Genomic DNA, 56,372 nt, shown 5'->3' with positions numbered 1-56,372 from the left:
CACGGCCGCGGGCAACCTGGTCGCGCTGCTCGACGTCGACCTCGTGCTGCTGGGCGGCCGTACGGTCGCCGCCGCGCCGGAGACCTTCGTACGCGGTGTCGCCGCCGTTCTCGACGAGCGTGCCCGGCGCGCGGGCGAGGACGCCGTGCCGGTGCGGGTCGCCGCAGGCGGGGAGCGCGGGGTCGCCGAGGGGGCGGCCCAGTTGCTGCTGGCGCCGCTGTTCGGGCGGGCCGAGGGGTGAGGGCGGCGGCGTTGAGGCTCGTGGCTGCGCCCTCGGTCCCCGCGGCGGGCGTCCGCTGATCGAGCGGACTTGCGAAGCGGTACGGAATGGCATCGCCGGGAACCCGCCCCCACCCGGCATGGTCATGTGTTCATGCGACTGCACTCACCCGCCTCCCTCTGCCTCGCAGCAGCCGCCCTCCTCGCCGCGGCGCCCCCGGTGCACGCGGCGCCCTCGGCCGAGCTGCCCAGCTGCGCCACCGACGACCGGGCCTTCCCCCTCACGACCCGCCTCCACGGCGGCCCCGACTCCTACGTGGCCGGCGGCGGATTCGGCACCTGGTACCTGGACCTCACCAACAAGACCGGCCGGACCTGCACCGGCATCCACCCCGTCGTCGTCCTCATCGACGCCGAGCGGGCCCTCAAGCCGTCCCAGCCCCGCCTGGAGTTCTACGGCAGCCCGAGCGGCAGTCCGAGCAGCAGCCCGAAGGGCGGCACGGACGGCGGCCCGGACCGGGCCCGCCCCCACCCCGTCCGCTTCGAGACCACCGACGAGGACGAACTCGTCGGCGCCTTCGGCGGGTCCGGCGACTTCCCCGGCTTCACCGTCGGCCCCCGCAGGACGGTCACCGTGAAGGTCCGGCTCGCCGTCACCTCGGACGCCGTACCGAACAAGGTCACGGCCAACGCGGCCGTCGTCCAGCGTCACGAGGGCGACGGTGACTGGGTCGGCCAGTCCAACGACTACCGCTTCACCATCGACGCCGACCCGGCAGACCCGGCCCACCCGACCGGTAAGGCCGAGCCGGCCGACCCGGCCTCTCCCACCGACCCGGCCGACCGCGAGTCCTCGGCCTCCCCGGCCGCCTCCGCCGCGGCGAACCCCTCGGCGACCCCCGGCGCCGACAACCCCCGCGGCCATCTCAGCCTCGCCGACGAACTGGCCCGTACCGGCCTCACACCCCCCGGTGCCACCTTCGCCACCACCGCGGCCCTCCTCCTGGCCGGCATCACGCTGCTCGTCGCCCGGAGGCGCCGCTGAGGGTGCCCGCCCCGTCTGCGACGATCCCTGCGTGGACTACCCGAACAACCAGGCCCCCGGCGCCCCCGTGCGCCAGGGCATCCCGGAGCACGGCCGGATCCCGAAGTACTACGCGGTGAAGGCCCGGCTCGACCTCCTCGTCGGCGAACTCGGCGAGGGCGACCCCCTCCCCACCGAGCGCGACCTCTCCGAGGAGTACGAGGTCGCCCGCGAGACCGTCCGGCAGGCGATCCGCGAACTGGTGCTGGAGGGCAAGCTGCGGCGGCGGGGACGGGGCACGGTCGTCGCCGGGCCCAAGCTCGAACAGCCCCTCTCCCTCGCCAGTTACACCGAGGGCGTACGGCGGCAGGGCCGCACCCCCGGCCGTAGCCTCGTCACCCTCGACCGCTTCCCCTGCCCCGCCGCCCTCGCCGCCGAGACCGGCCTCGTACGCGGCGAGCCCGTCTGGCACATGGAGCGCGTCCTGCTCGCCGACGACGAGCGGGTCGGCCTGGAGAGCACGTACGTCGCCGTCGCCCGGGTGCCCCGGCTGGACGCCGACTTCGACCCCGACTCCTCCTTCTACGCCTTCCTGCACGGACAGGGCATCGTCTTCGGCGACGCCGACGAGCGCCTGGAGACCGTGCTGGCGACCCCGCGCGAGGCGCTGCTCATCGGGACTCCGCCCGCCCTCCCGATGCTGCTGATCCACCGGGTCTCACGGGACACCGAAGGGGAACCGCTGGAGCGGGTGCGGACGCTGTTCCGGGGGGACCGGTTCTCGTTCACCACCCGTTTGCGCGGCTGAAAAGTCCGGAATTCCACCCGTTCGCCATGCCATCGAATATCACGAAAGAGTAACGGGTCTAGCCCAAACGTGATGGCCAGTTCACGCTCTCGTTGTCAGCCGGACCCTTCCGGTTACCCGATCCCGAGGAGCGTGGCCGTCGTGAGAGTGATAGTCGTCGGAGCCGGCGTGGTGGGCACCATGCACGCCTGGCAAGCAGTGGAACGCGGCCACGAGGTCGTACAGATCGAGCGCGAGGCGGAGGCTCGCGGCGCGTCGTTGCGCAACTTCGGACAGATCTGGGTGAGCGGACGCGCGGGCGGCGAGGAGCTGCGGACCGCGCTCAGGGCCCGGGAGATGTGGGAGGAGATCGGAGCCCGCGTGCCGGGCCTCGGCTTCCGGCCGAACGGCTCTCTGACCCCCGTCCGCGGCGACCTGGAGCTCGCCGTCGCCGAGGCCGCCGTGGCGCGCGAGGACGCCGCCGCCCGCGGACACAAACTGCTGACGCCCGACGAGGCGCGTGCCGTGAACCCCGCCCTGCGTGGCGACTTCACCGCCGCCCTGTACTGCGAGCGGGACGCCGCCGTCGAGCCGCGCACCGCACAGCTCGCCCTGCGCGAGGAACTGCTGAAGTCCCCGAACTACACCTTCAGGCCCGGCCGGGAGGTCCGCGAGGTCATCGGCGGCAGCGCCGTCCGCGACGACCACGGGGACGTCCACAGCGGTGACGTCGTCGTCCTGTGCACGGGCGCCTGGCTCGGCGGCCTGGTCCGCGAGCTGGCGGGCCCCGACCTGCCCGTGCGCCGCGTCCGCCTGCAGATGATGCAGACCGCCCCGCTGGGCGAGCCGCTGACCACCTCGGTCGCCGACTCGGACAGCTTCCGCTACTACCCGGCGTACGCCTCCGCCGCGCTCGACGCCCTCAACGCCGGTCAGGCGCAGGCCGAGACCGCCGCGGCCCACCGGATGCAGCTGCTGATGGTGCAGCGCGCCGACGGCGGGCTGACCATCGGCGACACCCACGAGTACGAGCACCCCTTCGCCTTCGACACCCTCGAGGACCCCTACGACCACCTCACCGAGGTCGTCGAGTCCCTCCTCGACCGCCCGCTGCCGAAGATCCGGCGCCGCTGGGCCGGGGTGTACGCGCAGTGCACGGACACCTCCCGGGTCGTGCACCGGCAGCAGGTGTGCGACGGGGTGTGGCTGGTGACCGGGCCCGGCGGGCGCGGGATGACCTGCTCGCCCGCGATAGCCGAAACGACCGCGAACGAATTGGGTTGGTGAAGAAGTTGACGAACAATCAGCACACGCGGCTGGTCGTGCTCGACATGGCCGGCACGACCGTCGCCGACGGCGGCCTCGTCGAGCGGGCCTTCGCGGCGGCCGCCTCGGAACTGGGCGTCGAGCCCGGCTCCCCGGACCACGCCGACAAGCTCGCCTACGTACGCGCCACCATGGGCGAGTCCAAGATCTCCGTCTTCCGGCATCTGTTCGGCGAGGAGGAGAAGGCGCAGCGCGCCAACGCCGCCTTCGAGAAGGCGTACGGCGCACTCGTCGACGGCGGGCTCGTCGCGCCGATCCCCGGCGCCCGCGAGGCCATCGAGGAGCTCCGGGCCGGCGGTCGCACCGTCGTGCTGAGCACCGGCTTCGCCCGCGTCACCCAGGACGCGATCCTCGACGCGCTCGGCTGGCAGGACCTCGTCCCCCTCACCCTGTGCCCGGCCGACGCCGGGGGCCGGGGGCGGCCGTACCCGGACATGGTCCTCACCGCGCTCCTGCGGACGGCGGCCGCCGACGACGTCCGGGAGATCGCCGTCGCCGGCGACACCTCCTACGACATGCTCAGCGGCGTCCGCGCCGGCGCGGGCCTGGTCGCCGGTGTCCTGACCGGCGCGCACGACGCGGACGCGCTGCGGGCGGCCGGCGCGACCCATGTCCTCGGCTCCGTCGCGGAGTTGCCAGGAGTGCTGACATGAGCGGCATCCGCTTCGACTCCGTCAGCGTCGCCTACGACGGCAACGTCGTCCTCGACTCCCTCGACCTCACCGTCGAGCCCGGCGAGGTCATGGCGCTGCTCGGGCCGTCCGGATCCGGCAAGACCACCGCGCTGCGGGCGGTCGCCGGGTTCGTACGGCCCGCCTCCGGGCGGGTGTTCCTCGGCGGACAGGACGTGACGGACCTGCCGCCGTACCGGCGGGGCATCGGGATGGTCGTCCAGCAGTACGCGCTCTTCCCGCACATGCGGGTCGAGGAGAACGTCGCCTTCGGACTGAAGGCGCAGAAGGCCCCCAGGGTCTCCAAGGCCGAGATCCGCACCCGGGTCGCCGAGGCCCTGGAGATGACGGGCATGGCCGCCTACGCCCGCCGCCACCCGCGCGAGCTGTCCGGCGGCCAGCAGCAGCGCGTCGCCATCGCCCGCGCGCTCGCCATCCGCCCCGGCGTCCTCCTCCTCGACGAACCGCTCTCCGCCCTCGACGCCCGCCTGCGCTCCGGCATGCTCGCCGAACTGGCCCGGCTGCACCGCGAGTTGCCCGACGTCACGATCCTGTACGTCACCCACGACCAGGTCGAGGCCCTCACCCTCGCCGACCGGATCGCGGTGATGGACAGCGCCCGCCTCCAGGCCTGCGGCACCCCGCGGGAGCTGTACCGGGCGCCCGCCGACGAGTTCACCGCGTCCTTCGTCGGGAACGCCAACCTGCTGCCGGTGACGGTCGGTTCGGGCGGCGTCGCCTTCGGCGGCGGCGAGCTGAAAGTGGACACGGAGGGCGCGGCGCCGGGTGCGAAGGCGACGCTCTGTATACGGCCCCACCTCGTCGGCCTCGGCGACGGACCCAACGGGCTTTCCGGGACCGTGACCGAGATCCAGTGGCGCGGGTCCACCCATCGGCTGTACGTCGAGGTCGAGGGCCACCGGGTCATCGCCGACCTGCGCGAACTCAGGGACCCGCCCACTCACGGCGACGAGGTGACCCTGCACTTCTCCCCGGACGACGCGGTACTGCTGGCCGCAGGAGGGAGCCATGTCTGAGGTCGTTCGTCGGCTGAGGGTAGGTCGTGGCTGGTCGCGCCCGCGCGGCGGTAGCCGCAAATCCAACAGGCCCCCGCGCCCCTGGTTGGCTGCCATCCCGCCGGTCGCCTTGCTCTCCGTCCTTTTCCTCTACCCCCTCGCCCTCGTGGTCCAGCAGTCCCTCCAGCCGGACACCGGCGGTACCTCGCTGGAGCCGTACGCCGACGTCTTCGCCTCCGACGCCTTCCGTGAGGCGCTGTGGACCACCGTGTGGCTGGCCGTCGGCTCGACCGTCGGGTGTCTGGTCCTCGGATTCGTGATCGCGCTCGTCATCGCCTTCGTGCCCTTCCCCGGGGCACGGGCGGTGGCCCGCTTCATCGACGTCTTCCTGTCCTTCCCGTCCTTCCTGATCACGCTGGCCCTGCTGTTCATCTACGGCACGGTCGGCATGGCCAACGGCCTGTGGACCGACGTCACCGGCGCCCAGGACGGTCCCTTCCAGTTCCTCACCACGCCCTGGGGGGTCCTGCTCGCCGAGATCACGTACTTCACGCCGTTCGTCGTACGACCGCTGCTCGCGGCCTTCTCCCAGCTGGACACCGCCCAGCTGGAGGCGGCCGGTTCGCTCGGCGCGCGCCCGCTGCGCATCATCCGCCGGGTGATCCTCCCCGAGGCGCTGCCCGCCCTCGCCGCGGGCGGCAGCCTCGTGCTGGTGCTGTGCCTCAACGAGTTCGGCATCGTCCTGTTCACCGGCGCGAAAGGCGTCACGACCCTGCCGATGCTCGTCTACAGCAAGGCGATCCTGGAGTCCGACTACCCGGGCGCGTGCGTGGTCGCCGTCGTCAACGTCCTGATCTCCGTGGGCCTCTACGGCCTCTACCGGGTGGTGAGCCGCCGTGCTCGTGCATAGCCGCGGGGCCAAGTGGGCCGTATGGGCCCTGTTCCTCGTCCTGTTCCTGCCCCTGTTCGCCCTTCCGCTCCTCGTCGTCCTCGGTGCCTCCTTCGCCACCAACTGGTCGAGCGTGCTGCCCTCCGGCTTCACGACCGGCCACTACGGCGCAGCCACCCGCGGCGAGGCCCTCCAGGCCCTCACCACCAGCCTGGTCACGGCCGCCGCCGCGAGCCTGCTCGCCCTGGCCGCCGGGACCTGGGCGGCCCTCGCGGCGGCGGCGCTGAAGAAGCGTCACCGCCGGGTCATGGACGCGCTCTTCGTCCTCCCGGTAGCCGTGCCCTCGGTCGTCGTCGGCCTGGCGATCCTGGTCGCCTTCTCAGAGCCGCCGTTCCTGCTCAACGGCACCCGCCAGATCGTGATCCTCGCCCACACCGTCCTGGTCACCGCCTTCGCCTACCAGTCCGTGTCCGCCGCCCTCGCCCGCCTCGACCCGGCGTACGAACAGGCCGCCGCCTCCCTCGGCGCCCGGCCCGCGTACGTGCTGTGGCGGGTCAGGCTCCCCCTCCTGCTGCCGTCCCTCACCGCTGCCGCCGGCCTCTGCTTCGCCCTGTCCATGGGCGAGTTGAGCGCCACGATGATGCTCTACCCGCCCGACTGGACCCCGTTGCCCGTCCTGATCTACGCGGCCACCGACCGCGGTGCCCTCTTCGCCGGCTCCGCCCTCGCGGTGGTCCTGATGACGGCGACCCTGCTCGCGCTGTTCGCCGTCTCCCGCATCCGCACCCGAGCCTCCTACCGCTGACCCGCAGCCCCGGCTCGCCCCGCCGATCCCGCTCGCAAGAACCCTCAACGCGCAAGGAGTTCCTCCGCCATGCCCAGAAACAGCCTCAGGCTCGCCATAGCCCTCTCCCTCCTCACCACCCCGGTCCTGTCCGCCTGCGGCGGTAACTCCGCGGCCGCCGACGAGAAGGTCGTCACCGTCTACAGCGCCGACGGACTCAAGGGCGAGAACGGCGACGGCTGGTACGACCGGATCTTCAAGGACTTCGAGAAGCAGACCGGCATCAAGGTCGAGTACGTCGAGGGCGGCTCGGGCGAGATGGTGCAGCGCGCCGCCCGCGAGAAGGGCAACCCGCAGGCCGACGTGATCGTCACGCTCCCGCCCTTCATCCAGCAGGCCGACGGCAAGGGCCTGCTGCAGAAGTACGCCCCGAAGGGCGCCGACCAGGTCAGCGCCGCCGACAAGGCCACCGACGCGACCTGGACCTCGGTCGTGAACAACTACTTCGGGTTCATCTACAACAAGAACCAGCTGAAGCAGGCGCCCACCACGTGGGAGGAGCTGCTGGAGGGCACGTACAAGAACAAGCTCCAGTACTCCACCCCGGGCGTCGCCGGCGACGGAACGGCCGTGCTCATCAAGGCCATGCACGACTTCGGCGGCGAGAAGCCCGCCATGGACTACCTCCGCAACCTCCAGTCCAACAACGTCGGACCCTCCGCCTCCACCGGCAAGCTCGCGCCCAAGGTCGACAAGGGTGAACTGCTCGTCGCCAACGGTGACGTCCAGATGAACTTCGCCCAGTCCAAGACCATGCCGAACCTCGGCATCTGGTTCCCTGCGAAGGACGGCGGCAAGCCCACCACCTTCGCCCTGCCCTACGCCGCCGGTCTCGTCACCGACGCCCCCCACACCGAGAACGGCAGGAAGCTCCTCGACTTCATGCTGAGCCAGGACGCCCAGAAGCAGGTCAGCGAGATCGGCGGCGGCTTCAGCGCCCGCCAGGACGTCAAGGCCACCGACGCCAACGCCACCGCGCTCGCCGAGATCATCGCCGGAGTCGAGGTCTTCGAGCCCGACTGGGACGACATCGACAAGAACCTGACCTCGTACGTCGACGCCTGGAAGTCGGCCACCGACAGCTGACCCACCCCGTACGGACCGCACCACGCAACGCCCCTGGCACCACACCGGGGGCGTCGCCATGCCCGCTCGCACCCGCTCAGGAGGATCACGTGACGTCACACCTGTCCCGCCGCACCGTCCTCACCACCACCTCGGCGACCGCCGCCACCCTGGCACTCGGCGCCTCCACCGCGCCCGGCGCCCACGCCCTGCCCACGCTCCCCAACGGCACCAGCAAGGACAAGGTGCTCGTCATCGGCATGGACGGCCTGCGGCACGACCGCATCGACGCGGCCGACGCCCCGCACCTGAAGGCCATGATGAGCGAGGGCACGTACGGCACCTCGCTGCTGTACTCGGGCCCGATGGCCGCCACCTCCTCGGGACCCGGCTGGTCCACCATCGCCACCGGCGTCTGGCCCGACAAGCACGGCGTGAAGGACAACACCTTCATCGGCAAGAACTACGCCCGCTACCCCGGCTTCCTCGCCCGCCTCGCCCAGGTCCGGCCCGCCCTGTCCACCTACGCCGCCGTCGACTGGAAGCCCCTGGACACCCAGGGCACCGTCACCCCCGGCGCGGACGCCAAGCTGGTCCTCGACGGCGACGCCGACGGCTACTCCGGGCACGACGCGACCCTCGCCGCCGAGACCGAGGCGCTGCTGCGCAACCAGAACCCGGACGTCCTGTTCGTCTACTTCGGCCAGTCCGACATCGTCGGCCACAACCAGGGCGCGGGCAGCCAGGCCTACCTCGACCAGATCGCCGTCCAGGACGCGTTCGTCGGCCGGCTGCGTGCCGCGATCAAGGCCCGGCCCGGCTACGCCTCCGAGCGCTGGACGGTCATCGTCGCCACCGACCACGGCCACACGGACCCGGGCGGCCACGGCGGGTCCTCGATCGAGGAGCGGCGTACGTTCGTCCTCGCCACCGGCCCCGGTATCGCCGCGGGCGCCCGTCCCATCGACACCCGGCTCGTCGACGTCGTCCCCACCGTTCTGGGGCAGCTCGGCATCCCCGTCGACCCCGCCTGGGGCCTGGACGGCAAGCCGGTCCAGGAGCGCTCCGGCGACCCCTTCGACACACTCACCCTGTCCACCCGTACGGACGAGACGGGCATCCCGTCGACCGTCCGCGGCTACACGCACACCCCGCCCAGCGGCTGGTCCGTCATCAACAACGCCATGGGCACCGGCGGCATGACCGAGTGGCGCGGCTGGGCGTTCGCCACCGACGAGTTCTGGTCCCGCACCCAGCGCGACCAGTGGCGTGAGCTCAACGTCCGTGCCCGCGGCGTCTTCGCGGTCGCCGACTCCGACGAGTGGGCCGACAAGAGCTTCTCGGGCCCGTACGACTCGACGCTGGTGACGCCGGCGTACGACGTCACCGGGCGGACCCGGGTGCGGCTGGACTTCACGACCCTCTACCGGCAGGAGGGCTCCCAGACGGCCCAGATCCTCGCGTCCTTCAACGGCGGCACGCCCACCGTCGTCAAGAGCTACACCTCCGACGTCGTCTCGCAGCCGCAGTCCGTTTCCGTCGACGTCCCCGCCGGGGCGTCCAGCGTGAGCTTCCGGTTCCGCTACACCGGGTCCAACAACTGGTACTGGGTGATCGACGGGGTCAGGATCAGCCACTCCTGATTACTCTGGGGGCGTCGGTACGCCGTGGTTCCGGCGCCCCCAGCTCATCCCGTACGCAGGCCAGGAGCACAGCAACATGGCAGACCGCAAGCCCATCGATTCTTGGCTCACCGACATGGACGGCGTGCTCATCCACGAGGGCGTCCCGATTCCCGGCGCCGACGCCTTCATCAAGAGGCTGCGCGAGTCCGGCAAGCCCTTCCTCGTCCTCACCAACAACTCGATGTACACCCCGCGCGACCTGCACGCCCGGCTGAACCGCATGGGCCTGGAGGTGCCGATCGAGAACATCTGGACCTCGGCGCTGGCCACGGCCAAGTTCCTCGACGTCCAGCGCCCGGGCGGATCGGCGTACGTCATCGGCGAGGCCGGCCTGACCACCGCGCTGCACGACATCGGGTACATCCTCACCGACCACGACCCGGACTACGTCGTCCTCGGCGAGACCCGCACCTACTCCTTCGAGGCCATGACCAAGGCCGTCCGGCTGATCAACGCCGGCGCCCGTTTCATCTGCACCAACCCCGACGAGACGGGGCCGTCGACCGAGGGCCCGCTGCCCGCGACCGGCGCCGTCGCCGCGCTGATCACCAAGGCGACCGGCAAGCAGCCGTACTTCGCGGGCAAGCCGAACCCGCTGATGATGCGGACCGGCCTGAACGCCATCGGGGCGCACTCCGAGTCCAGCGCCATGATCGGCGACCGCATGGACACCGACGTGCTGGCCGGCATGGAGGCCGGGATGCAGACGTTCCTGGTGCTCACCGGGCTGACCCGGCCCGAGCAGGTGGAGAACTTCCCGTACCGGCCCTCCAAGGTCGTCGACTCCATCGCGGACCTCGTCGAGCGGATCTGAAACCCGGGGACGGGGAAACGGGGCGCAACACGACCCGTACGGAGCAGTGCGGCCCCGCTGAGGATGCGGGGCCGGTGCCCCGGGGGGAGTCTCCAGGTAACTGGAGGTTCACGATGGGATCACTGCGGGTCACTCTCTGTGCGATGGCCGCCCTGGGCGCGGTCGCCGTCGCTCCGGCGGCATACGCGACGGACGGGGGTGTCTCGGTCAGCCCGTCGTCCCCCCGCCCGGGCGGGGACATCGCGCTGCAAGTGAGCGGATGCCCGGAGCGGGCCGCCGAGGCCGTCTCCGAGGCGTTCGTCGCCGACGCCCGCCTCACCGTCGGCGCCGACGGCACCCTCACCGGCGAGAGCCGCATCCGCTCCACGCTCAAGGCGGGGACGTACGACGTCACGGTCGCCTGCGGGGAGCTGTCCCGCACGGGCGCGGTCACGGTCGCAGGGCCGCAGGGCGCGCGGCACGGGGCGGAGCCGTCGGGCCACGCCTCTCCCGTGGCGCCCGTGCCTGCCGGCGGCGGTGGCACCGCCCGGCTCGCCGTCGTGGACGCCCGTGAGGCCGGCCCCGGCACGGCGCACACGGTGACCGGGCTGATCCTCGCCGGTGTCGCCGCGACCGCCGTGGCGCTGCGCAGCGCCCGCCGCAGCCGCGAGCAGCGCAGGCCGCACCGACCATGACCGAGCACGAACGCCCCGGCTACGGGGGCCGCCTGCTGATGGGCGTGGCCTGGACCGTGCTGTTGCTCGGACTGTGGCTGTGGGGGCGCGAGGTCACCGACGTGCAACAGGGCATCTCCGCACCCGTGGCCGGCGACGTCGCCGCGGTCGGCCGGCCGCCGCAGGTGGACCTGCCGCCCGCCGCCCGCCCGTTGGGCGACGCGCTGCCGCAGCGCCTCGACGTCCCCGGGCTCGGGATCCAGGCCCCGGTGGTCGCCCGGGGTCTCGACCACCACGGCGCCATCGATCCACCGCCGTACGTCCAGGCCGGCGACGTCGGCTGGTACGCGGCGGGGGTGAAGCCCGGAGCCGTCGGGGCCGCGCTGATGGTGGGTCACGTCGACACCGAGAGCCGCCCGGCCGTGTTCCACCGCCTCCGCGCGCTGAAGCCGGGCGCGACGGTGCGGGTGCTCCGCGACGACGGCAAGGTCGCCGAGTTCACCGTGGACGACGTCGACATCGTCCCCCGCGACCGCTTCGACGCCCACCATGCCTACGGCACCCACCACCGGGGCCGCGCCGAACTGCGCCTGCTCACCTGCGGCGGCACCTTCGACCGAACGACCCGCACCTACACGGCGAACGTGATCGTGTCGGCGTACCTCACGGGGTCGGGGCTGTGACGGCCGCAGCCGTTCACCTGGCCCGGCCGACGACCGCTCCCCCGAAGTCGCCGACCGGGCTGGTCCTCGACCGCGCGCGCACGGGCTGCGGGAGTAACCCGGCGACCGGCGCGGGAGGCTTTGAGTGACCAGAGTTGGGGGCTCGTCCGACCGGGGGCTGGGGTCGTCCGGAAATGACTCTAGAGCGGATGGCGGCCGGGGCCTAGAGGAAGTTCGCGGGGGTGCTACGCGCGTCCCCCGTCGTCCGCACGCCCCGCCTCCCGGCGCAGCTCGGCGTCGTCCGCGACCCGGTCGATGACCTCCTGCGCGACCCGGTCCAGCGGCAGCCGGCGCCGGCGTGCGTACTGCCGCATCGCCACGAAGGCGTGGTCGGCCGCGGTGTGCCAGCGCTCGGCCAGCATGCCCTTGGCCTGTTCGACGCGCACCCTGCTGGACAGCGCCTGCTGCAACTGACCGGCGAGGCTGCGGCACTGGACGTACGTCGTGTTGTTCTCCAGGCCCAGGGCCGCGCAGTCGGCGAGGAGCTGGGCCAGCCGCAGCGTCGTACCGTCCTCGGACGGAGGGCCGCCGGTGCGGTCGGCGCCGAAGACGTTGAGCGCGCCGAGCAGCCGGTCCCGGCGGCGCAGCGGGACCGCGTACGTCGTGGCGATGTCGTGGGCGAGCGCCCGCTCCGTGAACTCGGGCCAGCGGGAGTCCGTCCGGGCCGCCCTGATCGAGACCGGCGGCACCGCCAGCCCGGAGCTGTAACTGTCCAGACAGGGCCCGCCGCCGTACTGGGCCCGCAGCAGCTCCAAGGTGATCTCCCGGTCCGCGCCGCCCGCCGCCAGCGACACCGCCCGGCCGTCGTCGATCAGCATGAACCCCGCGCCCCGCGCGGCCAGCAACCCCACGCAGTGGTCGGCGACGCCCGATAAGTAGTGCGCGGCCTCGAAGCCGTCGACGAGCGTGTCCGCCGACTCCACCAACGCCTCCGCCAGCCGGATCTCCCGGGTGCTCCGGTGCATGACCGCACCTCCCCTTCCCCTGTTGCCCTTTTTCCCCTGTCGTTGTGGCAGCCGTCATAGTGGCTGTAACAGCTCCCCGACAAGGCTCGGCGAACTCGTGTGCCCCACGACACGTATGTCAGGATTGAGACTTGGAACAGTGCACCCGAGGGGGAGCTGGATGTACCTGAACAGGGGGGCCTGGCGGGGGGCTCGCGCGCGGACGTCCGCGGTGGTGCTGGGGGCGGCACTGCTGATGGCGGGCTGTTCGTCCTCCGGGGACGGCGACGACCCCGACGACAACGCCGGCGCCGGAATCAGTCAACAGCCCAAGGAGACCGACCCGTTCTGGGTGAACCCGGACGGGAACGCGGCCGAGCAGGTGGCGGCCTATGTGAAGGCCGGCAAGAAGGAGGACGCCGAGGAGATCCGCAAGATAGCGGAGCAGCCGACGGGCGAGTGGATCGGCCCGGAGAGCCCGGAGGAGGAGGCACGCGGCTTCACCGAGGCCGCCGACAAGGCGGGCCGTACGGCCCTGCTGGTCCTCTACAACATCCCGCACCGCGACTGCGGCCAGTACTCGCAGGGCGGCGCCGCCGACGGCAACGCCTACCGGAGCTGGATCGACGGTGTGGCCAAGGGCATCGGGGACCGGGACACGGCGGTGATCCTGGAGCCGGACGCGGTCCTGCACCTGGTCGACGGCTGCACCCCCGGCGAGTTCCACGAGGAGCGCTACGACCTCCTCAAGGGCGCCATCACCAAGCTCAAGTCCCTGAAGAAGACCAAGGTCTACGTCGACGCGGGCAACGCCGGCTGGGGTCACCCCGACCAGATCTTCGAGCCCCTGAAGCGGGCGGGCATCGACCAGGCCGACGGGTTCTCCGTCAACGTCTCCAACTTCTACACGACCGAGGACTCGATCAAGTACGGCAAGGAGCTGTCCACCAAGGTGGGCAACAAGCCGTTCGTCATCGACACCAGCCGCAACGGCAACGGCCCCTACACCGAGGGCAACCCGGACGAGCGCTGGTGCAACCCGCCGGGCCGCGCGCTGGGGGAGACGCCCACGACCAAGACGACCGACCCGCTGGTCGACGCGTACGTGTGGGTCAAGCGCCCGGGCGAGTCGGACGGCGAGTGCAAGGGCGGCCCGAAGGCGGGCGAGTGGTGGGCCCAGTACGCCTTGGGTCTCGCGAAGGCCAGCAAGTAGCTGCTACGTGAATTGGGGCGCCCTCCGTCGCGGAGGGCGCCCCAATTGCGTGTCCGCTACGGGACCCTGACCCACTGCGCCTTGCTCGGCGTGCCCTGGTCGTCCGTCACGAACAGCATGTACCAGCCTGACGGAACCAGATTCCGGTTCGTCGGCACATCCACCGTGATCTTGTCACCGGACTTCTTGAAGTCCAGCTTCACCGACCGCTGGTCCACGTCCGTGACATGCGTCGACGCGCTCGGCCGCATCAGCCGTACGTTCTCGATGGACGAGGCGTGCTGCGAGGTGAACGTGCCCGTCCCACCCCGCTTGATGGTCTGCGGACCACCCGACAGCGACGGCTGCGCGTCCCGGTACAGATACGGCGGCGTGTAGATCTCGATCCGCTGCTCGAACTTGCCCGGCTTGGTGTTGGCCTTGTCGGCGTACAACGAGTCCGAGCCGAAGAACATCACACGGCCGTCGGGCAGCAGGATCGAACCCGAGTGGTAGTTCCGGCCCACCAGCGGGTCGGCGACCCGGTCGAGGGACGTCGCCCCGGGGCGGTAGAGGTGCGCCTGGAGGATGTTGGAGTCGCCGCGGCCCCGGTAGTCCTCGGAGCCACCCGACACCAGCACGGTGTCGTCCGGCAGCACCGAGGCCTGCGGATACCGCGTGCCCTTCTCCAGCGAAGGCCCGTCCACGAACTTCGGGCTGTCGGCCTGCAGGTCGATCAGCCGCGTCTTCTCGCTCGCCTCCTTGGACTCACCGACGCCACCGCCGCCGATCACCATGTACTTCTCGTCCTGCGCGGGCGGCAGCAGCACCGTGCCGGAGGTCTCCAGCAGCTTGGGGTCGCTCAGCCCGGGCAGCTTGCTGAACTTGTTGGTGTCGACGTCCCAGATGCCGGGGTCGCGGCCCACGTCGTCGGGACCGTAGCCCGCGTTCGAACCCGAGTAGAAGATCTTGCCGTTCTCCAGCGGGAACAGCGCCGGGTACGTCGGGAACTGCCGGATCTTCGACAGGTACGTCCACTTCTTGGTCTTCGGGTCGTACACCTCGTTCTTGCCCGGCACCAGCTGGCCGATGTCGTCGAGGCCGGAGACGCTGAGGATCTTGCCGTCGCTCAGGGTGGTGAGCGTCGGGTACCAGCGGGCCTCGTGCATCGGGTCGACCTTGATGTACTTCTCGGCGACCGGGTCGAACTCATAGGCGTCCCGGATTCCCTGGAAGTCCTTCTTGTCCAGGGCGAGCTTCTGCGCGATGCCGTACGTGTTACGCGCGTCGGTGCCCGACAGGCCCTGGACGCGGTAGTTGTCCTGGGTGCCGGTCTCGTACTTCTCGCCCTTCTTCTGCGCCTCGACGTAGATCCGGCCGAGGCCGGGGTCGTTGCGCAGGAACTCGCCGGTCGCCTTGTCGAAGACCTTCTTCGCGCGCGGCACCAGCACCGGGTCCTTGGAGACGAACGTCTTGCCGTTCTCCTTGCCGGTGAACTTGGTGCCCGCGGGCAGCGTGATCGGCTCGTCCGGGTTCTCGTTGTGGACGATCATCAGGCCGCCGGCCTTGGTGACGTCACCCTTGAGCTTCTCGTACCGCTTCGTACCGCCGGCGATCAGCAGGTTGCCGTTGGACAGCTGGGTGTGGCCCGTGCAGAACAGGTCGTTCGGCGTCGGCACCTTCTTGATCGTGCCCTTGACCGGGTCCCAGATCCGGGTGTCGTACTTCTTCGCGTCGAAGTTGTCCTGGTTGTTGCCCGAGCCCGCGATCAGCAGCACCTTGCCGGTGTGCAGGAGCGCCGCGTGGATCGTGTTCTGGCGGTACTCCTCGGGGAAGTCGACGATCTCCCACTTGCCGTTCTCGGCTTTGTACTCGGGTCTGTTGATTTGGTACTGGTGGTATTTCTCGGTGCCGACGCGATACAGCCACGGCCCGTTCATTCCGGCCAGCGCGAGTACCACCGCCGTACCTATCGCGAGTCGACGGGCGCGGCGGCGGCCTGCACGGTCGTTCATTCCTTACGTCCCCCAAGTCCACCAAGGGCGATCTGCATGGTCTGGTCGGTGCCGCTGCCGGAGGCGGCCCAACTCGGTTTGTGCTGCGGCGCGTGCGCCGCCTGCGGGGCATGGGACGCGTGCTGCGCGGGCAGCGGTTGCGTCTCCGGCTGATACGACGCGGGCTGGGCCGGCGCGGGCTGCGCCGCGACCGTCTCGGCGGGCTTCTTCTTCTCCTGCCGCAGCATGTAGCGCCACGCGAAGATCGGCGTCGCGGTGATCAGCATGGCGAACGTCGCCCAGATGATCATCGCCGGGTGCGAGTGCCCGTACACGAAACCGGCGGTGATCGAGGAGCCGAAGATCCCGATGAAGTACCAGTGGTACCGGAAGGTTCCGAACCACCGGTCGGGGCTCGCGGAATCGCCCTTGGGCGTGACCACGAACTTGCTCTTCCTGCGCAGCGCGGAGTCGATCAGCGCCTTCGCGTACAGCGGCGCCGACAGCGCCGACATCACCATGCCGGCCACGCCGCCGGAGCCCTCGGGCTCGTGCGGCGAGACGTTGTGGCGGCGGTTCCAGACGTACAGGCCGATCTGGAGCGCGGAGGCGTTGCCGTAGAGCATCAGCCAGATCGTCGGGTCGATGTTCACACCCGAGGCGCCCAGGCCCAGGAACAGCGCGCAGCTCAGTGCCGCCAGGATCCAGTTCAGGGCCGACATCGGGTAGAAGATGATCATCATCGTGTAGTTGAAGAGCTTGCTCGGCGGCAGCGAGTACCAGCCCTTCCAGTACTGCTTGAGGATCGTCTCGTACGTCCCTCGCGACCAGCGCATCTGCTGGGTGAAGAAGTCCGTCCAGGCGCTCGGTCCCTCACCGACGGCGAGCACGTCCGGCGTGTAGACCGAACGCCACTTCTTGCCCGTCGCCGGGTTCTTGTGGCGGTGGATCTCGAAGCCGGTCGCCATGTCCTCGGTGATCGAGTCGTACAGACCGCCGATCTGCTTGAGCGCCTTGATGCGTACGGCGTTCGACGTACCCACGAACATCGGGGCGCCGTAGCGGTTGCCGGCGCGCTGGATGAGGGCGTGGAAGAGGAACTGCTGCGACTCGGCGGCCTTGGTGACGAAGTTGTCGTAGTTGCCGTAGACCTGCGGGCCGATGACGAAGCCGATGTTCGGGTCGCGGAAGAAGCCGAGCATCCGCTCCAGGTAGTTCGGCAGCGGCACGTGGTCGGTGTCGACCGAGGCGAAGAAGTCGTAGTCGTCGCCGTGGGCGTCGAGCCAGGCGTTGTAGTTGCCGTGCTTGGTCTTGGCGCGGTGCGGGCCCTTGGCCTGGTTCCACTTGGCGACGCCCTTGCGGGAGAAGTGGTGGACGCCGAGCCGCTTGCAGACCTCCTTGACCTCCGGGTCGTCGCCCTCGTCGAGCAGCCAGATGTGCAGCAGGCCCCGGTGGCGGAGCTTGACGGCCGCCTCCAGGGTCTTCGTCACCATCTCCAGCGGCTCCTTGCCGGGCACGAAGGAGGTCAGGAAGGCCACTCTCGTGCCGGTCTCGGGAACCACCGGGATCGGGTCGCGGGCGACGAGCGTGGCGTGCGCGTTCGACAGCACGTTCATGCAGCGGAAGAACTCGATCAGGCCGATCGAGACGAGCATCACGATGTCGAGCGCGGGCAGGAAGTCGAAGGCGGGATAGTCGCGTTCGGTCCAGTGCTCGGGCTGCAGCAGCCAGAACAGCAGGACCAGCGACAGCAGCGGAGCGGCCGCCAGCATCAGCGCAACTCTGATCCGGTGCGGCTCCTGCGAGATCAGTGAGCGGTACTCGACCCGGTACGGCTTGTTCGGGTCGGGCTGCGTGAGGGGGCCGGCCAGCCGGCTGTAGTGCTCGTAGTCGTACTTCGGCAGCGTCTTCTTGATCCGGCGGAACGCGCCGGTCCGGGTATGCGAAGGCACCCTTAGCTGGGTGGTCTGAGACGGGTCGAAGTTCTGCCGGGCGCCCGTCGGCGTCGACGTCATGAGTCATCCCCCCACACGCGGGTAACCCCACGTGTCTGTCGGTTCCTTGACGGCTGCTCCAGTCCCCCTCGACCTTCACAGACGTATCAGTGGTGGGCCGCAGTCACCACGTCTTCCACACCTTAGACATGGAACAGCGACCTTCCGGTTGCATCATGCCCCCCTCGGCATGCGGTCATGAACGGGGCCCCTACCCCCCGACGAAACCGGCAACCGGCTCCTTGCCCCCCAACTGCCGCGTATCCGCAGCATCTTGAAAAACCAATCACCAGAGTTCTACGCCGTTCCGCATGATCGCAAGATGCGAAACGAGGTGTTTACCGGTCATACGCGCTCATTGTGGCACCTGTGGGGGTGTTGTGTACCCGTCGTGGATACCCGTGCACGGATGTTGCCGAAGTGCTCCCGTATGGCTCCCTCTGCTCGTATCGCATCGCCCGACCGCACCGCGTCCACGATCTCCCGGTGCTGCCGGCACGTGACCAGCGGATCCTGTGGGGCACCCCCGAGATCGGTGTGGACGCGGTGGAAGGCGTCCCAGAACGCCTCCATGACCTCGCCCAGCAGCGCGTTGTCCAGCCCCCGGTAGAGGGTGGCGTGAAACGCCCGGTCGGTCTCGGCGATGCCGTCACCGCCGCGCGCGGCCTGCTCCTCCATACGGTCGACGAGCGCATCCAGTTCAATGAGGTCGGCATCCGGGATCCGCCCGGCGAGCCGGGACACCAGCCCCGTCTCCACGGCCTCCCGCAGCTGCACCAGCTGGAGCAGGGTGTCCTCGCCGCGATAGTGCCCGGCGACCGTGCGGAAGGTGAGGCCCTCGATCATCGGGGCCAGGGACATGGTGCCGACGTAGGTGCCGAAGCCGTGCCGGATCTCGACGATGCCCATCGCCTGCAACCCCTTGAGCGCCTCGCGCACGGAGTTGCGGCTGGCACCCAGATGAGCCATCAGCTCGGGCTCCGTCGGCAGCGGGGCCCCGGAGGCCAGCCGGCGGTCGATGATGAGCTTCTTGATCCGCTCTTGGAGGTCACGCGCTGCCATGGCCAGAGAGTATCCGGCCAAACACGCGAAAAGCCCCCCGCTTGCACGAGGGGCTTCCAGCCCGAAGGGGGTGCGGGTGGCGGAGCCCCCGGGTGCCGCCAGGGACTCGAACCCCGGACCCGCTGATGCTGCATATCCCGGGGGGTAACCCCCGGACCCCCAGCCGCATGCTGCCGGGCTTGCCGCACATGCGAAGGCCCCCCGCAGTTGCGAGGGGCCTTCACTGTCGGTGCGCCGCCAGGGACTCGAACCCCGGACCCGCTGATTAAGAGTCAGCTGCTCTAACCAACTGAGCTAGCGGCGCCTGCTGACGGCGTAACTCTACATGACCTGCGGGGGTGGTCCGGACCGCAGGCGCAGGGCGGCCCGGGGTGGCCGGGGTGGCCGTAAACCATTCGGACCGTCAACATGCGAGTCCGGAAGACAGTTGTGAGACTGGCGGGGTGTACTGCCGCGGAGATATCCAACCGGAGTGTGAGGGGAATCGCATGGAGACTCGGACTCCGGTATTCGAGGAATTCGATCCTGCGAGTGACTGCGACTGCCCGGGATGCGTTCACTGGAGACGCGTTCTGCCGCATTCCACGACCGGCCGCCACCCGGCCGCCCACCGGGCGCTGATCCTCGCCGCAGCCGCCTCCACGACCCTCGCCGTAGGCCATACGGCCCCGGCCCTCGCCGCCCCCCACGTCACCGACTGGCCGGGTATTCCCGCAGGTGACGAGCCTGATACCCCTCAAGGAGCCCGGGCCCCGCTGCACGGCCCCGGCGGCACGCCGGTCACTCCGACCGGCCCGGTCAAGACGCCCGCCACCACCCGCGCGGAGATCATCACGCGGGCCAAGAAATGGGTCACCGCGAAGGTTCCGTACAGCATGTCCAAGTACTGGTCGGACGGATACCGGCAGGACTGCTCGGGCTTCGTCTCGATGGCCTGGAAGCTGCCCGGAAACGAATGGACCGGCAGCCTCCACGAGTATGGCGTACGCATCACCAAGAAGGACCTGCAGCCCGGCGACATTCTGCTGTTCCACAATCCGGCGAACCCCGAGAAAGGCTCGCACGTCGTCATTTTCGGCGGCTGGACGGACCACACCCACACCCACTACGTCGCGTACGAGTCGACACCGCCGCACGCCCGCCGGAAGACCACCCCGTACGCCTACTCGAACAACTCCGACCGTTACGTGCCCTACCGCTACAAGGGGCTCAAGAGCGCCACGACGGATACGACACCGGCCACCGGGAAGCAGGAGACCGCGAAGCCGGCCACCACCGCCGAGCCGGCCACCGGGAAGCAGGACACCACCAAGCCGGCCACGACCGAGCCCGCCACCCCCGAGCCGGACACCACCCCCATGCCGGCCACCCCCAACCCCGGAGCCCCGCGGAGCGCGACGGCGTACCCGGGACGGGCGTACTTCGGCCCGGGGGCCAACAACAGGCACGTCGACCGGCTGGGCCGTCTCCTCGTCGAGCGGGGCGCCGGCCGGTACTACGACTCCGGTTCCGGCTCGCGCTGGACGGACGCGGACCGCAGGGCCACGCAGGCATTCCAGCAGGCGCAGGGCTGGCGGGGCCAGGACGCGGACGGGCTGCCGGGGCCGCAGACGTGGCTCCTGCTGGTGACGGGCCAGGGCAAGGACGTGCCGGGCGGTGCGGTTGGCGCGGCCGGGCCCGCGCAGCCGGCGTCGCACGGGGTGCCGGGCTATCCGGGCCGGGCGATGTTCCGGCCGGGCTCCGACAACGAGTACGTCACCCGGCTCGGCAGGCAGCTGGTGAAGAAGGGGTTCGGCAAGCACTACAAGACCGGGCCGGGACCGCGCTGGGGCGAGGCGGACCGGCGGGGCGTCGAGGCCTTCCAGCGTGCCCAGGGCTGGCGGGGCGGCGCGGCGGACGGCCTTCCGGGGCCGGAGACCTGGCGGCGGCTCTTCTCGTAGCGCCGCAATCCGACAACCACTGTTGTGACGCATCTGGCGCGGAGGCTGGAGGCACGCATGACCACGACCACTTCTCACACGCCCGAACCCGAGGGGCTCGCGGGGCTCGAGGGGCCGGCCGACGTGCCTGCCCGGCCCGCGCGGCTGATCCAGAACGAGGTGACCACCGAGATCCCCGTCCATCTGCTGTTCCGCGACGAGGCGGGCCCGGTGTCGGTGCCGCTCAGACCGACGGTCGTGGCGCGCCGGCAGGGCACGGGGGAGCAGCCGCGACTGCGCCGCCCCATGCAGCCGAAGCCGCGTCCCGCTCCGGAGGTCGACCCCGACCTGGTGGAGTGGCCCGCGCGGGTGCTGCCCGGGGCGGCGGGGGTGCTCGCCGGTGCCTGCGGGGCGGCCGGGTGCCTGGCCACCTCGTGGTGGGCCGGGGTGCTGCCGCAGCTGGCGGTGGAGGCGCTGCGGTTGCCGGCGTCCGCGGGGGCCGGGCTGGGGCCGGCGCAGTGGGCGGCGTACGCGGGGGCCGGGGCTCTTGGCTGCGTCGGCCTGGGCGGGCTGGCGCGGGGGCGGACCGGGCGGGCCTGGGTGCTCGGGCTGTTCGGGCGCTACCAGGGGACGGTCCGGCGCACCGGCCTGCTGTGGGTCAACCCGCTGCTGCTGCGACGCCGGGCCGACGTACGGCTGCGGCACTGGCGCAGCGAGGCGATGCAGGCGGCGGACGGCAACGGGGTCGCGCTGCGGGCGGTCGTCCTGGTGGTGTGGCGGGTGAAGGACACCGCGAAGGCGACGCTCGGGGTGGAGGACCACGAGCTCTACTTGCGCGAGTGCGTCGAGGCGGCGCTCGCCCGGGTGCCGGTGGAGATGCCGGGTGCCACACGGGGTTCCGCCGAGGTGACCGCGGACGCGTTGACCCGGACGGTCGCGCGGGACGCGGGTGTGGTCGGCCTGGAGGTGTTCTCGGTGCGGCCGGTGCGGGTGGAGTACGCCCCCGAGGTCGCCGCCGCCATGCACCGCCGCCGTATCGCCGCACTGGACGCGCAGGCCCGGGCGACCATGCTCACCTCGGTCGTCGACTCGGTGGAGGACACGGTGACCACGCTGACCATGCGGGGCCTGGTCGAACTCGACGACTACGAACGCAAGGCGCTGGTCAAGGACTTGACGGTGGCGTTCTGTGCGGGGCGGGGGGAGACGGCCGTCTGACGGCGCGATCGTCACGGCGTGAACCTGACGGCGCGTCGAACATGTTCGTCGATTGGTATGGACATGTTCAACAGTCAGCAATAATCTGAGACTTGGTCTAGACCTGCAAGCTCGCCGAACTTCCCCCACGTTCCCAGGAGCAGCAGCATGCGCAGAAAGACCAAGCTGTCCGCCGCCGCGCTCGGACTCGCCACGGCCGGAGCCCTCGTGCTCTCCGCCGGGGGTGCGTCCAGCCACGGCTACACCGACCTCCCCATCAGCCGTCAGAAGCTCTGTCAGAACGGCACCGTGACCAACTGCGGCTCCATCCAGTGGGAGCCGCAGAGCGTCGAGGGCCCCAAGGGCTTCCCGGGCTCCGGCCCGGCCGACGGGTCGATATGCAACGGCGGGCTGGGCCAGTTCAGTCAGCTCAGTGCGCCGAAGACGCCGTCGGGCGGCGCCTGGCCCACCACCAAGGTGACCGGCGGACAGAACTACACCTTCCGCTGGCAGTTCACGGCCATGCATGCCACGACCGACTTCCGGTACTACGTCACCAAGCCGGGCTGGAACCAGAACCACAACCTGTCCCGTTCCGACCTCAACCTCACGCCGTTCTTCACGGTCCCGTACAACGGGCAGCGGCCGCCGTCCACGCTCTCGCACAGTGGCAGGCTGCCGTCCGGGCTGAGCGGTCACCACGTCATCCTCGCGGTGTGGACGATCGCCGACACGAGCAACGCGTTCTACGCCTGCTCGGACGTCACGTTCTGAGGTTCTCTTGAGTCAGCGCCCCGGCCGGCGTGGGTAGATCACTCCCACGCCGGCCGATCGGGGTCGGCGCACCGACCTCGGGGGACGAACCATGGACGCGATCTTCTACGTCGTACCCGGCCTCATCATGGCCGTGGCCCTCTTCATGGCGTACCGGGTGGTCCACCGCTCACTGCAGATGCGCAGCGCGTGGAACAGCGGACTGACCGCGCAGGCGCGCTGCCTGCGTTCGTACACGACCGTGAGCGGCGGCCACGGCAACACGTCCGTGCGCACCACCCTGCACCACGTGTACGAGTTCGTCGCACGCGACGGCCGCCTCGTCCGGTTCGAGGAGGAGGACGGGCCGGGCACGCGGGTCGAGGGCGACCTCGTCACCGTCCACTACGCCGAGGGTGCGCAGGTGGTGGCCACGGCCCACGCGCCGGGTCACGCCCGGCAGGCGGCGGCCACCGTCGGCATTCTCGTGTTCCTCGGGGTGGTCGTGGTGTTCTGCGCCGGTCTCATGTCCACCTACTCGGACATGTCCTCGGGCATGGACCCGATGGGCGGCTTCTGACCCTCCACATCTGATGGACCATCAACTACCGTGCGCGGCCATGGAGCCCACTACGGGACGCACGGTCGCGGAGCTCGTGGCGGCGCGGTGGGACGACCACCGGCCGGGGCTGTGGTTCGAGGGCGGGATGCTCACGCAGCACGAGACGGCGGCCGGGGCCGCCGTCCGGGCGGCGCTGCTGGCCGACCTGCTGCGGCCCGGCGCCGAGCCGCACATCGGGGTGCTGCTCGACAACACCCCCGAGTACCCCCTCTGGCTGGGCGCGGCCGCCCTCGCCGGGGCCGCCGTCGCAGGGATCAACCCCACCCGCCGCGGTGCCGAACTCGCCCGCGACATCCTGCACACCGAGTGCCGGGTCCTGATCACCGACCGGGCCCACCTGCCCCTCCTCACCGGCCTCGACCTGCGCGGCGTGCGCCTGCTGCTGACCGACTCGGCGGAGTACGACGCCCTGCTCGCCCCGTACGCCGACGCGCGGCCCGACGCCTCCCGTGCCGCCCCGCACGACCGGTTCCTGCTCTACTTCACATCCGGATCGACCGGCGCCCCCAAGGCCGCGATCTGCAGCCAGGGACGGCTGGCCGCCGCCGGACGCTCACTGGCCGACCAGTTCCGCGTCCGGCCCGACGACGTGCACTACGTGTGCATGCCGATGTTCCACGGCAACGCCGTGATCGCCGACTGGGCGCCCGCCCTCGTGGCCGGTGCGGGCGTGGCGCTGCGGCGGCGGTTCTCGGCGTCCGGGTTCCTGGCGGACGTACGGGCCTACGGGGCGACGTACTTCACCTACGTCGGCCGCGCGATCCAGTACCTCCTCGCCACCGAGCCCGACCCCGACGACCGGGACAATCCGCTGCGGCTCGGCTTCGGGACGGAGGCGGGGGCGCAGGACGCGATGGCTTTCGAGCGGCGGTTCGGGGTGCGGCTGGTCGAGGGCTACGGCTCCTCCGAGGGCGGAGCCGCGATCCCGTGGGCGCCCGGGAGTCCCCGGGGGGCGGTGGGCCGGGCGGCGCCCGGGCTCGTCGTACTGGACGCGGAGACGCGCAAGGAGTGCCCGCCCGCGGTCTTCGATCCGGCCGGGCGGCTGCTGAACGGCGACGAGGCGATAGGGGAGCTGGTGAACCGGGCGCCGAACCCCTTCGAGGGGTACTGGCGCAATCCCGAGGCGGAGGCCGAGCGGCGGCGGGACGGCTGGTACTGGACCGGCGATCTGTTCTACCGGGACGGTGACGGCTATCTCTACTTCGCCGGCCGCACGGACGACCGGATCCGCGTCGACGGCGAGAACCTGGCCGCCGCGATGATCGAGAACATCCTCGCTCGGTACGAGGGGGCGACGGCCGTAGCCGTGTACGCCGTCCCCGATCCGGTGACCGGGGACCAGGTGATGGCGACGATCGCCGGGACCTTCGATCCGGTGGCCTTCGCGGACTTTCTGGCCGCTCAGCCCGATCTCGGGACCAAGATGGCGCCCCGGTTCGTGCGCGTGGTGGAGCGGATGCCGGTCACGGCCACGAACAAGATTCACCGGGCGGGGCTGCGGGGGGAAGGCGTGCGGTGTGCCGACCCGGTGTGGTGGCGGCCGCCGGGCGAGCAGACGTATCGGAGCCTGGACGACGCCGAAGGGCCTCCCGCTCCCACGAGAGGCCCTTCACCGGTGCGCCGCCAGGGACTCGAACCCCGGACCCGCTGATTAAGAGTCAGCTGCTCTAACCAACTGAGCTAGCGGCGCATGACTCGCGCCGACCGCGTTCACTGTGCTCCCGCGGCTGGCGACGGAGAAAATACTACCCGGTCCGCAGGGGTGCTTCCGACCACCCGGACCGGCCCCGGATCACCGGGCCCACGAGGCCTAGATCGCCAGCGACAGCAGCACCGGCGCCGCGTTCCGGTTCAGCGCGTCCGCCGCCTGGCGCAGCCGGTGGGCGTGCTCGAGCGGGAGCGACAGGGCCAGGCAGCCCACCGACGACCCGGCCGTGATCGGGACCGCCGCGCACACCGTGCCCACCGCGTACTCCTGGAGGTCGAGGTGGGGGACCGTCGGCGGCTGGGACTCCAGGCGGGAGAGCAGGACCCGGTCGCTGGTGATCGTGCGCGAGGTGAGGCGGGCCATCTTGTGGCGGGAGAGGTGGTCGCGCCGGCCGTTGTGGTCGAGCTGGCCGAGCAGGCTCTTGCCGATCGCGGTGGCGTGGGCGGAGAAGCGGAAGTCGACCCATTCGTTGACCACGGGGGTGGCCGGCCCCGCCGCGTACTGGTCGATCTTGATCTCGCCGTCGACGTACCGGCTGATGTAGACGGCGGCGCCGACCGAGTCGCGCAGCCGGTCGAGGGTGCGCTGGAGGTTCTCGCGCAGGGCCTGTTCGCGGCCCTGCGCGGAGCCGAGGCGGGCCAGTGCCTCGCCCGTGACGTACGCCCCGTCGGCGACCTGCTCGACGTAGCCCTCGCGGCGCAGCATCAGCAGGAGGCCGGTCAGGCGCTCGGGGTCGATGCCCGTGTGCCGTGCGAGCTCGGCGTCGGTGACTCCCGTGCTGTGCCGCGCCACGGCCTCCAGGACGCGCAGGGCGTCCTGGGCCGAGTGGTACGGCGTCGTCGGCTCGTGCTGCAGCGCCACGGTTCCCCCTGCGGTCGCACGTCGCTTCTCATTGGGCCGGGTTCGTGTCAGCCAATCCCCTTCACGATAACGGGCAAGAGGCTGGTAGTGAGCGGTTGTTGACGAGATTGCGACGCCCTCAACTGCGGTACCAGCACCCTGGCATATGCCCACGTCACTGGCTGGTCCCGAAGTCACAGCACAGCGCTGAGGAACTCCCTCGTGCGGTCGTTCTCCGGGTCGTTGAAGATCTTCTCCGGGCTGCCGGACTCGATCACCCGGCCCGAGTCGAACATCAGGACCTGGTCCGAGATGTCCCGGGCGAAATTCATCTCGTGGGTCACGCAGAGCATGGTGATGTCGGTGGTGCGGGCGATGTCCCGCAGCACGTCGAGGACGCCGGCGACCAGCTCCGGGTCGAGCGCGGAGGTCACCTCGTCGAGCAGCAGCACCTGCGGGCGCATCGCCAGGGCCCGCGCGATCGCCACCCGCTGCTGCTGGCCGCCGGACAGCTGGGTCGGGCGGGCGTCGCACTTGTCGGCGAGGCCGACCAGGTCGAGCAGCTCGCGGGCGCGCGCCTCCGCCTCGTCCTTGGGCAGGCCGAGGACGGTGACCGGGGCCTCGGTGATGTTCCGCAGCACGGTCATGTTCGGGAAGAGGTTGAACTGCTGGAAGACCATCCCGATGTTCTTGCGGACCTCGCGGACCTGCTTCTCGGGCGCCGGGAAGAGCTTGTCCCCGGCCACCGTGATGCTGCCCTCGTCCGGCTTGAGCAGGGTCATCAGCAGCCGCAGGATCGTCGTCTTGCCGGAGCCGGACGGGCCGATCAGGGTGACGTGCTTGCCGGACTCGACGGAGAAGTCGAGGCCGTCGAGGACCGTGTTGGACCCGAAGCGCTTGGTGACGTTGTCGAAGCGGATCAGTTCGCTGCCGTCCACCGGCGGGTTGGCGCTCGCGTCGGGATCTTTCATGAGAGGGGTGTCAGCGGACAAGGCGTCGCTCCAGGGCTCGTACGAGAAGGGAGGCCGGGTAGGCGATGAAGATGAAGGCCACACCGATGACCGTCAGAGGCTCGGTGAACTGGAAGGTGTCCTGCGCGAACAGCCGCGCCTGACCGAGCATCTCCATGACCGTGATCGTCATCAGGATGGGTGTGTCCTTGAGCATCGCGATGACGTAGTTGCCGAGTGCCGGCACGACCCGGCGGATCGCCTGCGGGAGGATCACCACCCGCCACGTCCTGGTCACCGGCAGGTTCAGTGCCGTCGCGGCCTCCCACTGGCCGACGGGCACCGCTTCGATGCCGGCCCGGTAGACCTGCATCGTGTACGTCGAGTAGTGCAGCCCGATCGCGAAGACGCCGGTGGTCAGCGCCGAGGCGGTGATGCCCCACTCGGGCAGCACGTAGAAGAGAAAGAACAGCTGCACCAGCAGCGGGGTGTTGCGGATGAACTCCGTGACCGCCCCGACCGGCCAGCGCACAAAGCGGCTCGGTGTGCGCATCAGCAGCGCCCACACCAGACCCAGCGCGAACGAGATCAGCGAACCGAGGGCCAGGATCTGCAGGGTGAGCAGCAGTCCGTCCCAGAAACGCGGCATGAAGTCGGCGACAGCGCCCCAGTCCCAGGTCATCAGAGGGCACCTCCCGCGCCGACGCCGGTCGTTTCAGGACGGTGCAGCTCCTGGTCGGGCGTGCGCCCGACGGACTTGCCGACACCGGCCTTGAGCTTGCGCTCCAGTCCGCGCATCCCCCGCGTGAGCAGGAAGGCGATGACGAAGTAGATCACCAGGATGTACGTGTAGATCTCCGCGCTCTCCTGGAGCGCGAGGCGCACCAGGTTGGCGCTGAAGGCCAGGTCACCCATGCCCATGACGGACACCAGCGCGGTGCCCTTGAGCAGCTCCACCAGCAGGTTGTTGAAGGAGGGGATCATCTCCGGTATCGCCTGCGGCAGCAGGATCAGCCGCATCCGCTGCCACGGCGTGAAGCTGAGCGCGATGCCGCCCTCACGCTGCGCCGGGTCGACGGAGTTGAGGGCGCCGCGCACGATCTCGGCGCCGTACGCCCCGTAGGTCAGCCCGAGTGCCAGCGTGCCCGCCCACAGGGGCACCAACTGCCAGCCGAAGGCGACCGGCAGCACGAAGAACACCCAGAAGATCATGATCAGGGCGGAGGTCCCGCGGAACACCTCGGTGTAGACGCCCGCGAGGAAGCGGACCATCCACAGCCGGTGCGTGCGGGCCATGCCGACCCCGAAGGCGACCACCGTGGCCACCAGCGTGCTCAGCACGAGCAACTGGACGGTGATCCAGATTCCTTGGAGTACGAGTTCCCAGAGTCCCGAGGTCATCCGCTCTTCCCTCCGCCGCACAGCTCCTTCGCGGTGAGGTCGGTCATCTCGGCCTCGGTGAAGCCGAAGGGCTTGAGGATGCGGAACAGTTCGCCGCTCTTCTTCAGCTTGTGCAGCTCGGCGTTGAAGGCGTCCCGCAGCGTGGTCTCGGTCTGCCGGAACGCGAACGCGCCGCCGTCGACGTGCGGTTTCCCGCCGACGAGGGGTGCGAAGGCCTTGGTGGACTCCGTCTTGGCCGACTTCTTGACGACCTCACGGGTGGTCAGCGCCGTACCGGCGAAGACGTCCACGCGTCCCGCCTCGACCGCGTTCAGCCCCGCGACCTGGTCCGGGACGATGAGGATGTCGCTCTCCTTGTACCCCGCCTCGACGGCGTACTGGATCTCGGCATAGCCGGTCCCGGTGGCGAACTTGGCCTTCTTCTCGACGACGTCCTTGTAGTTGTGCAGCCCCTTCGGGTTGCCCTTGCGCACGATGAAGGCGTCGAGCATCTGATAGTCGGGGTCGGAGAAGATGACCTGTTCACAGCGCTCGGGATTGACGTACATCCCGGCGGCGACCGCGTCGAACTGCTGGGAGTTCAGCCCGGGGATCAGCGACCCGAACTCGGTGGGCACGGGCTGCACCCGGTCCACGCCGAGCCGCTTGAATATGACCTTCGCCAGCTCGGGCGCCTCACCGGTGAGTTCACCGTTCTTGTCGATGTAGCCGAAGGGAATCTCACCCGCGATTCCGAGCCGTACGACACCGGCGGCGCGCAGCCGGTCGAGGAGATCGCCGCCTTCCTTGGTGGAGGCGGTTGCCACACGCGAGCAGCCCGCCGCGCCCAGCGCGCCGAGCGCCGCCACCCCCGCGAGCAGCGACCGGCGTGTGGTCCCGGATCTGTGTTCGACTTGTGTTCGGACATGTTCCATAGGTGGAGCCATGGCGGCGCGGCTACCCGAGACCATGCGATGTATGCACCCTGGAGAGCATGACTGAACGGTTCATCGAGGTGTCGCTGGTCAAGCGGGGCATCCACTGCACCGCAAAACTCCTGGACGATCGCGCCCCGCTCACCTGCGCGGCCGTCTGGGACGCCCTGCCCCTGGCCGGCGACGTCTACCACGCCAAATACGCCCGTAACGAGATCTACGCCCTCTTCCCGCCCTTCGCGGAAACGGAGCCGCCGCTGGAAAACCCGACAGTCACCCCTATTCCTGGCGATCTGTGCTATTTCGCCTTCGCCGGAACGGAACTGGGCACCAAGTCCTACGGCTACGACCGTGAGGTCCGCCCCGGCACGACGCTGGTCGACCTGGCCCTGTTCTACGAGCGCAACAACCTGCTCCTGAACGGCGACGTGGGCTGGGTGCCCGGCATCGTCTGGGGCCAGATCGTGGAAGGCCTCGAGCAGATGGCCGAGGGCTGCAACGACCTGTGGCGCTCCGGGGCGCTGGGGGAGTCGCTCAGGTTCCGGAGGGTGTGAGCCCGGCCCAACCGGTCTCGTACAGCGCGTGAGCCGCCCGTAGCACCAGATCGTCCCGGTGCCGGGCGGCCACGAGTTGCAGACCGATCGGCAGGCCGTCCCCATCGGTGCCGACGGGGACGGTGGCCGCCGGCTGCTGGGTCAGGTTGAAGGGGTACGTGAACGGCGTCCAGCCCGTCCACCTGCGATGCCCCGAACCCTTCGGGACCTCGGCGCCCGCCTCGAAGGCCGTGAGCGGGAGGGCCGGGGTGACGAGGAGGTCGTAGGTGTCGTGGAAGTGGCCCATGCGGCGGCCCAGTTCCATGCGGACGTCCACCGCGGCCAGGTAGTCGAGCGCGGTCAGGCGGGCGCCCGCGTCGCAGACCTCCCTGAGGCCCGGGTCGAGCAACTCCCGCTGGTGCGGCCCCAGATGCTGGGTCACCCGGGCGGCCCCGGTGAACCACAGGGTGTGGAAGGCGTCCACCGGGTCGGTGAAGTCGGGGTCGGTCTCCTCGACGAACGCGCCCAGCCCCGCCAGCCGCTGCACCGCCCGCCGTACCGCCGCCGCGACCGCCGGGCGCACCGCCACCTGGCCGCCGAGGGAGGGCGAGTAGGCGACGCGCAGCCCGTGCACACCGCCGGCCAGGCCCGACACGAAGGAACCCGGCGCCGACGGAAGGGCCGACCAGTCGCGGGAGTCGGGCGTGCCGATGACGTCCAGGAGCAGGGCCGCGTCGGCCGCGTCGCGGGTCATCGGGCCGACGTGCGCCAGGGTGCCGAAGGCGCTCGCGGGGTACAGCGGGACGCGGCCGTACGTCGGTTTCAGGCCGAAGATGCCGCAGAACGCCGCCGGGATACGGACACTGCCGCCCCCGTCCGTGCCCAGCGCGAGCGGCCCCGCGCCGAGCGCCACGGCCGCCGCCGCGCCGCCGCTGGAGCCGCCCGCGGTGCGGGTCGGGTCGTACGGGTTGCGGGTCACGCCGGACCGGGGCGAGTCGGTGACGCCCTTCCAGCCGAACTCCGGGGTCGTCGTCTTGCCGAGGAAGACGGCGCCGTGCGCGCGCAGCCGGGCCACGGAGGGGGCGTCCTCGTCCCAGTTCCCCGTCTCGGAGATGGTTTTCGAGCCCTTCAGCGTCGGTCCGCCGCGCATCAGCAGGATGTCCTTCACGGTGACCGGAACCCCGTCCAGCAGCCCGGCCGGTTCGCCGCGCCGCCAGCGGTCCGCCGACGCGCCGGCCTGCGCGAGCGCCTCCTCGGCGGTCAGGCGCACGAAGGCGTTGACCTCCGGCTGGATCCGTTCGGCCCGCTCCAGGGTCGCGCGGGTGGCGTCGACGGGGCTGAACTCTCCTTTGCGGTAGCCGTCGAGGAGTTGTACGGCGGTCAGTTCGGTGAGATCCGTCATGCGTCGCCCTCCAGCCGTAGACATCAGCGTCCCGGTACGTACCCACGCTGCTTGTCGACCACGTTCTGCAGCGGTCTGCCCGCCTCCCACCGCTCGTACAACTCCACGAACTGAACACCGAGTTCATCCCGCCAGCCGATCGTGTCCCCGCTCATGTGCGGTGAGACGATCAGGTTCGGGACCTGCCACAACGGGCTCTCGGGGGTGAGGGGTTCATGCTCGAAGACGTCGAGCGCGGCCCCCGCGATCCAGCGCTTGGCGAGGGCCTCGGCCAGCGCGTCCTCCACCACCAGCTGCCCGCGCCCGACGTTGATGAACCGGGCGGAGGGCTGCATGACGCCGAAGCGGCGGGCGTCGAACATGCCGTGCGTCCGGTCGGTGAGCGGCGCGGCCGCGATCACCCAGTCGGCACGGGCGATCAGCCGGTCGAGGTCGTCGGGGCCGTGGATGCCGGTGCGCGGGGTCCGGCCGACCAGTGCGGTGGTGATGTCGAGGGCCTTGAGCGTGCGGGCGATCGCACGGCCGATGGGGCCGGTTCCGACCACGCACGCGCGCGTGCCGGCGACCCGCTGCCCCTCCCGGTGTCGCCACTCCCGGGCGGCCTGCAGTTCCAGGGTTCTGGGCAGATCCTTCGCCATCGCCAGCACCAGCGCGGCGACGTACTCCGCGATCGGCTGGTCGAAGATTCCGCGCGCGTTGGTGACCAGGGTGTCGGACTCGGTGAGCTCCGGGCACATCAGATGGTCCACCCCCGCGCTGGCCGTGTGCACCCAGCGTGGCCGGGGTCCCTCACCCGGCCACGCGTGCCGTACGGCGTGGGAGCTGAAGTCCCAGACCAGCAGCACGTCGGCGTGCGGCAGCCGCTCGGCGAGGGTCGACTCGTCCGCGTGCTCGACGCGGGCGCGACCGGTGAGGCGGCCGAGGCGGGGGAGAGGCTCGGCGTCGAGGACGAGGAGTGTCGGCGGGGTGCCGGAGCGGGGGTCGGAGGCGGGTGTCGGACCGGGCGTGGGTGCCGTCATACGGGGTCGTCTCTCCGGGGGTCTGCGGGGGGCGATTCTCGGAGTTCTGCTGGATCGGATGGCCGTCTGACATGCGAGGTTTGACCACGCTCGCACCCGAACCTACCTTCGTCAACACGGGCGTGCGTACGGTCCGTTGCTCACCTGTTTCTCGTAGTGAGGGCGGTGCCTGCAATGAGCTCCCTGGACATCTCCTTCCTCGGCGGACCGCGACCCCAGCGTGGGGTCGGAGTCGTCGCCCCCTTCGACTTCGCGCTGGACCGGGAACTCTGGCGCTGGGTGCCGGACGAGGTCTCGCTGCACCTGACCCGAACACCGTTCGTCCCGGTCGAGGTCAGCCTCGATCTGGCCCGTCTGGTCAGCGAGCACGAGACGCTGAGCGAGGGCGTGCGCACCCTGAACGCGATTGCCCCCGAGGTCATCGCCTACGCCTGCACCTCCGGCAGTTTCGTCGGCGGCATCGCGGGCGAGCGGGCGATGTGCGAGGCGATGACCCGGGCGGGCGCGGTGCCCTCCATCACCACGTCCGGCGCGCTCCTCGAGGCGCTGGCCGAGCTCGGCGTACGGCGGGTGGCGCTCGTGACGCCGTACACCGTGTCGGTGACGCGGGCGCTGGAGGAGTACGTCGCGGAGGCCGGGACCGTGGTCACGGGGTGTGCGTTCATGGGCCTGACACGGCACATCTGGAAGGTGCCGTACCGCGATGTGGCCGACATGGCCCGCCAGGCCGTACGCCGTGCCGCCGACGCCCTCTTCATCAGCTGCACCAACCTCCCCACCTACGACGTGATCCCCCAGCTGGAGGCGGAGCTGCGCATCCCGGTGCTCTCGGCCAACCAGGTGACCATGTGGGCTGCGCTGCGCCGACTGGGTACCCGAGCGGTGGGGCCGTATCAGGCGCTGATCGATCCGGCGGCGCGTGGCGGTGCGGTACATCCGGAAGTACCGGATGTACCAGAGCAGGAACAGCAATAGGAGCAGCAAGCAGCAGGAAGGCTGACATGACGGCACTCGGATTCCTCTACCCGGGCCATTCCGCCGAGGACGACTACCCACGCATCGAGCAGTTGATCGCCAGCGACATCCGGCTCGACCTGGTGCACACCGACATCGGCGAGGACGCGCACCGGGTGGACGCGCTGCTGCGGATGGGCTCGGCCGAGCGGCTCGCGGCGGGCGTGGAGGCGCTGCGGCTGACGGGCGCCGAGGCGGTCGTGTGGGCGTGCACGAGCGGCAGCTTCGTCTACGGCTGGGAGGGCGCCCACGAGCAGGTGCGCACCCTGGCGGTCGCGGCGGGCATGCCGGCGTCGTCGACGTCCTTCGCCTTCGCGCACGCGGTACGCGAGCTCGGGGTGCGGCGGGTGGCGATCGGCGCGACGTACCCCGACGACGTGGCGGGTCTGTTCTCGGACTTCCTGCGTGCCGCGGAGGTGGAGGTGGTGTCGGTCCGAGGGGCCGGCATCATCACGGCGGCGGAGGTCGGCACCTGGGGTGAGAAGGAGGTGCTCGCCCTGGCGAAGGAGGCCGACCATCCCGACGCCGAGGCGGTCCTCCTGCCGGACACGGCCCTCCACACCGCCTCCCACATCCCGGCGCTGGAGCAGCACCTCTCCAAGCCGGTGCTCACCGCCAACCAGGTCACGGTCTGGGAGGCCCTGCGGCTCACGGCCCGCCGCGTGAACGCCCCGGCCCTGGGCGCACTGTTCACCAGGGAGCCGATCGTCCAGGCGTAGCGCCGCCTCTTCGGTCACCGTCCCTGGGGGTTCCGCCCCCGGGGACAGGGTCGGGGAATAAACCGGAGCCACCCTCCTGTTATCGCCGGACGGACACCGCACGGCACAACCGCAGGAGGCTCACGTGGCGGCAGACGAGATCCGGGGCACGACACAGGGCACCGCCCCCGTCCCCCTCTCCGTACTGGACCTGGTCACGGTCAGCTCCGGCCACACGGCCACCGAAGCCCTGCGCACCAGCGTCGAGCTGTCCCGCCTCGCGGAGGCCCGGGGCTTCCACCGCTACTGGGTCGCCGAACACCACTCCATGCCGGGCGTTGCCTCGTCCTCCCCCGCGGTGATCCTCGCCCACCTGGCCGCCCACACCACCCGCATCCGCCTCGGCTCAGGCGGCGTGATGCTGCCGAACCACGCCCCGCTGATCATCGCGGAGCAGTTCGGCACCCTGGAGGCCATGGCCCCCGGCCGCATCGACCTCGGCCTCGGCCGGGCCCCCGGCACGGACGGCGCCACCGCGGCCGCCCTGCGCCGCACGGAACACCTGAATGAGGGCGCCGACGACTTCCCCGAGCAGCTCGCGGAGCTCACCCGCTTCCTCGACGACGACTTCCCGGACCGCCACCCCTACCGCCGCAGCCACGCCGTCCCCGGCCCCGTGCAGGCGACGTCACCCGGCGGTGTCCAGTCCCCGCACCGCCCCCCGATCTGGCTGCTCGGCTCCTCCGGCTTCAGTGCCCGCCTCGCCGCCGTCCTCGGCCTGCCCTTCGCCTTCGCGCACCACTTCTCGGCCCGGAACACCATCCCGGCCCTGGACCTGTACCGCGAGTCCTTCCAGCCCTCGGCCGTACTCGACCGCCCGTACGCCCTCATCGGCGTCTCCGCGCTAGCCACCGACGAGGAGAAGGAGGCCCGCCGCCAGGTCGAGGCCGCCGCCCTCGGCATGGTCCGCCTGCGCACCGGCCGCCCCGGCCTCATCCCCGCGCCGGAGGAGGCCGAGGCCTACGAATTCACCCCGATGGAGCGCGAGTTCGCCGACTCCTGGAACGCCAACGTCATCCACGGCACCCCCGACGAGGTGCGCGCCGGCCTCGACGACCTCCAGAAGCGCACCGGCGCCGACGAGTTGATGATCACGAGCAACGCGCCGGGCATGGACGTCCGCCTGCGCTCGTACGAACTCATCGCGGACGCCTACGGGTTGCCGACCGGCTGACCCGATCCACTACACCCGCACACCCAGCAACTCGGAGATACGATCCGGCGACACCGGCCGCGAGTACAGCCACCCCTGGCCGGTGTCGCAGCCGATCCGCTGCAGTCGTGAGGCCTGCGCCAGCGTCTCCACGCACTCCGCGGTGACCGTCAGGCCCAGCCGGTGGGCCAGCTGGATCATCGCCTCGACCACGACCTCGTCGGCCGGGTTCGGGGGAACGGCCGCGCTGTTGTCGCTCTCGTACTGGAAGCCCCGTACGAAGGAGCCGTCCAGCTTCAGGACGGAGACCGGCAGCCGGCTGAGGTACGCGAGGTTCGAGTAGCCCGTGCCGAAGTCGTCGATCGCGATGCGTACGCCCATGTCGCTGAGGGCCTGCAGGTCCTGGAGCGGTCGTCCCGCCGAGCCCATGACCGCCGACTCGGTCAGCTCCAACTGGAGCAGATGCGGGGCGAGTCCGGTCTCGTCGAGGATCCGGGCGACGTCCGCGACCAGGTCGGAGTCCCAGACCTGGCGGACGGCCACGTTCACGCTCACGAAGATGGGCGGCTCGTCGGGGTGGGCCTCCTGCCAGGACTGCGCCTGGCGGCAGGCGGTCTCCAGGATCCAGCGGCCGAGCGGCACGATCGAACCGTCCTCCTCGGCCAGTCCGATGAACCGATTCGGCGCCAGTACGCCGAACTGAGGATGATTCCAGCGGACCAGCGCCTCGACACCGCGCAGCCGGCCGTCGTCCATGCTCACCAGCGGCTGGTACTCCAGGGCGAACTCGCCGCGCTCGATGGCCGGCCGGAGTGTGGAGGCGAGGGCCTGGCGGGTCATGCGGTGGGCGTTGCGTTCGGGGTCGAAGAGCGTCCAGCGGTCCTTGCCGTCGGCCTTCGCCCAGTACAGCGTCGTGTCGGCGGCCTGCATCAGGGCGGTGGGTGTGGTGCCGGCCGCGTGGCGTTCCACGACGCCGATCGAGGCGGCCACCGACAGGCGCCGGCCGGAGATGTCGAACGGGGCGCGCAGCGATTCGAGCACCGACTCGGCGAGGTCGGCCAGTTGCTCGGTGCCCGTCGAGTCCTCGACGAGCAGGGCGAATTCGTCACCGCCGAGCCGGGCCACCAGGGGTGGGATCGACCTGGTGTGTCCCGCCTCCTCGGCGCAGTGCGTCAGCCGCTCGGCGACGGCGGCCAGCAGCTTGTCGCCGACACGGTGGCCGAGGGTGTCGTTGATCGCCTTGAAACCGTCAAGGTCCAGGTAGCACAGGCCGATTCGGCCGGTGGTGCCGCTCTCGTCGTACGACTCCACCTCCAGCGCGGCCGTCAACCGTTCGAAGAACAGGGTGCGGTTGGGCAGCCGGGTCACGAGGTCGTGCATCTGCAAGTGCCTCAGCCGCGCCTGGAGTTCGCGCTGCGAGCTGATGTCGGCGACGGACAGCAGGACACCGCCGGGCTCCGCACCGGGCAGGGGCGCGACCGTGACCTGCGCCCACAGGGAACTTCCGTCCGGGTGCTTGATACGGCGCGTGCAGCTCAGTTCGGCCTGCCGGCCGCGCAGCACCTCGCGGTAGGTGTGCCAGGTGCGGGCGTCGGAGGCGAGGTCCACCAGATCGGCGGCGACCGTCCCGGGCAGGTCCTCGGGGGTCGTGCCGAGCAGGCCGGCGAAGGACGGGTTGGCACCGGTCACGAGGCCCTCGCGGTCGACCACGGCCATCGCCAGGGGGGCGGCGCTGAAGGCGGCGGAGGCGGCGGGGTGGGGTGGCGCCGCCGTACCGGGGGATGACTGCTGATTACTCTCTGTCACGGCTGCCCCGATGAGGTCTGCCGCGGGCGTCGGCCCTTCGGACGTTCCGCTCACCGCTTGCTCCCGCAGTGCACTCGTTCTTCGGATGGGTCTCATCGGAATGGCCGGCCGGGTGAAGGGGGGTGCCCCCCCTGCCCGAGCGAAGTCGGGGCCTGGGGGCGGCCACCGGGCCGTGTCCGTGCAGGAAAGTGTCAGGAAAGTGTGCCGATCATAGAGGCTGGCCCGAGGGCCTTCCACCTACTGTTCAGTGTTCCCGCGTGACGCGCGCTTCTGACAGATCGTTTCTGCCCGCACGTGGACGGCTTCTTAGGACCCCCGACCAGTTGTGACGTTCCGTGAGCGATTCGGGGGTGTCGGATCTGACGATCCCTCGTCCCTCTCACCCGTCTGGTGCAGCTGAACAGGACGTAGTACGACAATCCGACACAGGCTGGGTGCGGTGTCCCGCGAACCGCTCCCGGAGGTCCACGTGCCGCGTCAGTTCCCCCTGCTCCGTGGGATGGGCCTGCTGCGGGACCGGCCCCGACTGCGCAGCACCGCCGCGGTGTTCACCACGATGTCCGCGCTCGCCGCGACCGCCCTGTTCGCCGGCCCCTCGGTCGCCGAACCGTTCGATCCCGCGCCGTGTGCCCTCAAGCGCACCGCGGCCCACCACTCCGAGGGCGTGGACACCTGGAACGCCGCCTATCCGCGCCCGACCCGCGAACTCGACGCGGTCATGGTGTTCCTGTCCTTCCCGGACTCGGCACCGCTGACGACACCCGCCGAACTGACGGCCGACCACTTCCCGGCCACCACCCGCTTCTTCGAACGCGCTTCCTATGGCAGATTCACCCTGCGCCCGCATCCGCTCCGGCACTGGCTCCGTATGCCGCGCCCGTCGACGGCGTACGCCATACAGCGTGACTGGCGCGTCGCCGACCGGGCCGCCTATCTGCGTGACGCGCTCGCCGTGGCGGACCGGGCGGTGGACTTCTCCCGCTACGACATCGTCTACTTCGTCGCCGACCCGGACGCGCCCGGCGTCGACTCCGATGCCACGAAGGTGGTCAACCTGGACACCCCGCTGAGGGCCGACGGCACCGACATCCGGCGCGTCGTCACGGTGTTCGAGAACCATCCGCCGGACCGGCTGGTCCTGGCCCACGAGACCGGCCATGTCTTCGACCTGCCGGACCTGTACCACCGCCCGGTGGACGGCAAGGGTGACTGGGACACCTACGTCGGCGACTGGGACCTGATGGGCAGCCAGTTCGGCATGGCACCGGATCTGTTCGGCTGGCACAAGTGGAAGCTGGGGTGGCTGGAGCCGCGGCAGGTGGTGTGTGTGCAGGGGCAGGGTGCCGGCTCCACGCGGCTGACGCTGGAGCCGCTGTCGGCGGGGCCGGGGGTCCCGGCGCAGACGGGAGCGGCCGGGTCGCCCGGCCCGTACGGAGCGGTCGGCGCGTACGAGGCGTACGGAGGGCTGTACGGCGGTTCGTCCGGTGCCGCCGTCCCGGGCTTCGGGCTGGGCCGCGGCATCAAGCTCGCCGTCGTCCCCACCGGGCCGGAGAGCGCCCTCGCCTTCGAGGTGCGCGGCTCGGTGGGCAACGACGTGCAGGGCTGCCGACAGGGGGTGCTGGTGTACCGGGTGCGCAGCGAGACCGAGTCCGGGGGCGGGCCGGTCGAGGTGATCGACGCCCATCCGCACAGTGAGGCCTGCTGGGAGGAGTCCGTGTATCCGCCGCTCGCGGACGCGCCGGTGGCGCTCGGCGAGAGCTTCACGGTGCGCGAGGAGGGTGTGCGGGTGGACGTGGAGGGGCGGACGGCTGCGGGGGCGTGGACGGTGAAGATCACGGCGGTCAGGTAGCGCGTGCGCCGAGTGCGGGGTCGCGCGGCGGGCCGGATGTGCGCTGGGGTGGTACGGGCACGCCTGGTGCCCGGTGGTGTGCCGGGGCGGTAGCAGTGCGTGCCGGGGGCCGGTTGTGTGCCGGGCCGGCCGGTTGTGCGCCTGGCGGGCGGGTTGTGCGCCGGGGGCATGCGAAAAGCCTCCGGCTTCCGCGAGGGGCTTTCACCGTCTGTGCGCCGCCAAGGACTCGAACCCCGGACCCGCTGATGCTGCATTCTTCGGGGGATGACCCCCGGACCCCCAGCCGCCCCTGCGGGACCGGGAGATCCCTCTTCAAAAGCGAAGGCCCCCCGCTTCCGCGAGGGGCTTCCCTGTCTGTGCGCCGCCAGGGACTCGAACCCCGGACCCGCTGATTAAGAGTCAGCTGCTCTAACCAACTGAGCTAGCGGCGCCTGCTGACGTCGTAGACCTTAGCACCCTGATCGGGGTGGGGAAAAATCGATATCCGAACGGCCGCGCGAGCCGCCCGCACGGCTGCCCAGAGCAGTACCTCGGGGCCCGGTAACCAGGGATTACGGGTGTCGGGGGCGACCAGCCAGCGGGAGCCGGAGGGGGTGTCGGCGGCGGACCCGCCCGGGACGGTCACCGCGTCTCCGGAGCCGTGACACAGGAGCGGCGGGACGTCGCCCACCCGGCCGAGCTCCTCCCACCGCAGCAGCGAGGGCAGCCGCTGGGCCGTGCCGGGCGCGGCGAACAGCAGCATCCGGCCCCGGAGCATCGCCACCGGGCCCGATCCCGGGCCTTCCTCCCAGAGCCGGTCGACCATGCGTCGGCCGAAGATCGCCGGTGCGCTGACGATGTCGAAGACGGAACCGCAGCCCAGGACCACGGGGGCCGCCGGCCGCTCGTCCCAGAGCGCCCGGGTACTGCGCGGATACGGTTCTGCGGAAGCGAGCCAGGCGGCGCCGTCCGCGGTGAGGGAGGCGGGCGAGAACGGGGCGGTGCTTGTGCTGCTCATGGCAGATACATCTACCGACGGTGAGCACTTCGTTCCGTGGAGTTCCCGGAAACCGGGACAGGGTGGGGTGGCAGGGCGTATCTTGCCCGCCCACCTGGCATATGCCATGGGTGTGCACGCGGACCCGTCCCGTCCGTCCCGTCGATCCCAGCGGTCACACCGGGTCGACGTGCCCCGGTCCCTCGACCCCCCGCATCAGATCCCTGCCGAACTCCACCATCTTCTTGGCGTAGTCCTCGGTCCACTCGGCCTGCGCGGCGATGTCGGCGGGCGTCAGCCGGTCGAAGCGCCGGGGATCCGCCAGCTGGGCCGCCGCGATGGCCTGGAACTCCATCGCACGGTCCGTCGCCGCCCGGAACGCCTGCGTCAGCTCGGTCGCCCGCGCCAGCAGCGCCCGCGGGTCGTCGATCGACTCCAGGTCGAAGAAGTGCTCCGGATCGGAGGCCGCCTGCGCGGGCTCGAAGAGCAGGGGCGCGGGGCGTAGCCGCGGTTCGTTCCGACGCGGCGTGGGCTCCGCCATGTCTTGTCCTCCTCGTACGTCACCGATCTCGTAGGTCACCGTCCCCCTCCCCCGCGAGCGGGGCATCCCCAGCGGACCGGCCCACCGTCCATTGTCCCGCGCCCACGCAAGTGGGCACCGGGCGCAGGTCAGAGGGACGGTCGCCGGGTTCTACCCCGGCCGCCACCCCACCCGGTGCTCGGCGAGCTGCGCCGGCACCGCATGATTCGCCTCCCAGCCATCGGGGCGGTATTCATTTGGCCGCCTCCGGCGGTGTGCCGGATTCCGTCCGGCGGAGGGGCGGTGTTGTGGTCCGGGCCTGGTTGCCGGTTCGGTCATGGCCGCCACCCCACCCGGTGCTCGGCCAGCCGCGCCAGCACCGCATGGTTCGCCTCCCAGCCATCCGGAAACTTCACCACCGTCCCCAGTTGCACCGGCTCCGTCGACGGATAGTCGTCCAGCAGTTCGCTCACCCCCGCCCGGCACACCACGATGCACGCGTGGCGGTGGCGGGAGGCGAGGACGCACAGGCGGCCCGTTTCCAGGTGGAAGGCGGTGGCGTCGGGGCGGCCGGAGAGCGGGTGGAGGACCACGGTCACGTCGTACTCGCGGCCCTGGAGGCGGTTCGCCGTGTCCACGGTGACGTCCGTCACCCCCAGCTCGGTCAGTGCCGCCCGGACCGCCGCCGCCTGGTCCCGGTGGGCCGTGCCGACCGCGATCCGGTCGGCGGTGAGGGGCACGGCATCCGGCGAGCGCTCCGACGTCGCCGCGCCGTCCCGGTCCAGGAGGCGCCGTACGACCGTCGCGACCGCCCGTACCGCCTCGGGGTCCGTGCGCGGGGTGTGCCGGGCGGGCAGCTCGAGCAGCCCCCAGCCCGACTGAGCCGCCTCGTCGATCACCCGGTCCGGGCCCGAGCCGTCCGACGGGACCGCGAAGGCCAGGCTGCGGTCGCCGTGGTCCGTGCCGCTGCGGAACGGCGTGTATGGGTAGAAGGCGTCGGAGACCAGAGGCGCGGCCGAGGCCGGGAGGCGCCAGGAGACCGGCAGGCGGTGCTGGGGCAGTTCCGGATTGTGGGCCAGAAGGGTCGTCACGGCGGACCCGGAGGGGTCGTACGACAGGCCCGCCCACTGCTCGCTGCCGACGATGGAGAACGGGTCCAGCTGACCCGGGTCGCCGACGAACAGCGCCCGTTCGAAGAGGCCGGCCACCGCGAGCAGCGAGTCCGAGCGCATCTGGTACGCCTCGTCGACGATCGCGTGCCGCCACGGCTCGTCGACCTTGACGTGCGCCCACTTGGCCGCCGTCGAGATGACGACCGACAGGCCGCTCAGGTCGCCGGCCTTCGCCGACTTGCGTACGTTCGGCAGCTCGTCCAGCGCCTTGTCGTACGGGTCGGCGTCGCTGCTGTGCAGGCGCCCCACCGGCAGCGCGGGGTTCTTCTCGGCGAGCCTGAGGACCAGGTCGTCGACCTGGGCGTTGGTCTGCGCGACGACCATCAGCGGGCGCCCGGCGTCGGCGAGTTCGAGGGCCGCGCGGACGACGAGCGTGGACTTGCCGGCGCCGGGCGGGGAGTCCACGACGACACCGCGCGCGGTGCCGTGCAGCGTGTCGTGGAGGATCGCGTCGGTGGCCTCGGCCGCCGCGGCGCCGGGGTCGAACACGGCCGTCACAGGACGTCCTCCCGGGTCAGCGGATCGGCGGCCTCGGACACCTGCTCCCCGGGCGGCCCGCCGTGCGTCCACGGCGTCTCCTCCGGGTCGGGCAGTTTCGCGCCGCCGCGCTGCTCGTGCTCGAACAGCGTGAAGCAGACCAGGTCACCCTTCTCCGGCACCGACCCCTCCTCCGGCTCCTTGCCGCGGCCCATCTTGTCGAGCACCCGCAGCACCATCAGCGCCCCGTCATCCCCGAAGTCCCCCTCATAGCCGACGAACTCCGCCGACTGAGGCTTCCCACCCAGCGACCGGAACACCTTCGCGCGCTCGCCCAAATGCGGCCGGTCATCCGTGCGAACGGTGACCAGGGGGCGCGGACTGGGCCGCTTGCCCTCGCTGTACGCCATGACGACATCGGTGACCTCGCCCGCGAACGCCTCCCCGGCCAGCCGCCGCCCCGCCATCACCAGCGGGTCGTCGAGCGCCTCCTGCGCCTCCAGCCGGGCCTGTTCGCGCTCGCGCGCGGCGAGCTTGTTGGCGGCGGTGACCGCGTCGTCGCGGCGCGGCTGCGGCGGCTCGCCGGCCACGACGCGGTCGCGGTGGCCGGTGAACGACCAGCGGTCCCGGGTCCACCGCTCCTCGACCCGCCCGGCCTCGGGCAGCTCCCGCACCAGGTCGAGGCCCCGCCACACCGCGTCCCAGGTGGGCCGGGTCCGGCTCTCGACGAGCGTGCGGACCTCTTGCTCGGCGGCGGTCAGGTCCCCGAGCCGGTCGTCGGCCTCCAGCCCGTCCTCGGCGGCGGCGAGGGCCGTACGCGCGCGGTCGTAGCGCTCGATGGCGGGGGCGAGCAGCTTGTTGTCGAAGGCCGGGTCGGTGGCGGGACCGGCGGGCGGGCACAGCAGTTGGCCGGCGCGGTCCCGCGCGAGTTCCGCGCGCAGTGCCGCATCGGCGCCCGTCTCACCCTGCGGCGGGGCGATCCACGCCAGCAGCGCGCCCAGGTGCTGGTCCTCCAGGGTGGACTGGCCGGTCGCCCAGTGCCGGGCCAGTACGTCGGTCATGGCCAGCAGCAGCGAGGAGCCCGGCACGCGGGCCCGCTCGCCGAAGTGGGTCAGCCAGCGGCCGAGCAACGGCACGTGCGGGGGCGCGGGGTAGGGGGTCTCCGGGTCCTGTTCCGCCGTACGCCTGAAGCGCATGGAGCGGCCGAGGAGCCGCACGAAGTCGACGCCCGCGCGGCTCGGCACGATCAACTGCGGGGCGTCCGCGCACAGTTCGACCTCGACCTTGACCCGTTTGCCGGTCTCCGGATCGGTCTCGCCCCGCTCGGCGGCCTCGACGTCCTCGGCGAAGGCGTCGAGGTACGGCAGGACGACGTCCGCCAGCTCGGACAGGAAGGTGAACCTGAGGTCCCGGTCGCGCGGCTGCGGTACGACCAGCAGGTGCGGGGCGTCCCGGTCCGTGCCGACCAGCGCGCCGAGCGGGGCGCCGGCCTCACCGGCGGTGGTCAGGGGCACGAAGACCAGGGGCCGCTCGGACAGGCGCCGGTGGCGGACCGTGGCTGCGGGCTGGGCGCGGCCCGTGCTGACGGCTTCGAGGCGGGCGAGGGTGGAGATCAGTGACACGCGGCCACCGCCTCCGCGCCGAGGGCACCGGCATCCTGACCGAGGTCCCGGGCGTCCCGGCCGAGGGCCTCGGCGCGCAGCCGCGCGGCCCTGCGCAGGGCGGCCACCGCCGGGTCGTCCGGGTCGCCGGACTCGCCGCGGGCCGCCGACAGGACGTCCTCGACCGTCGTCAGGCCGCCCAGCTCGGCCCGCACCGAACGGCCCAGCGACGTCACCGCTCCGGCCGCGCGCGAGCGGGCGCGGCAGTGGAAGGCCAGCTCGCAGGCGGACAGGCACTCGGGCGCGTAGGTCGCCGGGACCGACTCGACGGCAGCCGTCAGGTCGGCCTCGGGCAGCTCGGGTGAGAAACAGGTGCCGGCCGGGAGCGTGTCGGCGATGTCCTCGATGCGGGTGAGACGGGCCAGCTGGCGGGAGGTCACCGCGCGCTGCTTGCGGACGTCGACGGCCGAGGCGGTGGGAAGGTTGGAGAAGTCCTTCGGGCAGACGAGCAGGATCCGGTGGCGTACGCGGGGGGCGGGAGCGCTGTCCGCGGCGCTCTGCCTCGGGGGCGCCCCGTCCCTGGCATCCGGCTCCGCGCCGAGCCGGCCGGCGATCTGCTCGAGCGCCATGACGTACACCGCCGCCTGCCGCGCGGCCGCGCCCACCTTCGCCGCGTCCGCGGAACCGTCCAGCATCGGGAAGGACTTGATCTCGACGACCGTCCAGCTGCCATCCGGGTGCACGACGACCGCGTCCGGCTCCAGGAAGGCGGGCGACCCGGCGACGTCCAGCGCGAGCATGGGGTGGTCGAGCAGCGTCCACTCGCCGCGTGCCTCGGTGGCCTCGCGCAGCGCCAGTGCCGTACGGGCCGTGCGGCCCTCGGGGCCGGACGCGACGAGCTCAGGCACGCGCGCGTGGGCGGGCGGTTCGGCAGCGCGGTCCAGCTTCTCGTGGACCAGGCGCAGCAGCTCCGCGCCGCCGTCCGCCTTGACCTTGGCCTCGAAGGCGTTGCCGCGTGTGAAGGCGAACTGTGACTGCCCGAAGACCGCCGGCGAGCCGAGCGCGCTCGCCAGCGCGGCCTTGTCCACCCCGGCGCCGTCCAGGATCGCTCTGCGCTTGCAGCCGGGGTTGGCGGCGAGGGCGGCCAGGGCGCGCGCGTCCAGCGCCTTGGCCGGGACTTCGGGACCGCGCAGCTCAGCGAGCCGGTGCCGGAGCGCCGTCCCCCGCGTCCTGGGGAGAGGCACTCGGCTCGGCTCCGGATCCGAACCGGGACTCGCGCTGCCGTGGAATTCGCTCACCCGCGGAAGTCTGGCATCCGCCACTGACAATTGAGGAAGAAGCGTCGGCGGAGCCGCTCGTGACCGTGGTGCCGGAGCCGCTCGCGACCTTGGCACCGACACCGCTCGCGACCATCGCGTCGGCGCCCCGCGTGACCGTGCCCACGGAGGCGGTCGCGACGGGCGCGGCCACCGCCCCGAAGCGTGCCCGGACCCGGTCCGCGGTCCGCATGACGTACGGCGTCAGCAGCAGCCCGGCGCCCATCACGGCGGCGCCCGCCACCGCGTCGAGGAAGTAGTGGTTGGCAGTGCCCATCACCACGATCGTCGTGATCAGGGGGTAGGCGACGGCCGCGACCTTCGTGAGGCGCGTGCCGCCGTACCGCCACAGCATCACCCCGCACCACAGCGCCCAGCCGACGTGCAGGCTCGGCATGGCCGCGTACTGGTTCGTCATGCCGCCGAGGCCCTTGGGCGCACTCGCCTCGCCGCCCCACCAGCCGTACGAGCTGTACTGCGCCATCGTGTCGACGAAGCCGTAGCTCCCGGCGAGCAGCCGGGGCGGGCAGGTGGGCAGCAGGGTGAAGCCGATCAGGCCTATGAAGGTCGACGTCATCAGCCAGGTGCGGGCCGCGCGGTAGCGCACGGTGCGGGACCTGAAGATCCAGACCAGCAGCACGGGGGTGACCAGGTAGTGCAGCGACGCGTACCAGAAGTCCGCCGGGATACCGATCCAGGGCTCGCGCGTGAAGAGACGGTTGAGCGGGTGCTCCGCGTTCAGGTACAGGGCCTTTTCGATGTCCAGGATCGCCAGGCCGTGGTCGACGGCGTGCGAGACATCGCCCCGGGCGAGCAGTCGGCCCGCCGAGTAGCAGGCGTAGACCAGCAATATCAGCGGCAGCTCGGTCCACCAGCGCAGGCGGGTCCGCGGCGTCGCCTCCACGCCAGCTATTTCGGCGTGTGGCATCCGATCGCCTCCCCCTTCTTGTCAGCGCCCGGTTGACCGGTCGTACCACTTTACGGTGTATGCGCGAGCCACCTTCAGGCGCCCCGGCCCTCAAGACGCAGAGATCGCCCGCCGGGTTGCCCCGGCACAGCGTGCGCGATGATGGATGGGTTCCGCTTCTCATTTCTCCCGGGAAAGGCTCCTTCATGGCACCGCGCATCCTGCTCGCCCGGCACGGACAGACGGCGTGGTCGCTGTCCGGCAAGCACACGGGCAGGACCGATGTGCCGCTCCTGGAGGAGGGTCGCCAGGGCGCGAAGCTGCTCGGCGAACGCCTGCACGGGTCGCCGTACGACAGGCTGGCGGGGGTCGAGATCCGCACCAGCCCGCTGTCACGCGCGCGTGAGACGTGCGAACTCGCCGGCTTCGGGGACCGCGCGCGTACCTGGGACACGCTCGTGGAGTGGGACTACGGCGCCTATGAGGGCATGACTCCGGCGGACATCCAGGCCATCCGCCCCGGCTGGCTCATCTGGCGCGACGGCGTGCCCGAGGGCGAGACCCTGTCCGAGATGACGGCCCGGGCCGACGAGGTGGTGGCATGGGCGCGCGCGGACGACCGTGACGTGCTGGTCTTCGCGCACGGGCACATCCTGCGGTCCATAGGCGCGCGCTGGCTGGGGCTGCCGCTCGACTTCGCGGCACGGATACGGCTGAACCCGACGTCGCTGTCCGTGCTCGGGTGGGCTTACGGAGAGCCGGCGATCGAGAGCTGGAACGACTTGGGGCACCTGGCCGGATAGCGCGCCGGCCGGCGTTGCCCGCGGGCGGTCACACCGTGCGCGGCACGCTCGCGTGGCGTTCCAGAAACGCCGACACCCCACGCGCCCTGCGGTGCGGCAACAGCACCCGCGCCGTCCCCGCCAGCATCGTCTGCACCCGCGACGACTGCACTTGGTCCAAGAGGTCCAGCACGCGCATCCCGGCCGTCGCAGCCTCATCGGGACGGCCCCCGCGGGCCAGGTCGTCCGCCAGTTCCGCCGTGTAGAGGGCGATGTTGCGTGTGAAGTGCGGGTCCTGGAGCTGGGCCGCCCGCCCGGCGTGCCGCGCGGCCCGCTGCCAGTTGCCCAGCGTCGACCAGCACTGCGCCTCCAGGATCTCCAGCTCGGCCTCGCCGTAGAAGCTCATCCACTCGGGGTCGGCGTCCGAGCTGCCCCGGTCGTAGAGGGCCTGCGCGCGGGCGAGGGCCTGTTCGCAGCCGGTGCGGTCGGCGAGCCCCGCCCAGCCGCCGGCCTCGCGCAGCGCCAGCAGCGACATCAGGCGGGAGGAGCCCAGGGGCCGCGCGACGCGTTGCGCGGCCTGGGCCGCCCGCACGGCCTCCCGCGGCCGGCCCGCGTCCCGCGCGAGGAACGAGGTGTTGCAGAAGGCGTGCGCCTCGAGCGCCGGGTCGCCCGCCATCCGGGCCGTGGCCAACGCCTCCGCGTAGTGCGAGCGCGCGTCGTCGAACCGCCCCGAGTCGTGCGCCAGCCACCCCACCGAGATGGCCAGTTCACCGGCGCCCGCGTGAAGCCGTTCGCCGGTCGCCTGCCGGGTCGTACCGGCGTCGAGCAGTTCGTACGCGGCACGCAGCGGAGCGGCCGCGCGCCGGTAGAGGCCGTCGGCCCCGTGCCGGTCGTCGAGCAGCCGGATACGGCGTACGGCCTCCTCCAGCGCGTCCGCCTCGCGGCCCCCGACACGTCTGACGGGACGCTCCGCGGCCGCGGCGTCGAAGGTGAGCCCCAGGGGGCTCAGCGAGGCGGCGGCCATCGTGGCGCCTCCGCCGGTCATGAATGCGCGACGCAGCACGTCGCTCTCCTCGTGGATCTCGTCGTTCTCGTGGTTCTGCTGTGCTCCGTATGCGGCGTACGCGGCATACGGGTCGTACGGGTTCTGCGGGTTCAGCGAGTCCTTCTGGTCATACGGCTCGTGGGCCCCCCACGTCTCACTCGTGATGCACACCGGGCTTGTGATGTGCACGAGGGGCGCGTCCTCGTCGGCGTGCGCCCGGCGTCCGCGTACGGACGAGCGGGGCGCGAAGCCGAAGTCGGTGAGCGTGCGGCCGGGGAACATGTGCAGGAACACCCGTTCGTACGCGTAGTTGGGGCAGCGGATCTCGCCTGCCTCGACCCGTCCGACGTAACGCGCGTCACAGCTGACCCGCTCGCCGATCTCGCGCGCGGCCCGTCGTACCGCCGCGGCGAACTCGGCCGGCGAGCGCTGTCCGCGCAACTGCCGGAACGCGAGATTCGGCCGTGGCGGCCTGGGGGACTGGGACGAGGTCAGCTCTGACGACGCCATGGCCGGGTCCTCTCGTGCGAACCGTCGAACCATGCCGGAATCCAGGCGAGTTGAACGGAATGTCCGAACCGGGTATCCGTACCGAATATCCGTGTGGTGCCCTTGCTTCCAGCGGGCAAGAACGTACCTGCTGTAGCGGAGCCGCCACGCAGTGTTTGGCTACAAAACGGATATCTCATGCAGGATCTGCCATGAACTGCCATCCTTTGCGGCGGACTTCCGCCGTAGCCGTTGACGCCGTGCCGCGTTGAACTCTTCGGACTGCAAAAGGGGTTCCGTGGTGGAGGCCGAGATGGAGACCAGCCAGAGCATCGCTCCGCATACGCCGTCGACGACGGTGGGGCACGCGCCGACCGCACAGTGCAGCGAGCCGCCGGAGGCGGGTTGTGACGTGGTCACGGTTCCGGCGCGGCAGGGCCTGGAGGCGGTCGACATCCTGCGGCGGGGCGCGACCGGGGAAGCGGTGGGCCCCGTCCTGCACGACGACGACTGCGACACGCTGGGCTTCGTGGTCCCGCCGGGCACGGCGGCCGCCTGGGACGTCCCCGGCAGCACCTGCACGGAGACCGACGGCCGCGGGATGAGCCTGAACCTGAACCCCGAGCCGCCCGTCGAGGGCTCGGACTGGCTCCTGCCGCCCGGCGACGCCGACCTGGCGACGGATCCCGCGGTGCTGCGCAAGGCGCTCGGGGAGGCCGCGCGATTGATCGAGGCCGCCGACAACTGCAGCTGACGCCGCTGCCCGGGCGGCACCGCCTCCCACTTGCGACAATGGCCCAATGAGGAAGCCCAGGAAAGCCCGGCGCCGGTCGGCCGCGGTCGAAGCCGTCGTCGAACAGGTCGACGGAGGGCTCGCCGAGCTGATACCCGACCCGGACCGCGCGCGGGCCTGGACCCTCCTCATCGACGGCGCTCCCCAGTCCCACGTCGATCTCGACGACCCCGCCTTCCTCTCCTTCGAATACCAGCGCCGCTTCGGGCACGTCATCGACCTGGTGGCCGCACCCGGCAAGCCCGTGCAGGCCGTGCACCTCGGCGGCGGCGCCCTCACGCTCGCCCGCTACGTCGCCGCCACCCGGCCCCGCTCCACCCAGCAGGTCGTCGAGCGGGACGGAGCCCTCGTCCAACTGGTCAGACGGGAACTGCCGTTGGATCCGAACGCCCGGATCCGGGTGCGGTCTGCGGACGCCCGGGACGGGCTCGCCAAGGTGCCCGACGGGTGGGCCGACCTCGTCATCGCCGACGTGTTCAGCGGGGCCCGCACCCCCGCCCACCTGACGTCGACGGAGTTCCTCGACGACGTACGCAGGGCCTTGAAACCCGGCGGCGTCTACACCGCCAACCTCGCCGACGGGCCGCCGCTCGCGCATCTGCGCGGCCAGATCGCCACCGCGGCCGCCCGGTTCGCCGAGTGCGCGCTGGTCGCCGACCCGACGGTGCTGCGCGGCAAACGCTTCGGCAACGCGGTTCTCGTCGCCTCCGACCGGCCCCTCCCGATCGCCGAACTGACCCGCCTCGCCGCCTCCGACCCGCACCCGGGCCGCGTCGAACACGGCAGGTCCCTCGCCGACTTCACCGGCGGCGCCGCAGCCGTCACGGACGCGGCCGCGGTCGCCTCACCGGCGCCGCCCGCCTCCGTCTTCAGGTGAGCCGGCGGCCGCGCAGGGGGTCAGTAGGTTCCGATCTCCACCCGCGGCGGCCCGTCGTGCCAGGTGCAGAACACCGAAACCCGGTCCGCGCCGGAGCCGAACTCCACCCGGATCCACGTCTCCGTCTTCCACACCTGCATCGACCAGCCCGCGCCCGGGGTGGCCGAGACGAGGGTCGCGGAGGTCTCGCCGATGTCGAAGACCGCGCGTCCGCCGTCGGTGTCATAGCTCTTGACCCGGCCGGACGTGGTGGGGGAGGGGCTGGTGCTCTTGGGCGGTGTCTTCGACGGGTCCGGCGTGCGAGGCGTCCCGGTCGGCTTCGGCGAGGGACTGGAGGAAGTCTTCGAGGGGGTCGGCCGGTTCGTGGACGACGCCAGCGGCTTCGACTCCTGGGTCGTCCCCTCGGCCGCCGTGATGGGCAGGGCGCGCGGCCGGTCGTACACCGTGCCGGCCATCACCGTGTGGACACCCCACCACGACAGCGTGACCGCCGCGCCCGTGGCGAGCGACCAAGCCAGTACGTGTACGAGTCCTCTGCGCATCGCGGGCCATACTGCCTCACGCGTCCCGGACGTGTCGCGCGCTTGCCGCACGGGTGCCCCTGGATGCCGAGTTGTCCACAGGGGGCGAGTTGTCCACAGGCCCGGACCGGGCTCGGTCGCATGGCGTACGGTGCGGCGCATGGCAAGTGTGCTCGTGGTCGAGGACGACCAGTTCGTACGCTCGGCGCTGATCCGGCACCTGACCGACGCCACCCACACGGTGCGCAGCGTCGGTACGGCACTGGAGGCGCTGCGCGAGGTCGCCCATTTCCGTTTCGACGTGGTCATCCTGGACCTCGGTCTGCCCGATCTGGACGGCTCCGAGGCCCTGAAGATGCTGCGCGGCATCACGGACGTACCTGTGATCATCGCCACCGCCCGGGACGACGAGGCGGAGATCGTCCGGCTGCTGAACGCGGGCGCGGACGACTATCTGACCAAACCGTTCTCGGTGGAGCACCTGTCGGCCCGGATGTCCGCGGTGCTGCGCCGGGCCCGGTCGAGCGGCGGCGAGGCGGCCCCCTCCAGCGTGCTGTGCGTGGGCGGTCTGACCGTCGACCCGCTGCGCCGCCAGGCCGAGTTGGACGGCGCGAGCCTCGACCTCACCCGCCGCGAGTTCGACCTGCTCGCCTTCCTGGCCGGACGGCCCGGGGTCGTCGTCCCGCGCAAGGAACTGCTCGCGGAGGTCTGGCAGCAGTCGTACGGCGACGACCAGACCATCGACGTCCATCTGTCCTGGCTGCGCCGCAAACTGGGCGAAACGGCCGCCAACCCGCGCTATCTGCACACCCTGCGGGGCGTCGGCGTGAAGCTGGAGCCGCCGCGATGAGATGGGCACTGGTCAAGGTCTGCCTGGCGGTCACCACCATGGTCGTGGTCGCCTTCGCCGTCCCGCTCGGCCTGGTCATCAGGGAGATGGCCCGCGACCGCGCCTTCTCCAACGCCGAGCGCGAGGCCGCCGCCGTCGCCCCGGCCCTGTCCATCACCACCGACCGGGACCAGCTGGAGCGGGTCGTCGCCTCGGCCGGGTCGGACGCGGGCATGGCCGTGCACATACCGGCCTCCGGTGACGCGGCCGCCGTCGACCTCGGCCGGCAGCGCGCCGCCGCCGAGGACATCGCGACCGTACGACGGCTGGGCCGCGCCTCGACCGCCGAGGTCGCGGGCGGGTCCACGCTGCTCCAGCCGGTCGCGCTGAGCTCCGGTGAGATCGCCGTCGTCGAGGTGTACGTCCCCGAGGTGGAGGTCACCAACGGCCTCACCACGGCCTGGGCGGTGCTCGCCGGCGTCGGCCTCGCCCTGATCGTCGGGTCGGTCGCGGTCGCCGACCGGCTCGGCGTACGGATGGTGCGGCCCGCACAGCGCCTGGTCGAGGGCGCCCACGAGCTGGGGGAGGGGAAGCTGGGCGCCCGGGTGCCCGAGGAGGGGCCGAACGAACTGCGGCTGGCGGCCGTCGCGTTCAACTCGATGGCCGACCAGGTCGTCCAACTCCTCGCGAACGAGCGGGAGCTGGCGGCCGACCTGTCTCATCGTCTGCGGACGCCGCTGACGGTGCTGCGGCTGAACGCGGCCTCGCTCGGGGACGGTCCGGCCGCCGAGCAGACCAGGGCCGCCGTCGCCCAGCTGGAGCGCGAGGTCGACACGATCATCCGTACGGCCCGGGAGGCCAAGCCGCAGACGGTGGCGGCGGGCCCGGGCGCCGGGTGCGACGCGGCCGAGGTGGTGCGCGAGCGCATGGAGTTCTGGTCGGCGCTTGCGGAGGACGAGGGGCGCAAGGTGCGGGTGGCCGGCGTGGACCGGCCGGTGCGGATACCCGTGGCCCGGGCGGATCTGGCGGCCGCGCTGGACGCCCTGCTCGGCAACGTGTTCCGGCACACCGCCGAGGGCACGGCGTTCGCGGTCGACGTGCACAACGGCGAGGACGCGGTGATCGTGCTCGTCTCGGACGCGGGGCCCGGCATATCCGACCCCGAGGCGGCGATGGCGCGCGGACGCGGGTCGGGCAGCGCCGGGTCGACCGGGCTCGGGCTGGACATCGTGCGGCAGCTCGCGGAGTCGACGGGCGGGGACGTACGGATCGGGTCGTCGGTGCTCGGCGGGACCGAGGTGCGGATCTGGATCCAGCTGGACGCGCGGGCGCCGGTGCGCAGGGGCCACCGGGGTTCGGTACGCCGTCGCCGGCCGGGCAGATTGGTCTCGACCTTTAACCGCTCCCGATCCCTCCCTTAAGCGCACCCTAAGGTCCCCAACCCCCGCCCGGATCAGGAGCTTTGCCCGATTCGAGATCGCTAGCGTGCTGCCGCACCCCCCACCCCGAACAGCAAAGGCAGACACGCGATGAGCACCCACCGGCGCAAGATCAGCGGCAGGAACAAGGCGATCGGCGGTCTCGTCGCCGCGGCCGTGGTCGGCGGCGCCGCGCTCGTGTTCACCGGCACCGCGCAGGCCGCCGGGATCGGTGCGGCGTACACGAAGACCAGTGACTGGTCGACGGGTTACACCGCGCAGTACGTCGTCACGAACAACAGCGGTCAGGCACAGCAGGACTGGAAGCTGGAGTTCGACCTGCCGTCGGGCTCGAAGCTGAGCTCGCTGTGGAACGCCGAGTCGAGCGTGAGCGGGCAGCACGTCACCGCGACGCCGCCGAAGTGGGACAAGGACGGCCTGGCCGCCGGTGAGTCGGTGACGGTCGGCTTCGTCGTCAACGGCACGGGCGCCCCGGCGGGCTGTCTGATCGACGACGCGAAGTGTTCCGCGGACGACAGCGCGACACCCGAGCCGAGCGGCCGTCCGACGGCCACCGAATCAGGCCCGGCGAAGCCGACGGCCACCCCCACCCAGAGCGCGCCGCCCACCCAGTCGGCCACCCCCACCGCCAAGCCCTCGCAGACCCCCGGCTCCGGAACAGCCGCCACCGCCGGCTTCGCCCCGTACATCGACACCTCGCTCCACCCGGCCTTCGACATGGTCGCGAGCGCCGAGGCGACCGGCGTGAAGGACTACAACCTCGCCTTCGTCACCGACGGTGGCGGCTGCACCCCGAAGTGGGGCGGCGTCACCGACCTCGGCGGCGACGCGGTGGCCGCGCAGATCGGTGACCTGCGTGCCAAGGGCGGCGACGTCCGTGTCTCCTTCGGCGGCGCGGCCGGCAGCGAGCTGGCGACGACCTGCTCCTCGGCGGACGCGCTGGCGGCGGCGTACGAGAAGGTCGTGAGCGCGTACAAGCTGACCAAGGTCGACTTCGACGTCGAGGGCGGTGCCCTGCCGGACAAGGCGGCCAACACCCGCCGTGCCCAGGCGATCGCCGAGCTCCAGAAGGCCCACCCCGGCCTGGACGTCTCCTTCACCCTCCCCGTCATGCCGGAGGGCCTGACCCAGCCCGGCGTCGACCTCCTCGCCGACGCCAAGAAGAACGGCGTGCAGATCGACACCGTCAACATCATGGCGATGGACTACGGCCCCGCGTACAGCGACGACATGGGCACCTACGCCGAGCAGGCGGCCACCGCCACCCAGGCCCAGGTCAAGAGTGTGCTCGGCCTCTCCGACAGCGCCGCCTGGAAGACGGTCGCCGTCACCCCGATGATCGGCGTCAACGACGTCGTCACCGAGATCTTCAAGGTCGACGACGCCACCCAGCTGGTGAACTTCGCCAAGTCCAAGGGCCTCGGCTGGCTGTCGATGTGGTCGGCGACCCGCGACAAGCAGTGCGCGGGCGGCGAGAAGCCGGCGGCGGACGCCACGTGCAGCTCGATCCTCCAGGAGAAGTTCGCGTTCTCGAAGGCGTTCGCGGCCTACAACTGACCCACCACTCGGGTCCATTGAGCCCACGGGGGCACGCCCCGGCCGGTCTTCCCCCCATCCGGCCGGGGCGGATCCGTCTAGATCTCCGGTTCCACCGCCGGCAACGTCCCGGTCCGAGCGGCCTCCCCGTACCAGTACGCACTGGACTTCGGCGTCCGGGCGAGCGTCGAGTAGTCGACGTACACCGCCCCGAACCGCTTGCTGTACCCGTACGCCCACTCGAAGTTGTCCAACAGCGACCACAGGTAGTAGCCGCGGACGTCGGCGCCGTCGGCGATCGCGCGGCGGACCGCGGAGAGGTGGCCGTGGAGGTAGGCGACGCGCTCGGGGTCGTGGACGCGGCCGTCCGGGTCGGGCTTGTCGTCGTAGGCCGCGCCGTTCTCGGTGATGTAGAGGGGCAGGCCCGGGGCCTCCCGGGAGTAGCGCATGATCAGCTCGTGCAGGCCGGTCGGGTCGATGGTCCAGCCCATCTCCGTGCGGTCACCGGGAGTCTGGTGGAACAGCACGTCGTCCGCCCCCGGCCACGGCGAGTGCGCGCTCGCCCCGTGACCGTCCGCCCGCGGGCCGCTGACGTCCGTCTCGGCCGCCGACACCAGTGCCGGGGTGTAGTAGTTCAGGCCCAGGGCGTCCAGCGGCTGGTTGATCGCCGCGAGGTCGCCGTCCAGGACGTACGACCAGTCCGTCACCGGCTCCGTCGCCGCATAGAGCGTCTCGGGGTAGACGCCGTGCAGGATCGGGCCGTGGAAGATCCCGTTGGCCAGGTTCTCGATCTTCCGGGCCGCCACCAGGTCCGCCGGGTCCTGCGACAGCGGCCGGACCACGGAGGAGTTGAGGCTGAGTGCCACCGAGTTGCGGGCCGGCATCACCGTACGCAGGGCCGAGGTGCCCAGGCCGTGCGCGAGGTTGAGGTGGTGGGCCGCCCGCAGCGAGGCCTCCGGTTCCGTACGGCCCGGCGCGTGCACGCCCGACCCGTAGCCCAGGAACGCGCTGCACCACGGCTCGTTCAGCGTGATCCACTGCTCCACGCGGTCGCCGAGCGCCTCGCCGACGATGTGCGCGTACTCGGCGAACCGGTACGCCGTGTCGCGCTCCGGCCAGCCGCCCGCGTCCTCCAGCTCCTGCGGCAGGTCCCAGTGGTAGAGGGTGACGGCCGGCTTGATGCCGTGCGCGAGCAGCTCGTCCACCAGCCGGCGGTAGAAGTCCAGGCCCCGCTGGACCGCCGGGCCCCGGCCCGTGGGCTGCACGCGCGACCAGGAGATCGAGAAGCGGTACGCGCTGAGGCCGAGCTCGGCCATCAGCGCCACGTCGTCGCGGTAGCGGTGGTAGTGGTCGACAGCGATGTCACCGTGCTCGCCGCCGGCGGTCCGCCCCGGCGTATGGCTGAAGGTGTCCCAGATCGACGGGGTACGGCCGTCCTTCCGCACCGCCCCCTCGATCTGGTACGCGGACGTCGCGGCGCCCCAGAGGAAGGCGGGCGGAAACGACACGGAGGTCATGGGCTCAGGCATGGAAGCGCTCCCATAGGGGGTCGTGGAGACCGACGGGTAGAAGGGGAGTAAGAGGGGAGGGGGGATGGGGGAAGAGGGGCCGAGGGGAGAGAGGCCGGGGCGCCGATGACCCGGCCCCAAGAGTCCTACCGAAAGGGCGATATGGCCGGGCGTCAGCCCTTGATCGCGCCCTGCATGATGCCGCCCACGATCTGCTTGCCGAACAGCAGAAAGGCGATCAGCAGCGGCAGCGTGCCGAGCAGGGCGCCCGCCATGATCACCGCTTGGTCGGGGACATAGCCGGTGCCGAGGGAGTTGAGGGCGACCTGCACCGTCGGGTTCTCCTGGTTCAGGGCGATGATCGGCCACAGGAAGTCGTTCCAGGCGAACACGAAGGTCAGCAGGCCGAGGACGGCCATCGCGGGCCGGGCGGCCGGGAACACCACGTGCCAGACGACCCGCAGACTGCTCGCGCCGTCCACCCGAGCCGCCTCGATCAGCTCGCTCGGCAGCGCCTGTACCAGGTACTGCCGCATGAAGAACGTACCGAAGGCCGTGCACAGCGTCGGCAGGATGACCGTCTGGAGCTGGTTCGACCAGCCGAGGTCCGCCATCCACAGATAGAGGGGTACGACCGCCAGCTGCGGCGGGATCATCATCGTGAAGATCGTCAGCAGCAGCAGGACGCCGGAGAACCGGAAGCGGAGCTTGGCGAAGGCGAAACCGGCCAGCGTGGCGAACAGCACCGTGCTGACGGTGATGGTGCCCGCGACGAACATGGTGTTGAACATCGCCTTTCCGAGCCCGGCCTCCTCCCATGCCCGGTCCATGTTCTTGAACAGGTT

General features: G+C 71.2%; 52 protein-coding genes and 3 tRNA genes (2 of these 55 running past the window's edge). 30 read left to right on the top strand and 25 right to left on the bottom strand.

Features of this window, described 5'->3' with window-relative positions; all coding sequences use genetic code 11:
- The 13 genes from ACWGDB_RS20240 to ACWGDB_RS20180 form a co-directional block, all read left to right on the top strand.
- Positions 1-241, top strand: partial view of an ROK family protein gene (locus ACWGDB_RS20240; protein WP_453823640.1) — the 3' end only. The gene continues 1,319 nt to the left of window position 1, outside the view; only the last 241 of its 1,560 coding nucleotides appear in the window; the start codon falls outside the window, past its left edge; it ends in the stop codon at positions 239-241.
- A gap of 132 nt (positions 242-373) precedes the next feature.
- The gene (locus ACWGDB_RS20235) at positions 374-1,264 is read left to right on the top strand and encodes a hypothetical protein (protein WP_453823639.1); all 891 of its coding nucleotides are present in this window, start codon (positions 374-376) and stop codon (positions 1,262-1,264) included.
- A gap of 31 nt (positions 1,265-1,295) precedes the next feature.
- The gene (locus tag ACWGDB_RS20230; RefSeq protein ID WP_453823638.1) at positions 1,296-2,051 is read left to right on the top strand and encodes a GntR family transcriptional regulator; all 756 of its coding nucleotides are present in this window, start codon (positions 1,296-1,298) and stop codon (positions 2,049-2,051) included.
- A gap of 141 nt (positions 2,052-2,192) precedes the next feature.
- The gene (locus tag ACWGDB_RS20225) at positions 2,193-3,317 is read left to right on the top strand and encodes a TIGR03364 family FAD-dependent oxidoreductase (protein WP_453823637.1); all 1,125 of its coding nucleotides are present in this window, start codon (positions 2,193-2,195) and stop codon (positions 3,315-3,317) included.
- 5 nt (positions 3,318-3,322) lie between these two features.
- Entirely contained in the window at positions 3,323-4,009 is a 687-nt protein-coding gene (locus ACWGDB_RS20220; RefSeq protein WP_453823636.1) for a phosphonatase-like hydrolase, read from the top strand.
- On the top strand, positions 4,006-5,064 hold the full coding sequence (locus ACWGDB_RS20215) for an ABC transporter ATP-binding protein (protein WP_453823635.1): 1,059 nt from the start codon (positions 4,006-4,008) through the stop codon (positions 5,062-5,064). The genes ACWGDB_RS20220 and ACWGDB_RS20215 overlap by 4 nt, the downstream gene beginning before the upstream one ends.
- Positions 5,057-5,953 carry a 2-aminoethylphosphonate ABC transporter permease subunit gene (locus tag ACWGDB_RS20210; RefSeq protein ID WP_453823634.1) on the top strand — a complete coding sequence of 299 codons (897 nt, stop codon included), beginning with the start codon at positions 5,057-5,059 and terminating at the stop codon, positions 5,951-5,953. Before ACWGDB_RS20215 ends, ACWGDB_RS20210 begins: the two co-directional genes overlap by 8 nt.
- Entirely contained in the window at positions 5,940-6,737 is a 798-nt protein-coding gene (locus ACWGDB_RS20205) for an ABC transporter permease (protein ID WP_453823633.1), read from the top strand. Before ACWGDB_RS20210 ends, ACWGDB_RS20205 begins: the two co-directional genes overlap by 14 nt.
- 69 nt (positions 6,738-6,806) lie before the next feature.
- The gene (locus ACWGDB_RS20200; RefSeq protein ID WP_453823632.1) at positions 6,807-7,862 is read left to right on the top strand and encodes a 2-aminoethylphosphonate ABC transporter substrate-binding protein; all 1,056 of its coding nucleotides are present in this window, start codon (positions 6,807-6,809) and stop codon (positions 7,860-7,862) included.
- A gap of 89 nt (positions 7,863-7,951) precedes the next feature.
- The gene (locus ACWGDB_RS20195; protein ID WP_453823631.1) at positions 7,952-9,484 is read left to right on the top strand and encodes an alkaline phosphatase family protein; all 1,533 of its coding nucleotides are present in this window, start codon (positions 7,952-7,954) and stop codon (positions 9,482-9,484) included.
- 76 nt (positions 9,485-9,560) lie between these two features.
- Positions 9,561-10,340, top strand: coding sequence for an HAD-IIA family hydrolase (locus ACWGDB_RS20190; protein WP_427844861.1), 780 nt, complete (start codon positions 9,561-9,563; stop codon positions 10,338-10,340).
- Between the two features lie 113 nt (positions 10,341-10,453).
- Positions 10,454-11,014: a hypothetical protein gene (locus ACWGDB_RS20185; RefSeq protein WP_453823630.1), complete on the top strand. Its 561-nt coding sequence runs from the start codon at positions 10,454-10,456 to the stop codon at positions 11,012-11,014.
- Entirely contained in the window at positions 11,011-11,676 is a 666-nt protein-coding gene (locus ACWGDB_RS20180) for a class F sortase (protein WP_453823629.1), read from the top strand. The genes ACWGDB_RS20185 and ACWGDB_RS20180 overlap by 4 nt, the downstream gene beginning before the upstream one ends.
- Positions 11,677-11,900: 224 nt before the next feature.
- Here ACWGDB_RS20180 and ACWGDB_RS20175 read toward each other — a convergent pair whose 3' ends face one another.
- Positions 11,901-12,680, bottom strand: a complete 780-nt coding sequence (locus ACWGDB_RS20175) for a GAF and ANTAR domain-containing protein (RefSeq protein WP_453823628.1) — start codon at positions 12,678-12,680, stop codon at positions 11,901-11,903.
- 160 nt (positions 12,681-12,840) lie between these two features.
- Here ACWGDB_RS20175 and ACWGDB_RS20170 point away from each other — a divergent pair, with 160 nt between their 5' ends.
- On the top strand, positions 12,841-13,872 hold the full coding sequence (locus ACWGDB_RS20170) for a glycoside hydrolase family 6 protein (RefSeq protein WP_453823627.1): 1,032 nt from the start codon (positions 12,841-12,843) through the stop codon (positions 13,870-13,872).
- A 56-nt stretch (positions 13,873-13,928) separates the two neighbouring features.
- On the opposite strand, the gene ACWGDB_RS20165 is transcribed toward ACWGDB_RS20170, so the two are convergent.
- The 4 genes from ACWGDB_RS20165 to ACWGDB_RS20150 form a co-directional block, all read right to left on the bottom strand.
- A complete protein-coding gene (locus tag ACWGDB_RS20165) occupies positions 13,929-15,866 on the bottom strand; it encodes a galactose oxidase-like domain-containing protein (RefSeq protein ID WP_453823626.1) in 1,938 nt (645 codons plus the stop codon).
- Complete coding sequence (locus ACWGDB_RS20160) at positions 15,863-17,860, bottom strand: glycosyltransferase family 2 protein (protein ID WP_453823625.1); 1,998 nt, start codon at positions 17,858-17,860, stop codon at positions 15,863-15,865. Before ACWGDB_RS20160 ends, ACWGDB_RS20165 begins: the two co-directional genes overlap by 4 nt.
- A gap of 324 nt (positions 17,861-18,184) precedes the next feature.
- The gene (locus ACWGDB_RS20155; protein WP_453823624.1) at positions 18,185-18,901 is read right to left on the bottom strand and encodes a FadR/GntR family transcriptional regulator; all 717 of its coding nucleotides are present in this window, start codon (positions 18,899-18,901) and stop codon (positions 18,185-18,187) included.
- Positions 18,902-19,131: 230 nt separating this feature from the next.
- Positions 19,132-19,205, bottom strand: a tRNA-Lys gene (locus tag ACWGDB_RS20150).
- 184 nt (positions 19,206-19,389) lie between these two features.
- On the opposite strand from ACWGDB_RS20150, the gene ACWGDB_RS20145 reads away from it, so the two are divergent.
- From ACWGDB_RS20145 to ACWGDB_RS20125, 5 genes are all read left to right on the top strand, one after another.
- Complete coding sequence (locus ACWGDB_RS20145) at positions 19,390-20,841, top strand: peptidoglycan-binding protein (RefSeq protein ID WP_453823623.1); 1,452 nt, start codon at positions 19,390-19,392, stop codon at positions 20,839-20,841.
- 57 nt (positions 20,842-20,898) lie between these two features.
- Positions 20,899-22,038, top strand: a complete 1,140-nt coding sequence (locus ACWGDB_RS20140; RefSeq protein ID WP_453823622.1) for an SPFH domain-containing protein — start codon at positions 20,899-20,901, stop codon at positions 22,036-22,038.
- Between the two features lie 147 nt (positions 22,039-22,185).
- Positions 22,186-22,791, top strand: coding sequence for a lytic polysaccharide monooxygenase auxiliary activity family 9 protein (locus ACWGDB_RS20135; RefSeq protein ID WP_453823621.1), 606 nt, complete (start codon positions 22,186-22,188; stop codon positions 22,789-22,791).
- A gap of 91 nt (positions 22,792-22,882) precedes the next feature.
- Complete coding sequence (locus ACWGDB_RS20130; RefSeq protein WP_453823620.1) at positions 22,883-23,350, top strand: hypothetical protein; 468 nt, start codon at positions 22,883-22,885, stop codon at positions 23,348-23,350.
- A gap of 40 nt (positions 23,351-23,390) precedes the next feature.
- On the top strand, positions 23,391-25,043 hold the full coding sequence (locus ACWGDB_RS20125; RefSeq protein ID WP_453823619.1) for a long-chain-fatty-acid--CoA ligase: 1,653 nt from the start codon (positions 23,391-23,393) through the stop codon (positions 25,041-25,043).
- Here the strand turns inward: ACWGDB_RS20125 and ACWGDB_RS20120 are convergent.
- From ACWGDB_RS20120 to ehuB, 6 genes are all read right to left on the bottom strand, one after another.
- Positions 25,009-25,082: transfer RNA gene (locus ACWGDB_RS20120), tRNA-Lys, on the bottom strand. The genes ACWGDB_RS20125 and ACWGDB_RS20120 overlap by 35 nt on opposite strands.
- A 120-nt stretch (positions 25,083-25,202) precedes the next feature.
- Complete coding sequence (locus ACWGDB_RS20115; RefSeq protein WP_453823618.1) at positions 25,203-25,961, bottom strand: IclR family transcriptional regulator; 759 nt, start codon at positions 25,959-25,961, stop codon at positions 25,203-25,205.
- 173 nt (positions 25,962-26,134) lie between these two features.
- Positions 26,135-26,911: an ectoine/hydroxyectoine ABC transporter ATP-binding protein EhuA gene (gene ehuA, locus ACWGDB_RS20110; protein WP_453823617.1), complete on the bottom strand. Its 777-nt coding sequence runs from the start codon at positions 26,909-26,911 to the stop codon at positions 26,135-26,137.
- 10 nt (positions 26,912-26,921) lie between these two features.
- Entirely contained in the window at positions 26,922-27,572 is a 651-nt protein-coding gene (gene ehuD / locus ACWGDB_RS20105) for an ectoine/hydroxyectoine ABC transporter permease subunit EhuD (RefSeq protein WP_453823616.1), read from the bottom strand.
- Complete coding sequence (gene ehuC, locus ACWGDB_RS20100) at positions 27,572-28,291, bottom strand: ectoine/hydroxyectoine ABC transporter permease subunit EhuC (RefSeq protein ID WP_453823615.1); 720 nt, start codon at positions 28,289-28,291, stop codon at positions 27,572-27,574. Before ehuC ends, ehuD begins: the two co-directional genes overlap by 1 nt.
- Positions 28,288-29,217 carry an ectoine/hydroxyectoine ABC transporter substrate-binding protein EhuB gene (ehuB, locus tag ACWGDB_RS20095; RefSeq protein ID WP_453823614.1) on the bottom strand — a complete coding sequence of 310 codons (930 nt, stop codon included), beginning with the start codon at positions 29,215-29,217 and terminating at the stop codon, positions 28,288-28,290. Before ehuB ends, ehuC begins: the two co-directional genes overlap by 4 nt.
- Before the next feature lie 47 nt (positions 29,218-29,264).
- Between ehuB and ACWGDB_RS20090 the strand changes: the two genes are divergently transcribed.
- Positions 29,265-29,759, top strand: coding sequence for a DUF3830 family protein (locus ACWGDB_RS20090; RefSeq protein WP_453823613.1), 495 nt, complete (start codon positions 29,265-29,267; stop codon positions 29,757-29,759).
- Here ACWGDB_RS20090 and ACWGDB_RS20085 read toward each other — a convergent pair.
- Together ACWGDB_RS20085 and ACWGDB_RS20080 are read right to left on the bottom strand one after the other, a co-directional pair.
- Entirely contained in the window at positions 29,740-31,140 is a 1,401-nt protein-coding gene (locus ACWGDB_RS20085; protein ID WP_453823612.1) for an amidase, read from the bottom strand. The two genes, ACWGDB_RS20090 and ACWGDB_RS20085, sit on opposite strands and share 20 nt — an antisense overlap.
- A 23-nt stretch (positions 31,141-31,163) precedes the next feature.
- Positions 31,164-32,159 carry a D-2-hydroxyacid dehydrogenase gene (locus ACWGDB_RS20080; RefSeq protein ID WP_453823611.1) on the bottom strand — a complete coding sequence of 332 codons (996 nt, stop codon included), beginning with the start codon at positions 32,157-32,159 and terminating at the stop codon, positions 31,164-31,166.
- A 183-nt stretch (positions 32,160-32,342) separates the two neighbouring features.
- Between ACWGDB_RS20080 and ACWGDB_RS20075 the strand changes: the two genes are divergently transcribed.
- The 3 genes from ACWGDB_RS20075 (at position 32,343) to ACWGDB_RS20065 (ending at position 35,105) form a co-directional block, all read left to right on the top strand.
- A complete protein-coding gene (locus ACWGDB_RS20075; RefSeq protein ID WP_383609329.1) occupies positions 32,343-33,134 on the top strand; it encodes a maleate cis-trans isomerase family protein in 792 nt (263 codons plus the stop codon).
- Between the two features lie 26 nt (positions 33,135-33,160).
- On the top strand, positions 33,161-33,892 hold the full coding sequence (locus tag ACWGDB_RS20070; protein ID WP_427844876.1) for a maleate cis-trans isomerase family protein: 732 nt from the start codon (positions 33,161-33,163) through the stop codon (positions 33,890-33,892).
- A 124-nt stretch (positions 33,893-34,016) separates the two neighbouring features.
- Entirely contained in the window at positions 34,017-35,105 is a 1,089-nt protein-coding gene (locus ACWGDB_RS20065; protein ID WP_453823610.1) for an LLM class flavin-dependent oxidoreductase, read from the top strand.
- 9 nt (positions 35,106-35,114) lie between these two features.
- Here ACWGDB_RS20065 and ACWGDB_RS20060 read toward each other — a convergent pair whose 3' ends face one another.
- The gene (locus ACWGDB_RS20060) at positions 35,115-36,986 is read right to left on the bottom strand and encodes a sensor domain-containing protein (protein WP_453823609.1); all 1,872 of its coding nucleotides are present in this window, start codon (positions 36,984-36,986) and stop codon (positions 35,115-35,117) included.
- Positions 36,987-37,329: 343 nt separating this feature from the next.
- On the opposite strand from ACWGDB_RS20060, the gene ACWGDB_RS20055 reads away from it, so the two are divergent.
- Positions 37,330-38,739, top strand: coding sequence for a M6 family metalloprotease domain-containing protein (locus tag ACWGDB_RS20055; protein ID WP_453823608.1), 1,410 nt, complete (start codon positions 37,330-37,332; stop codon positions 38,737-38,739).
- 357 nt (positions 38,740-39,096) lie between these two features.
- Here the strand turns inward: ACWGDB_RS20055 and ACWGDB_RS20050 are convergent.
- The 7 genes from ACWGDB_RS20050 to ACWGDB_RS20020 all read right to left on the bottom strand — a co-directional run bounded on the left by ACWGDB_RS20050 (position 39,097) and on the right by ACWGDB_RS20020 (position 45,729).
- Positions 39,097-39,170: transfer RNA gene (locus ACWGDB_RS20050), tRNA-Lys, on the bottom strand.
- Complete coding sequence (locus ACWGDB_RS20045; RefSeq protein ID WP_453823607.1) at positions 39,161-39,736, bottom strand: bifunctional DNA primase/polymerase; 576 nt, start codon at positions 39,734-39,736, stop codon at positions 39,161-39,163. The genes ACWGDB_RS20050 and ACWGDB_RS20045 overlap by 10 nt, the downstream gene beginning before the upstream one ends.
- Positions 39,737-39,890: 154 nt before the next feature.
- Positions 39,891-40,256, bottom strand: coding sequence for a hypothetical protein (locus tag ACWGDB_RS20040; protein ID WP_369271252.1), 366 nt, complete (start codon positions 40,254-40,256; stop codon positions 39,891-39,893).
- A 314-nt stretch (positions 40,257-40,570) separates the two neighbouring features.
- On the bottom strand, positions 40,571-41,905 hold the full coding sequence (locus ACWGDB_RS20035; protein ID WP_453823606.1) for an AAA family ATPase: 1,335 nt from the start codon (positions 41,903-41,905) through the stop codon (positions 40,571-40,573).
- Positions 41,902-43,506, bottom strand: a complete 1,605-nt coding sequence (locus ACWGDB_RS20030; protein WP_453823605.1) for a hypothetical protein — start codon at positions 43,504-43,506, stop codon at positions 41,902-41,904. The genes ACWGDB_RS20035 and ACWGDB_RS20030 overlap by 4 nt, the downstream gene beginning before the upstream one ends.
- A complete protein-coding gene (locus tag ACWGDB_RS20025) occupies positions 43,497-44,729 on the bottom strand; it encodes a hypothetical protein (RefSeq protein WP_453823604.1) in 1,233 nt (410 codons plus the stop codon). Before ACWGDB_RS20025 ends, ACWGDB_RS20030 begins: the two co-directional genes overlap by 10 nt.
- On the bottom strand, positions 44,680-45,729 hold the full coding sequence (locus ACWGDB_RS20020) for a phosphatase PAP2 family protein (RefSeq protein ID WP_453823603.1): 1,050 nt from the start codon (positions 45,727-45,729) through the stop codon (positions 44,680-44,682). Before ACWGDB_RS20020 ends, ACWGDB_RS20025 begins: the two co-directional genes overlap by 50 nt.
- Before the next feature lie 185 nt (positions 45,730-45,914).
- On the opposite strand from ACWGDB_RS20020, the gene ACWGDB_RS20015 reads away from it, so the two are divergent.
- Positions 45,915-46,511: a histidine phosphatase family protein gene (locus ACWGDB_RS20015; RefSeq protein WP_453823602.1), complete on the top strand. Its 597-nt coding sequence runs from the start codon at positions 45,915-45,917 to the stop codon at positions 46,509-46,511.
- Positions 46,512-46,539: 28 nt separating this feature from the next.
- Here ACWGDB_RS20015 and ACWGDB_RS20010 read toward each other — a convergent pair whose 3' ends face one another.
- Positions 46,540-48,045 (bottom strand): hypothetical protein, encoded by a 1,506-nt coding sequence (locus ACWGDB_RS20010; protein WP_453823601.1) that lies wholly within the window; start codon positions 48,043-48,045, stop codon positions 46,540-46,542.
- A 292-nt stretch (positions 48,046-48,337) separates the two neighbouring features.
- Here ACWGDB_RS20010 and ACWGDB_RS20005 point away from each other — a divergent pair, with 292 nt between their 5' ends.
- Together ACWGDB_RS20005 and ACWGDB_RS20000 are read left to right on the top strand one after the other, a co-directional pair.
- Positions 48,338-48,778 (top strand): hypothetical protein, encoded by a 441-nt coding sequence (locus ACWGDB_RS20005; RefSeq protein ID WP_328427460.1) that lies wholly within the window; start codon positions 48,338-48,340, stop codon positions 48,776-48,778.
- A gap of 46 nt (positions 48,779-48,824) precedes the next feature.
- Complete coding sequence (locus tag ACWGDB_RS20000) at positions 48,825-49,694, top strand: spermidine synthase (RefSeq protein ID WP_453823600.1); 870 nt, start codon at positions 48,825-48,827, stop codon at positions 49,692-49,694.
- 20 nt (positions 49,695-49,714) lie between these two features.
- Here the strand turns inward: ACWGDB_RS20000 and ACWGDB_RS19995 are convergent, their stop codons facing one another.
- The gene (locus ACWGDB_RS19995) at positions 49,715-50,236 is read right to left on the bottom strand and encodes a hypothetical protein (protein ID WP_453823599.1); all 522 of its coding nucleotides are present in this window, start codon (positions 50,234-50,236) and stop codon (positions 49,715-49,717) included.
- 139 nt (positions 50,237-50,375) lie between these two features.
- On the opposite strand from ACWGDB_RS19995, the gene ACWGDB_RS19990 reads away from it, so the two are divergent.
- The 3 genes from ACWGDB_RS19990 (at position 50,376) to ACWGDB_RS19980 (ending at position 54,040) form a co-directional block, all read left to right on the top strand.
- Complete coding sequence (locus tag ACWGDB_RS19990; protein WP_453823598.1) at positions 50,376-51,065, top strand: response regulator transcription factor; 690 nt, start codon at positions 50,376-50,378, stop codon at positions 51,063-51,065.
- Positions 51,062-52,465 carry a sensor histidine kinase gene (locus ACWGDB_RS19985; protein WP_453823597.1) on the top strand — a complete coding sequence of 468 codons (1,404 nt, stop codon included), beginning with the start codon at positions 51,062-51,064 and terminating at the stop codon, positions 52,463-52,465. The genes ACWGDB_RS19990 and ACWGDB_RS19985 overlap by 4 nt, the downstream gene beginning before the upstream one ends.
- 108 nt (positions 52,466-52,573) lie before the next feature.
- Entirely contained in the window at positions 52,574-54,040 is a 1,467-nt protein-coding gene (locus ACWGDB_RS19980) for a cellulose binding domain-containing protein (protein ID WP_453823596.1), read from the top strand.
- 77 nt (positions 54,041-54,117) lie between these two features.
- On the opposite strand, the gene ACWGDB_RS19975 is transcribed toward ACWGDB_RS19980, so the two are convergent.
- Together ACWGDB_RS19975 and ACWGDB_RS19970 are read right to left on the bottom strand one after the other, a co-directional pair.
- The gene (locus ACWGDB_RS19975; RefSeq protein ID WP_453823662.1) at positions 54,118-55,536 is read right to left on the bottom strand and encodes a GH1 family beta-glucosidase; all 1,419 of its coding nucleotides are present in this window, start codon (positions 55,534-55,536) and stop codon (positions 54,118-54,120) included.
- 164 nt (positions 55,537-55,700) lie between these two features.
- A protein-coding gene (locus ACWGDB_RS19970; protein WP_453823595.1) for a carbohydrate ABC transporter permease crosses the window boundary here: on the bottom strand, positions 55,701-56,372 show its 3' portion. Its footprint extends 231 nt past the window's final position; the window shows 672 of its 903 coding nt (coding positions 232-903); the start codon falls outside the window, past its right edge; the stop codon is at positions 55,701-55,703.

This window comes from Streptomyces sp. NPDC055013 (assembly GCF_053608645.1).
The sequence above is the reverse complement of the archived record's forward strand: the minus strand, read 5'-3'. Positions and strand labels throughout refer to the sequence as shown.

Coding starts and splice junctions, on each gene's coding strand:
- ACWGDB_RS20040 (WP_369271252.1), bottom strand. CDS start 40,256: ATGGCGGAGCCCACGCCGCGTCGGAACGAACCGCGGCTACGCCCCGCG.
- ACWGDB_RS20170 (WP_453823627.1), top strand. CDS start 12,841: ATGTACCTGAACAGGGGGGCCTGGCGGGGGGCTCGCGCGCGGACGTCC.
- ACWGDB_RS20060 (WP_453823609.1), bottom strand. CDS start 36,986: ATGAGACCCATCCGAAGAACGAGTGCACTGCGGGAGCAAGCGGTGAGC.
- ACWGDB_RS20210 (WP_453823634.1), top strand. CDS start 5,057: ATGTCTGAGGTCGTTCGTCGGCTGAGGGTAGGTCGTGGCTGGTCGCGC.
- ACWGDB_RS20045 (WP_453823607.1), bottom strand. CDS start 39,736: ATGAGCAGCACAAGCACCGCCCCGTTCTCGCCCGCCTCCCTCACCGCG.
- ACWGDB_RS20090 (WP_453823613.1), top strand. CDS start 29,265: ATGACTGAACGGTTCATCGAGGTGTCGCTGGTCAAGCGGGGCATCCAC.
- ACWGDB_RS20125 (WP_453823619.1), top strand. CDS start 23,391: ATGGAGCCCACTACGGGACGCACGGTCGCGGAGCTCGTGGCGGCGCGG.
- ACWGDB_RS20155 (WP_453823624.1), bottom strand. CDS start 18,901: ATGGCAGCGCGTGACCTCCAAGAGCGGATCAAGAAGCTCATCATCGAC.
- ACWGDB_RS19975 (WP_453823662.1), bottom strand. CDS start 55,536: ATGACCTCCGTGTCGTTTCCGCCCGCCTTCCTCTGGGGCGCCGCGACG.
- ACWGDB_RS20135 (WP_453823621.1), top strand. CDS start 22,186: ATGCGCAGAAAGACCAAGCTGTCCGCCGCCGCGCTCGGACTCGCCACG.
- ACWGDB_RS20145 (WP_453823623.1), top strand. CDS start 19,390: ATGGAGACTCGGACTCCGGTATTCGAGGAATTCGATCCTGCGAGTGAC.
- ACWGDB_RS19990 (WP_453823598.1), top strand. CDS start 50,376: ATGGCAAGTGTGCTCGTGGTCGAGGACGACCAGTTCGTACGCTCGGCG.
- ACWGDB_RS20085 (WP_453823612.1), bottom strand. CDS start 31,140: ATGACGGATCTCACCGAACTGACCGCCGTACAACTCCTCGACGGCTAC.
- ehuC (WP_453823615.1), bottom strand. CDS start 28,291: ATGACCTCGGGACTCTGGGAACTCGTACTCCAAGGAATCTGGATCACC.
- ACWGDB_RS20175 (WP_453823628.1), bottom strand. CDS start 12,680: ATGCACCGGAGCACCCGGGAGATCCGGCTGGCGGAGGCGTTGGTGGAG.
- ACWGDB_RS20020 (WP_453823603.1), bottom strand. CDS start 45,729: ATGCCACACGCCGAAATAGCTGGCGTGGAGGCGACGCCGCGGACCCGC.
- ACWGDB_RS20165 (WP_453823626.1), bottom strand. CDS start 15,866: ATGAACGACCGTGCAGGCCGCCGCCGCGCCCGTCGACTCGCGATAGGT.
- ACWGDB_RS19980 (WP_453823596.1), top strand. CDS start 52,574: ATGAGCACCCACCGGCGCAAGATCAGCGGCAGGAACAAGGCGATCGGC.
- ACWGDB_RS20200 (WP_453823632.1), top strand. CDS start 6,807: ATGCCCAGAAACAGCCTCAGGCTCGCCATAGCCCTCTCCCTCCTCACC.
- ACWGDB_RS19995 (WP_453823599.1), bottom strand. CDS start 50,236: ATGCGCAGAGGACTCGTACACGTACTGGCTTGGTCGCTCGCCACGGGC.
- ACWGDB_RS20010 (WP_453823601.1), bottom strand. CDS start 48,045: ATGGCGTCGTCAGAGCTGACCTCGTCCCAGTCCCCCAGGCCGCCACGG.
- ACWGDB_RS20185 (WP_453823630.1), top strand. CDS start 10,454: ATGGGATCACTGCGGGTCACTCTCTGTGCGATGGCCGCCCTGGGCGCG.
- ACWGDB_RS20000 (WP_453823600.1), top strand. CDS start 48,825: ATGAGGAAGCCCAGGAAAGCCCGGCGCCGGTCGGCCGCGGTCGAAGCC.
- ACWGDB_RS20005 (WP_328427460.1), top strand. CDS start 48,338: ATGGAGACCAGCCAGAGCATCGCTCCGCATACGCCGTCGACGACGGTG.
- ACWGDB_RS20180 (WP_453823629.1), top strand. CDS start 11,011: ATGACCGAGCACGAACGCCCCGGCTACGGGGGCCGCCTGCTGATGGGC.
- ehuA (WP_453823617.1), bottom strand. CDS start 26,911: ATGAAAGATCCCGACGCGAGCGCCAACCCGCCGGTGGACGGCAGCGAA.
- ACWGDB_RS20140 (WP_453823622.1), top strand. CDS start 20,899: ATGACCACGACCACTTCTCACACGCCCGAACCCGAGGGGCTCGCGGGG.
- ehuD (WP_453823616.1), bottom strand. CDS start 27,572: ATGACCTGGGACTGGGGCGCTGTCGCCGACTTCATGCCGCGTTTCTGG.
- ACWGDB_RS20070 (WP_427844876.1), top strand. CDS start 33,161: ATGACGGCACTCGGATTCCTCTACCCGGGCCATTCCGCCGAGGACGAC.
- ACWGDB_RS20130 (WP_453823620.1), top strand. CDS start 22,883: ATGGACGCGATCTTCTACGTCGTACCCGGCCTCATCATGGCCGTGGCC.
- ACWGDB_RS20235 (WP_453823639.1), top strand. CDS start 374: ATGCGACTGCACTCACCCGCCTCCCTCTGCCTCGCAGCAGCCGCCCTC.
- ACWGDB_RS20080 (WP_453823611.1), bottom strand. CDS start 32,159: ATGACGGCACCCACGCCCGGTCCGACACCCGCCTCCGACCCCCGCTCC.
- ehuB (WP_453823614.1), bottom strand. CDS start 29,217: ATGGCTCCACCTATGGAACATGTCCGAACACAAGTCGAACACAGATCC.
- ACWGDB_RS20160 (WP_453823625.1), bottom strand. CDS start 17,860: ATGACGTCGACGCCGACGGGCGCCCGGCAGAACTTCGACCCGTCTCAG.
- ACWGDB_RS19985 (WP_453823597.1), top strand. CDS start 51,062: ATGAGATGGGCACTGGTCAAGGTCTGCCTGGCGGTCACCACCATGGTC.
- ACWGDB_RS20015 (WP_453823602.1), top strand. CDS start 45,915: ATGGCACCGCGCATCCTGCTCGCCCGGCACGGACAGACGGCGTGGTCG.
- ACWGDB_RS20215 (WP_453823635.1), top strand. CDS start 4,006: ATGAGCGGCATCCGCTTCGACTCCGTCAGCGTCGCCTACGACGGCAAC.
- ACWGDB_RS20190 (WP_427844861.1), top strand. CDS start 9,561: ATGGCAGACCGCAAGCCCATCGATTCTTGGCTCACCGACATGGACGGC.